General features: G+C 43.3%; 48 protein-coding genes, 3 tRNA genes and 3 pseudogenes (1 of these 54 running past the window's edge). 40 read left to right on the top strand and 14 right to left on the bottom strand.

The genetic code is table 11. The features are described 5' to 3' along the window. Positions 1-445, bottom strand: partial view of a superoxide dismutase gene (locus AC0VYI_RS13385; protein ID WP_475443477.1) — the 5' portion only. Its footprint begins 140 nt before the window's first position; the window shows 445 of its 585 coding nt (coding positions 1-445); its start codon is at positions 443-445; its stop codon lies off the left edge, out of view. A 156-nt stretch (positions 446-601) separates the two neighbouring features. Between AC0VYI_RS13385 and AC0VYI_RS13380 the strand changes: the two genes are divergently transcribed. The 4 genes from AC0VYI_RS13380 to cysN all read left to right on the top strand — a co-directional run bounded on the left by AC0VYI_RS13380 (position 602) and on the right by cysN (position 5,761). After that, positions 602-1,540, top strand: coding sequence for a hypothetical protein (locus AC0VYI_RS13380; RefSeq protein ID WP_475443476.1), 939 nt, complete (start codon positions 602-604; stop codon positions 1,538-1,540). Positions 1,541-1,671: 131 nt separating this feature from the next. Beyond that, complete coding sequence (gene trhP, locus AC0VYI_RS13375; RefSeq protein WP_475443474.1) at positions 1,672-3,036, top strand: prephenate-dependent tRNA uridine(34) hydroxylase TrhP; 1,365 nt, start codon at positions 1,672-1,674, stop codon at positions 3,034-3,036. 184 nt (positions 3,037-3,220) lie between these two features. Then, positions 3,221-4,129, top strand: coding sequence for a sulfate adenylyltransferase subunit CysD (gene cysD, locus AC0VYI_RS13370; RefSeq protein ID WP_475443472.1), 909 nt, complete (start codon positions 3,221-3,223; stop codon positions 4,127-4,129). 18 nt (positions 4,130-4,147) lie between these two features. After that, positions 4,148-5,761, top strand: a complete 1,614-nt coding sequence (gene cysN / locus AC0VYI_RS13365) for a sulfate adenylyltransferase subunit CysN (protein WP_475443470.1) — start codon at positions 4,148-4,150, stop codon at positions 5,759-5,761. A gap of 126 nt (positions 5,762-5,887) precedes the next feature. On the opposite strand, the gene AC0VYI_RS13360 is transcribed toward cysN, so the two are convergent. Both AC0VYI_RS13360 and AC0VYI_RS13355 read right to left on the bottom strand, forming a co-directional pair. Next, entirely contained in the window at positions 5,888-6,628 is a 741-nt protein-coding gene (locus tag AC0VYI_RS13360; protein WP_475443468.1) for a siderophore-interacting protein, read from the bottom strand. A 10-nt stretch (positions 6,629-6,638) separates the two neighbouring features. Continuing rightward, positions 6,639-7,067, bottom strand: coding sequence for a MarR family winged helix-turn-helix transcriptional regulator (locus tag AC0VYI_RS13355; RefSeq protein ID WP_199475792.1), 429 nt, complete (start codon positions 7,065-7,067; stop codon positions 6,639-6,641). A 251-nt stretch (positions 7,068-7,318) separates the two neighbouring features. On the opposite strand from AC0VYI_RS13355, the gene AC0VYI_RS13350 reads away from it, so the two are divergent. The 25 genes and pseudogenes from AC0VYI_RS13350 (at position 7,319) to AC0VYI_RS13230 (ending at position 30,736) form a co-directional block, all read left to right on the top strand. Further along, the gene (locus AC0VYI_RS13350) at positions 7,319-7,810 is read left to right on the top strand and encodes a transcription elongation factor GreAB (protein ID WP_475443466.1); all 492 of its coding nucleotides are present in this window, start codon (positions 7,319-7,321) and stop codon (positions 7,808-7,810) included. A 240-nt stretch (positions 7,811-8,050) separates the two neighbouring features. Continuing rightward, entirely contained in the window at positions 8,051-9,823 is a 1,773-nt protein-coding gene (gene aspS / locus AC0VYI_RS13345; protein WP_199475790.1) for an aspartate--tRNA ligase, read from the top strand. Positions 9,824-10,082: 259 nt separating this feature from the next. Next, complete coding sequence (gene ruvC, locus AC0VYI_RS13340; protein WP_233407663.1) at positions 10,083-10,640, top strand: crossover junction endodeoxyribonuclease RuvC; 558 nt, start codon at positions 10,083-10,085, stop codon at positions 10,638-10,640. Then, complete coding sequence (gene ruvA / locus AC0VYI_RS13335) at positions 10,637-11,236, top strand: Holliday junction branch migration protein RuvA (RefSeq protein WP_199475788.1); 600 nt, start codon at positions 10,637-10,639, stop codon at positions 11,234-11,236. The genes ruvC and ruvA overlap by 4 nt, the downstream gene beginning before the upstream one ends. 5 nt (positions 11,237-11,241) lie before the next feature. After that, positions 11,242-12,255, top strand: coding sequence for a Holliday junction branch migration DNA helicase RuvB (ruvB, locus tag AC0VYI_RS13330; RefSeq protein ID WP_199475787.1), 1,014 nt, complete (start codon positions 11,242-11,244; stop codon positions 12,253-12,255). A gap of 9 nt (positions 12,256-12,264) precedes the next feature. Next, on the top strand, positions 12,265-12,945 hold the full coding sequence (tolQ, locus tag AC0VYI_RS13325) for a protein TolQ (protein ID WP_199475786.1): 681 nt from the start codon (positions 12,265-12,267) through the stop codon (positions 12,943-12,945). Further along, the gene (gene tolR, locus AC0VYI_RS13320; protein ID WP_199475785.1) at positions 12,945-13,376 is read left to right on the top strand and encodes a protein TolR; all 432 of its coding nucleotides are present in this window, start codon (positions 12,945-12,947) and stop codon (positions 13,374-13,376) included. Before tolQ ends, tolR begins: the two co-directional genes overlap by 1 nt. Continuing rightward, positions 13,376-14,329, top strand: coding sequence for a cell envelope integrity TolA family protein (locus AC0VYI_RS13315; RefSeq protein ID WP_199475784.1), 954 nt, complete (start codon positions 13,376-13,378; stop codon positions 14,327-14,329). The genes tolR and AC0VYI_RS13315 overlap by 1 nt, the downstream gene beginning before the upstream one ends. Beyond that, positions 14,329-15,630, top strand: a complete 1,302-nt coding sequence (gene tolB / locus AC0VYI_RS13310; protein WP_475443463.1) for a Tol-Pal system beta propeller repeat protein TolB — start codon at positions 14,329-14,331, stop codon at positions 15,628-15,630. Before AC0VYI_RS13315 ends, tolB begins: the two co-directional genes overlap by 1 nt. A 21-nt stretch (positions 15,631-15,651) precedes the next feature. Beyond that, the gene (gene pal, locus AC0VYI_RS13305; RefSeq protein ID WP_199475782.1) at positions 15,652-16,242 is read left to right on the top strand and encodes a peptidoglycan-associated lipoprotein Pal; all 591 of its coding nucleotides are present in this window, start codon (positions 15,652-15,654) and stop codon (positions 16,240-16,242) included. Further along, positions 16,239-17,099, top strand: a complete 861-nt coding sequence (gene ybgF, locus AC0VYI_RS13300) for a tol-pal system protein YbgF (protein WP_199475781.1) — start codon at positions 16,239-16,241, stop codon at positions 17,097-17,099. The genes pal and ybgF overlap by 4 nt, the downstream gene beginning before the upstream one ends. 46 nt (positions 17,100-17,145) lie before the next feature. Then, positions 17,146-17,221 (top strand) — tRNA-Lys (locus AC0VYI_RS13295). Positions 17,222-17,252: 31 nt separating this feature from the next. Continuing rightward, a tRNA-Lys gene (locus tag AC0VYI_RS13290) sits at positions 17,253-17,328 on the top strand. 40 nt (positions 17,329-17,368) lie between these two features. Continuing rightward, the gene (nadA, locus tag AC0VYI_RS13285; RefSeq protein WP_475443460.1) at positions 17,369-18,415 is read left to right on the top strand and encodes a quinolinate synthase NadA; all 1,047 of its coding nucleotides are present in this window, start codon (positions 17,369-17,371) and stop codon (positions 18,413-18,415) included. Positions 18,416-18,609: 194 nt separating this feature from the next. Beyond that, a complete protein-coding gene (locus AC0VYI_RS13280; RefSeq protein ID WP_475443458.1) occupies positions 18,610-19,176 on the top strand; it encodes a nitroreductase family protein in 567 nt (188 codons plus the stop codon). A 103-nt stretch (positions 19,177-19,279) separates the two neighbouring features. Beyond that, positions 19,280-19,367, top strand: a tRNA-Ser gene (locus AC0VYI_RS13275). A 582-nt stretch (positions 19,368-19,949) separates the two neighbouring features. Further along, a pseudogene (locus AC0VYI_RS13270) lies at positions 19,950-20,042 on the top strand (sigma 54-interacting transcriptional regulator); the annotation flags it as partial. A gap of 75 nt (positions 20,043-20,117) precedes the next feature. Next, positions 20,118-20,417 (top strand): annotated as a pseudogene (locus tag AC0VYI_RS13265) (AAA family ATPase); the annotation flags it as partial. A gap of 49 nt (positions 20,418-20,466) precedes the next feature. Continuing rightward, on the top strand, positions 20,467-23,850 hold the full coding sequence (locus AC0VYI_RS13260; protein WP_475443456.1) for a DEAD/DEAH box helicase family protein: 3,384 nt from the start codon (positions 20,467-20,469) through the stop codon (positions 23,848-23,850). Beyond that, entirely contained in the window at positions 23,834-24,886 is a 1,053-nt protein-coding gene (locus AC0VYI_RS13255) for a PDDEXK nuclease domain-containing protein (protein ID WP_475443454.1), read from the top strand. The genes AC0VYI_RS13260 and AC0VYI_RS13255 overlap by 17 nt, the downstream gene beginning before the upstream one ends. Positions 24,887-24,910: 24 nt before the next feature. After that, a complete protein-coding gene (locus tag AC0VYI_RS13250; protein ID WP_475443452.1) occupies positions 24,911-26,548 on the top strand; it encodes a type I restriction-modification system subunit M in 1,638 nt (545 codons plus the stop codon). Next, entirely contained in the window at positions 26,545-27,708 is a 1,164-nt protein-coding gene (locus tag AC0VYI_RS13245; RefSeq protein ID WP_475443450.1) for a restriction endonuclease subunit S, read from the top strand. Before AC0VYI_RS13250 ends, AC0VYI_RS13245 begins: the two co-directional genes overlap by 4 nt. Positions 27,709-27,762: 54 nt before the next feature. Then, positions 27,763-28,617, top strand: a complete 855-nt coding sequence (locus tag AC0VYI_RS13240; RefSeq protein WP_475443448.1) for a DUF4145 domain-containing protein — start codon at positions 27,763-27,765, stop codon at positions 28,615-28,617. Between the two features lie 11 nt (positions 28,618-28,628). Beyond that, the gene (locus AC0VYI_RS13235; protein WP_475443446.1) at positions 28,629-29,699 is read left to right on the top strand and encodes an endonuclease NucS domain-containing protein; all 1,071 of its coding nucleotides are present in this window, start codon (positions 28,629-28,631) and stop codon (positions 29,697-29,699) included. A gap of 44 nt (positions 29,700-29,743) precedes the next feature. Beyond that, on the top strand, positions 29,744-30,736 hold the full coding sequence (locus tag AC0VYI_RS13230; RefSeq protein WP_475443444.1) for a 5'-nucleotidase: 993 nt from the start codon (positions 29,744-29,746) through the stop codon (positions 30,734-30,736). A 136-nt stretch (positions 30,737-30,872) separates the two neighbouring features. Here AC0VYI_RS13230 and AC0VYI_RS13225 read toward each other — a convergent pair whose 3' ends face one another. Further along, on the bottom strand, positions 30,873-31,241 hold the full coding sequence (locus tag AC0VYI_RS13225) for a methionine-R-sulfoxide reductase (RefSeq protein WP_475443442.1): 369 nt from the start codon (positions 31,239-31,241) through the stop codon (positions 30,873-30,875). Positions 31,242-31,824: 583 nt separating this feature from the next. Between AC0VYI_RS13225 and AC0VYI_RS13220 the strand changes: the two genes are divergently transcribed. The 8 genes and pseudogenes from AC0VYI_RS13220 (at position 31,825) to AC0VYI_RS13185 (ending at position 40,286) form a co-directional block, all read left to right on the top strand. Beyond that, the gene (locus AC0VYI_RS13220; protein WP_475443441.1) at positions 31,825-32,556 is read left to right on the top strand and encodes a glycosyltransferase family 2 protein; all 732 of its coding nucleotides are present in this window, start codon (positions 31,825-31,827) and stop codon (positions 32,554-32,556) included. A gap of 3 nt (positions 32,557-32,559) precedes the next feature. Then, positions 32,560-33,060 carry a DedA family protein gene (locus AC0VYI_RS13215; protein ID WP_475443440.1) on the top strand — a complete coding sequence of 167 codons (501 nt, stop codon included), beginning with the start codon at positions 32,560-32,562 and terminating at the stop codon, positions 33,058-33,060. Positions 33,061-33,213: 153 nt separating this feature from the next. Further along, positions 33,214-33,519, top strand: a pseudogene (locus AC0VYI_RS13210) (CLCA_X family protein); the annotation flags it as partial. A gap of 78 nt (positions 33,520-33,597) precedes the next feature. Next, positions 33,598-35,142, top strand: a complete 1,545-nt coding sequence (locus AC0VYI_RS13205; protein WP_475443438.1) for a hypothetical protein — start codon at positions 33,598-33,600, stop codon at positions 35,140-35,142. Then, positions 35,135-37,153: a hypothetical protein gene (locus AC0VYI_RS13200; protein ID WP_475443437.1), complete on the top strand. Its 2,019-nt coding sequence runs from the start codon at positions 35,135-35,137 to the stop codon at positions 37,151-37,153. Before AC0VYI_RS13205 ends, AC0VYI_RS13200 begins: the two co-directional genes overlap by 8 nt. Continuing rightward, positions 37,150-39,210: a hypothetical protein gene (locus AC0VYI_RS13195; RefSeq protein ID WP_475443436.1), complete on the top strand. Its 2,061-nt coding sequence runs from the start codon at positions 37,150-37,152 to the stop codon at positions 39,208-39,210. The genes AC0VYI_RS13200 and AC0VYI_RS13195 overlap by 4 nt, the downstream gene beginning before the upstream one ends. Continuing rightward, the gene (locus AC0VYI_RS13190) at positions 39,207-39,593 is read left to right on the top strand and encodes a hypothetical protein (protein WP_475443434.1); all 387 of its coding nucleotides are present in this window, start codon (positions 39,207-39,209) and stop codon (positions 39,591-39,593) included. Before AC0VYI_RS13195 ends, AC0VYI_RS13190 begins: the two co-directional genes overlap by 4 nt. A 72-nt stretch (positions 39,594-39,665) precedes the next feature. Then, positions 39,666-40,286, top strand: a complete 621-nt coding sequence (locus tag AC0VYI_RS13185) for a DEAD/DEAH box helicase (protein ID WP_475443433.1) — start codon at positions 39,666-39,668, stop codon at positions 40,284-40,286. 64 nt (positions 40,287-40,350) lie between these two features. Here the strand turns inward: AC0VYI_RS13185 and istB (AC0VYI_RS13180) are convergent, their stop codons facing one another. Further along, on the bottom strand, positions 40,351-41,091 hold the full coding sequence (istB, locus tag AC0VYI_RS13180) for an IS21-like element helper ATPase IstB (RefSeq protein ID WP_475443432.1): 741 nt from the start codon (positions 41,089-41,091) through the stop codon (positions 40,351-40,353). A 9-nt stretch (positions 41,092-41,100) separates the two neighbouring features. Further along, entirely contained in the window at positions 41,101-42,633 is a 1,533-nt protein-coding gene (istA, locus tag AC0VYI_RS13175) for an IS21 family transposase (RefSeq protein ID WP_475443430.1), read from the bottom strand. A gap of 200 nt (positions 42,634-42,833) precedes the next feature. On the opposite strand from istA (AC0VYI_RS13175), the gene AC0VYI_RS13170 reads away from it, so the two are divergent. Beyond that, complete coding sequence (locus tag AC0VYI_RS13170) at positions 42,834-45,335, top strand: helicase-related protein (protein ID WP_475443429.1); 2,502 nt, start codon at positions 42,834-42,836, stop codon at positions 45,333-45,335. 69 nt (positions 45,336-45,404) lie between these two features. Here the strand turns inward: AC0VYI_RS13170 and AC0VYI_RS13165 are convergent, their stop codons facing one another. From AC0VYI_RS13165 to AC0VYI_RS13145, 5 genes are all read right to left on the bottom strand, one after another. Continuing rightward, a complete protein-coding gene (locus tag AC0VYI_RS13165) occupies positions 45,405-46,628 on the bottom strand; it encodes a DEAD/DEAH box helicase (RefSeq protein ID WP_475443427.1) in 1,224 nt (407 codons plus the stop codon). 68 nt (positions 46,629-46,696) lie between these two features. After that, complete coding sequence (gene istB, locus AC0VYI_RS13160) at positions 46,697-47,419, bottom strand: IS21-like element ISVch3 family helper ATPase IstB (RefSeq protein ID WP_475443426.1); 723 nt, start codon at positions 47,417-47,419, stop codon at positions 46,697-46,699. Positions 47,420-47,429: 10 nt separating this feature from the next. Continuing rightward, positions 47,430-48,962, bottom strand: coding sequence for an IS21 family transposase (istA, locus tag AC0VYI_RS13155; RefSeq protein ID WP_475443424.1), 1,533 nt, complete (start codon positions 48,960-48,962; stop codon positions 47,430-47,432). A 129-nt stretch (positions 48,963-49,091) separates the two neighbouring features. Then, the gene (locus AC0VYI_RS13150) at positions 49,092-49,391 is read right to left on the bottom strand and encodes a DEAD/DEAH box helicase family protein (protein ID WP_475449818.1); all 300 of its coding nucleotides are present in this window, start codon (positions 49,389-49,391) and stop codon (positions 49,092-49,094) included. Between the two features lie 5 nt (positions 49,392-49,396). Continuing rightward, complete coding sequence (locus tag AC0VYI_RS13145) at positions 49,397-49,897, bottom strand: hypothetical protein (RefSeq protein WP_475443423.1); 501 nt, start codon at positions 49,895-49,897, stop codon at positions 49,397-49,399. Positions 49,898-49,989: 92 nt separating this feature from the next. On the opposite strand from AC0VYI_RS13145, the gene AC0VYI_RS13140 reads away from it, so the two are divergent. Then, positions 49,990-50,199, top strand: a complete 210-nt coding sequence (locus tag AC0VYI_RS13140; protein WP_265218613.1) for a helix-turn-helix domain-containing protein — start codon at positions 49,990-49,992, stop codon at positions 50,197-50,199. A 428-nt stretch (positions 50,200-50,627) separates the two neighbouring features. On the opposite strand, the gene AC0VYI_RS13135 is transcribed toward AC0VYI_RS13140, so the two are convergent. Next, positions 50,628-50,897 carry a hypothetical protein gene (locus AC0VYI_RS13135; RefSeq protein ID WP_475443421.1) on the bottom strand — a complete coding sequence of 90 codons (270 nt, stop codon included), beginning with the start codon at positions 50,895-50,897 and terminating at the stop codon, positions 50,628-50,630. A 206-nt stretch (positions 50,898-51,103) separates the two neighbouring features. Next, positions 51,104-51,394, bottom strand: coding sequence for a hypothetical protein (locus AC0VYI_RS13130; protein WP_475443419.1), 291 nt, complete (start codon positions 51,392-51,394; stop codon positions 51,104-51,106). 278 nt (positions 51,395-51,672) lie between these two features. Between AC0VYI_RS13130 and AC0VYI_RS13125 the strand changes: the two genes are divergently transcribed. After that, positions 51,673-53,313, top strand: coding sequence for a hypothetical protein (locus AC0VYI_RS13125; RefSeq protein ID WP_475443418.1), 1,641 nt, complete (start codon positions 51,673-51,675; stop codon positions 53,311-53,313). Positions 53,314-53,671: 358 nt separating this feature from the next. Here the strand turns inward: AC0VYI_RS13125 and dsr1 are convergent, their stop codons facing one another. Beyond that, positions 53,672-57,505 carry an anti-phage defense-associated sirtuin Dsr1 gene (dsr1, locus tag AC0VYI_RS13120; RefSeq protein WP_475443417.1) on the bottom strand — a complete coding sequence of 1,278 codons (3,834 nt, stop codon included), beginning with the start codon at positions 57,503-57,505 and terminating at the stop codon, positions 53,672-53,674. Positions 57,506-57,671: the final 166 nt, after the last annotated feature.

The raw sequence follows: 57,671 nt of genomic DNA, 5'->3' as shown, positions 1-57,671 counted from the left end.
CAGTAAGTGGATTGCCAGCATTACTAGTATTAACGATGTCTAGAGAACCGTCAGCGGTTTTAACCAGCCAAGTCCAGCTAGAACCAAAGTTGTTAACCGCTTTGTCGTTGAATGCTTCTTGGAACTTCGCGAAAGAGCCCCATTTTGCATTGATCGCTTCAGCTAGCGCGCCAGTAGGCTCACCACCACCATTAGGGTTTAGGCTGTTCCAGAAGAACGTATGGTTCCAGATTTGCGCCGCGTTGTTAAATACGCCACCCGCTGGAGCAGAAGTGATGATTTCTTCTAGAGATTTATTTTCATATTCTGTGCCAGGAATCAAACCATTTAGCTTCACTACGTATGTGTTGTGGTGCTTGCCGTAGTGGTACTCAAGGGTCTCAACTGACATATGAGGCTCAAGTGCGTCTTTAGCATAAGGAAGAGCGGGTAATTCAAAAGCCATTTCTTTTCTCCTTGCTTTGTATTAACGAAAAATGCTTGTTATCAAGCAGTTAATGGTGCTTATATAGTAGCACCGAACTTTGAAATATAATAATCATTAAGTTTTTGTGGTTATTAGTTTCATAATTTTTGTTAATAGCGAAGATACCATAACGCCATGCCAAGAAAAGATGACATCGAAATACCAAGTTTGACTTTAGACCAGGACGAAGTCAGCGATAGACGCCCACAACAGCGGTCGCAGCAGGATCCTAAGCGCCGCTTAAATCCACCCCCAACAAGACCATCCACAAACCAATCTGTGGTGTACAAAAAGCCAAGTCTTGCTGGTATTTACCTATTACTTTTCCTCATTCTAGCCGCCGCTGCCGGAGCAGGCTACTGGTTATGGCAGCAGAATTTACAATTGCGCAATGAATTGTCTGGTGCGAAAAATAAGATTGAAAACTTGGACAATCAGTTGCTTGCTGCGGATGTGTCAGCCGATAAGAAAGGCCAAAGCTTAGAAGATCGCATTAAGGATAACGAGAGCGAGGTACGTAAACTTTGGGCAGTTGCCTATGACCGCAACCGAAAAAACATTTCAGATAATGGTGATGCGATTGATGCGCTCAATAAAAAACTTGCCTTGTTGAAGGATAATGTCTCAAGCCAAGGGCAGCGTGTTGCTATGCAAGGCAATTCTTTTAACGAGCTGGAAAACAACTACAATAAGGTGGTCAAGTCCGTGGCCGATTTGACGGATAAGGTCAAACCTATCGTATCGGATACAAGTGATCTAAAAAGTAGTTTGACTAAGATTAACGATAAACTGGCGAAGCTTGAACAGAATATTGCTGCCCAAAGTGACAGTAACGATGCGCAAGCATTGAGCATTGATCAAGTGTCTCAGGATTTGTCTACCTTGCAGAAAAAGGTTGCGAAACTTAATGGTGGATCTGATCTTACGGCGATGAAGCAAGAGCTTAGCAAACATCAGGATGCCCTCAATTCAAACGATGCTTTCCGAGCCCAAGTTAATTCTGAGATCTTGCGGATTCGTAAACAGATCAATCAAATCATGTTGCAACAGCAGTTGAGCTCAGGGTCAAATTGAGTATCTTTAACCTCGCTTGATCTACATCATTGAAAGGCCGACTTTGTCGGTCTTTTTTTGTTCTGCAAATAGCCACCGTCCTACAAATGATTAGAATGCGCCCATTCTTATTATTCTGATTTATTGATCCCATGACTGAATTACTTTCTCCCGCCGGTACTCTCAAAAACATGCGTTACGCCTTTGCCTATGGTGCCGATGCGGTCTACGCAGGGCAGCCACGCTATAGCTTGCGTGTGCGTAATAATGACTTCGATATGAAAAACCTTGCAGTGGGGATTGAAGAAGCCCACCAGCAAGGCAAAAAATTGTATGTGGCGAGTAACATTGCTCCTCATAATGCCAAGATCAAAACTTACCTGCGAGACATTGAGCCCGTTATCGATATGCAGCCAGATGCCTTAATTATGTCTGATCCTGGCATGATGATGTTGGTTAAAGAAAAATGGCCAGATATGGACATTCACCTTTCGGTTCAGGCAAATGCGGTGAACTGGGCGACGGTAAAGTTCTGGCATAACTACGGTTTAACCCGTGTCATTTTATCCCGAGAGCTTTCTTTAGAAGAGATCGGTGAGATTCGCACCATGGTGCCAGACATGGAAATTGAAACCTTTGTCCATGGCTCTTTGTGTATTGCTTATTCAGGGCGCTGTTTATTATCTGGCTATTTTAATCGTCGAGATCCAAACCAAGGTACATGTACCAACTCATGCCGTTGGCAATACGATGTGAAAGCGGCGAAAGAAGAGATAACGGGCGATATTGTCCCTGCCGATGGCAGCCATTTAACCTCACCACAGTTGTTTGATCCCAAAGCGCTTGATCCAGAGGAGCAAACCACTTTGGGGATAGGGAAGCCATTTGACGAGGTAGTATTGCTTCGTGAACAAGGTCGAGAAGGGGAGTTCATGCCAGCGTTCGAAGATGAGCATGGGACTTATATTATGAACAGTCGTGATCTAAGAGCCATTCAGCATGTCGAAAAATTGATTGAAATGGGCGTGCACTCATTGAAAATCGAAGGGCGTACTAAATCGCATTTTTATGCGGCTCGTACGGCCCAATTATATCGTCAAGCCATTGATGATGCGACATACGGGCGTGCTTTTGATATGGGCTTAATGAATAAGCTAGACGGCCTTGCCCACCGGGGCTATACCGAAGGCTTTTATCGCCGTCATGTACATGACCAGTATCAGAACTATCAACATGGCAATTCTATCTCTACCCAGCAGCAGTTTGTCGGCGAAATGTTGGATTGGCAAAATGGCTGGTTGACGGTAGAGGTAAAAAATCGTTTTAAAGTAGGCGACACATTAGAATTAATGACGCCCGCTGGTAGCCAGTTCGTTCAATTGCAAGCCATGGAAACCCTCCGTGGAGAGTCAATTGTCGTCGCGCCTGGGTCAGGCCATAAGGTGCGTATTCCTATGGATAGCTGCCCTGAAGGTTTGACGTTCGGTATGATTATGCGCAATCTTCCAAATGCTTAATCTGGTTGAACGTTCTAACGCCTGAGGTTTCTTTAGTCATCTCATCTCTTTCTATAAAGGCTCACCTTATGAGCCTTTTTTAATATCTATATATCATCATGATCTAGTTAACGTGGTTTTTATAACCTCTATGCATGATATAGTGGAAAAAATGCTAGAGTCCTACAATCTGAGATGGGAAATTATGACTGAAGCAAGATTGACACACCTTAAACAGCTCGAAGCTGAGAGTATTCATATTATTCGTGAAGTGGCTGCCGAGTTTGATAATCCGGTAATGCTTTACTCCATTGGTAAGGATTCAGCGGTGATGCTGCATCTTGCAATGAAGGCTTTCTACCCAGGTAAACCACCCTTTCCATTGATGCATGTGGATACTGGGTGGAAGTTTAAAGAAATGATTAAATTTCGTGATGAGCTGGTTGCTAATCTAGGTCTGGAACTGATCGTTCACCAAAACAAAGAAGGTCTTGAGCAAGGGATCAACCCGTTTACTCACGGCAGTGCCAAACATACCGATGTCATGAAAACCCAAGCACTTAAACAGGCGTTAGGCAAGTATGGTTTTGATGCCGCTTTTGGTGGTGCACGCCGCGATGAAGAGAAGTCCCGTGCCAAAGAGCGAGTGTATTCTTTCCGCGATAAGCAGCATCGTTGGGATCCGAAAAACCAACGCCCAGAATTGTGGAATATCTACAATGGTAAAGTGAATAAGGGCGAAAGTATTCGAGTCTTTCCTTTGTCCAACTGGACGGAGTTGGACATCTGGCAATACATCTATTTAGAAAGTATTCCTATTGTTCCTTTGTATTACTCTGCACAACGCCCTGTGGTTGAGCGTGATGGTACTCTGATCATGGTGGACGATGACCGCATGCCACTTAAAGAGGGCGAAGTGCCTGATATGAAATCGGTACGTTTCCGTACTCTTGGCTGTTATCCACTGACTGGCGCGGTGGAGTCTGAAGCGGCGTCCTTGCCTGATATTATTCAGGAAATGCTGTTAACCAAGAGTTCAGAACGACAAGGCCGAGTCATCGACCACGATTCTTCAGGGTCGATGGAAGAGAAGAAGAAACAAGGTTATTTCTAAGTTTGGAGTAAAGAAAGAATGTCTCACCAGTCCGAATTGATCAGCCAAGACATCCTTGGTTATTTGAAACAACACGAAGAAAAAGACCTGCTTCGCCTGCTAACCTGCGGTAACGTAGATGATGGCAAAAGTACCCTGATTGGTCGCTTGCTGCATGATTCTAAATTGATTTATGAAGATCATTTGGATGCTGTTAAACGTGACAGCAAAAAGTCTGGCACCCAGGGCGAAGAAGTGGATTTGGCTTTGCTTGTAGACGGTCTGCAAGCAGAGCGCGAGCAAGGTATTACCATTGATGTGGCTTATCGCTACTTCTCCACAGAGAAGCGTAAGTTCATTATCGCTGATACCCCAGGGCATGAGCAATATACGCGCAACATGGCCACTGGTGCCTCGACCTGCGATTTGGCGATTATTTTGATCGACGCTCGCTATGGTGTGCAGACGCAAACACGCCGCCATACTTATATTGCCGCACTGTTAGGCATTAAACATGTAGTCGTGGCGATTAACAAAATGGATTTGGTCGATTTCTCAGAGGCCAAATACACAGAGATTCAAGCGGCTTACTTGGATTTTACAGAGCAGCTTGGTAATCGTTGCCCAGAAGATATTAAGTTTGTGCCCATCTCCGCTTTGCGTGGCGATAATGTGGTGAATGCCTCCGAGAGTACGCCTTGGTATGCTGGGCAGCCACTGATGGCCATACTGGAAAATGTACAGATTAACCGTGATGTGAAACGTGATGCTTTCCGTTTCCCTGTACAATATGTGAACCGTCCTAACCTAGATTTTCGTGGTTTCTCCGGCACTATCGCGGCGGGTGCAGTGAAGCCTGGCGATGAAGTGGTGGCTTTGCCTTCCGGTAAAAAATCCAAAGTCGCTGAGATTGTGACTTACGACGGTAATTTGGAGGTTGCTAAAGCCGGTCAAGCGGTCACTATTACTTTGGAAGACGAGATTGATATCAGTCGTGGTGATATGTTGTCCCATGTTGGTCAGGAGCCTTTAATTGGTTCGACACTTCGAGCCTCTGTGGTTTGGATGTCAGATCATCCACTGGTTTCAGGCAAATTGTATGACTTCAAATTGGGCACACAAACGGTGCCTGGTAAAGTCCATCATTTTAACCATCGTGTGGATGTTAATACCCTAGAAGAAAGTGATATTGACGTATTGGGTTTGAATGAAATTGGTGATGCGGTGATTCAATTTGATGCGCCAGTTGCTTTTGATCAATACACAGACAGCCGCTTTACTGGGGCTTTGGTGGTGATCGACCGTTTGACTAACGTCACGGTGGGCGCGGGTATGGTGGAAGAGGTGGTTGCTGAATTAGATGAAGAGTCAGAAGTAAGCGCGGAAGACCGTGCCGCTCGTCTTGGTCAAAAGCCTGCCATCATCGCTTTGTCTGCCGAAGTACTAGCTAACAGTGTGTCATTGGAGCGCCAATTATTACGCAAAGGGGTGGTTGCTTTAGTGAAAGCCGATGCCTCTGAACAAGAAGCTCAATTGGTTCGCCAAACGGGTGTGGTTTTCCTTGTTGGTAATGCGGATATTGCAGAATCTGAGATCAAAGAAACCCGTGTTGATGATGTGGTAGACTTGATCATCGAAAGCACTCGTTTGTAAGCGCTTGGTTCTCAATAACTTGAAGCTTAGTTCTTAAGGGTAACAAAAATGCCAGCTTATCAGATTGAGCTGGCATTTTTTTGATTAGATGATTGTCGATGTCTAGGCCATTAAAGAGGGCGCCCTTTATAGCGCTGTTTCAGCATCGTCTCGTTTTGCAATTTTGTGCTGATCTTCATTGCTTCCTAGTTTCCAATAACTTGAAATATAGAGATTTTCTTTGCTAACGGCTTTGTCATTTTTAAAGAAGGCACGCAGCGCTTTCATGCTGCTAAACTCACAAGCCGTCCATACTGAGGGGGTGCCCTCTAACCAAGGTAATGCTTTTACTGAGTCAAGTAGAGTGGTTGAGTGTTGGCCTGGGTGAGGGTTTATGATCCACTTTAACTCAATCCCCGCAGGGTGACTAAGTGCTTGAATGTCTTCTTCACTAACTATTTCGATTACCGCATAGCCCTTTGCGTCATCCGGCAATTTAGCAAGATTGACACTAATGGCAGGCAGGGCGGTCATATCTCCGACCAACAATTGCCAATCGGTTGTATGAGTGATCATCTTTTTAGGGCCAGGGCCGCCGACCATAATGACTTCATTGGTTTGTACGTTTTTCGCCCAAGTCGACGCTGGACCACCATCTTCATGTAGTACAAAGTCGATGTCTATTTCTGTTGGGCGCTGCTGTCGAATCGTATAGGTTCGGACAAGTGGTTTCGTTTCTCCTTGAGGAAATATCAGTTTAACGTGGCTACTTTCTTGGTCTACGGGAATGGTACTAATGTTCTCTCCGCTTAGTGTAATGCGCAACATATTAGGTGTGATCAGTGTTTTTCGGGTCACTCTGAGTTCTCTTGGTTGTGGTCTGCTCATTGCTGACTCCTTAGTCATTGGTTTGTTCGAGATTGTGCCGCATTGTGTCGGCGATCTGGATGAATTGGTCGACTTGTTGATCGGTTAGTCCTATGGCCATTTCTTGTGAAATGGTCTTTTCAAAGGTCTGAATGTCATCCAGTAGTGTTTTTCCTGAATGAGTCAGGATGAGTAGGCTGCTGCGATGATTCGTTGGGTGACGCTCCTTGGTGAGATAGCCGCGCTCAACAAGATCGTTAATTACTCTCGTCACTTGAGATTTATCCAAGCACAATTGAGTCGCAACAGCCTTAGCAATGCATCCTTCTTTTTTTAGGCTTTTGAGTAGGCGGATGTGACCAACTGGCAATTTAATGCCTGATTGAATTGCCGTCTCCCTAAGAGTGCTTTTATAGCTGTGAATTAATTTGTGTAGCGATTCGCCTATGGAATCTTGCATGGTAATCTGTGCTCTTGTCTTTATTTGAGAATGATTATCAAAATACTGCTATGAGTTGATTAAGTCAACTAAGAATCGTTAATAAAATGCGTTTCTCTGAGGACAGGCGTTACTTCCTTATTTTTTGGCTTTTTGGGACTCTGTATCAGGTTTGTTTTTAAAGGGTATAAGTGACGAAGTTTCCATGATGTCTTTTTTTCTAATGATGAATGACTACAATGCCCGCAGGCAATTCGAGGTATATCGATGGTATGAAGAAACAGACAGTATATGAAACGATCACAAGCGCGTTAAGAAAGCGTTTTGATACGGCGCTGTGGGCAGCCAAGCAAGCCCATGATGCCGCGACAAATGAAGAAAGTGTGGCAGAAAATAAATACGATACCTTTGGTCTAGAGGCCTCCTATCTTGCCCATGGGCAATCTCAGCGCGTGATCGACTGTGAGAATGACTGGCGCACTTTTGAGAAGAAGGGGTGTGTGCTGTTTGAAGACAGTAGTACCGTCGCCCTATGGGCGTTAGTCGAACTGAGTGCGCTCGAAAAAAATACGTTCCATACTAAATGGTTTTTTATCTCTCCTTGTGCTGGCGGACTCACTGTAGAGCAAAGTCAACAAAGTGTTTTTTTGGTAACGCCTTCTAGCCCTGTCGGAAAGGTGTTAATAGGAAAAGAAGAGGGTGACGAGGTGTGTTTGCGTCAGAATGGCCTAGAAGTTGTGTATGAAATAACCAGAGTGTGTTGATGACGCTTATCCGGGTACTTTGTCGCTGACAAATTTGGTTCTGGCTCTAGAGAGTCCGGCGCGGTTCGCATATAATGCTTCGCCTTAAAAGATTCTTTTTTTTGTTCGGTAGACGCAAAATGGTAGTCGACGATGACATAAACACTGGTCGTGCCATCGAAATATCACTTACCCGCTAAACAAAAAAGACATTGTAAGAACACATCACTCTCTCACTGAGACAGTAATAGGAAAAAAATTATGCGCAGCCATTATTGCGGCGAGTTAAATGCTTCTAACATTTCACAAGAAATCACTTTATGTGGTTGGGTTCATCGTCGCCGTGACCACGGTGGTGTTATTTTCTTGGACGTGCGAGACCGTGAAGGCATTACGCAAGTTGTTTTTGACCCAGATCGTGCCGACAGCTTTGCCATTGCCGATAGCGTTCGTAACGAATTTGTTGTGAAGCTAAAAGGTTTGGTTCGCGCTCGCCCTGAAGGGACAGTTAACCCGAATATGAATACGGGTGAGATTGAGGTTTTGGGCACAGAGCTTGAAATTCTTAATGCCTCAAAAACGCCACCATTTCAGCTTGATGAACACCAATCTGTTGGTGAAGATGTGCGTTTGAAAAATCGTTTCATCGATTTACGTCGTCCAGAAATTCAGCAAAAAATGCGTTTCCGTTCAAAAGTAACGTCTGTGTTACGTCGTTATTTGGATGACAATGGCTTCTTGGATATCGAAACTCCTATTTTAACGCGCGCCACACCAGAAGGGGCTCGTGATTATTTGGTACCAAGTAGAACACAACAAGGTAGCTTCTTTGCACTTCCTCAGTCTCCACAGCTATTCAAGCAATTGTTGATGGTGTCTGGTTTTGATCGTTACTACCAAATCGCCAAGTGCTTCCGTGACGAAGACCTTCGTGCTGACCGTCAGCCAGAATTCACTCAGGTAGACATCGAAACGTCTTTCATGAGCGAAGAACAAATCATGGCGATGACAGAAGACATGATCGTGAAATTGTTTAAAGAGTTGTTGGATGTGGATTTAGGGACTTTCCCACGCATGCCATACTCTGAAGCGATGGAAACATACGGCAGTGATAAACCTGATCTACGTATTCCGTTAACGATTGTCTCCGTATCGGATTTGATGGCCGATGTGGACTTTAAGGTCTTCTCTGGCCCAGCCAAAGATCCTAAAGGCCGTGTTGCAGCTCTGAAAGTACCTGGTGGTAATGCACTGACCCGTAAGCAAATCGATGACTACACTAAGTTTGTCGGTATTTATGGTGCGAAAGGGTTGGCCTACATTAAGGTAAACGACAAGTCTGACCTAGAAGAAGGTTTACAATCACCGATCGTTAAGTTCCTGCCAACCGAAGTGCGCGCGGCTTTACTTGAGCGTCTTGAAGCACAAGATGGGGACTTGATTTTCTTTGGTGCGGATTCCGAGAACGTCGTGAATGAAGCTTTGGGCGCATTGCGTTGCAAGCTGGGCGATGATATGGATCTTTATACTTGCAAATGGGCGCCTTTGTGGGTTGTAGATTTCCCCATGTTTGAAGAAACGTCTGATGGCGGCATTACAGCCATTCACCATCCATTTACCGCTCCTTCTTGTTCTCCTGAAGAGCTTAAAGCAAGTCCGTTAACAGCGTTGTCGCAAGCGTACGACATGGTCTTGAACGGTACTGAGCTGGGTGGCGGGTCGATTCGTATCCACCAATCTTCTATGCAAGAAACCGTATTTGAATTACTAAAAATCAGCAAAGAAGAGCAAGATGAAAAATTTGGCTTCTTGTTGGATGCATTGAAATTTGGTGCGCCACCACACGGTGGTTTAGCGTTTGGTCTAGACCGTCTGGTAATGTTGATGACTGGCTCCAGCTCTATTCGTGATGTTATTGCGTTCCCGAAAACGCAAAGCGCCACTTGCCTATTAACTCAAGCGCCTGGTGAAGTAAGCGAGAAGCAACTCAAAGAGCTCAATATTCGCGTCAGAAAGCCTGTTGTTGAAGGTTAGTTCTTTTTATTGAGCATAAAAGTTTTAGACTAAATATGTTTGATTTTTATAAAAACCTCTGGTGATCTTGGTTGCCAGAGGTTTTTTTATTCTTGTATGTTTAGATATCAAATATTCGTGTAACCTTGGCTAGTGCTAAGAGATTGAAAAATATCCGTAAAACTAACAGTGTAAAGACGTTTTTTTGAATTTATCGATTGCATACTTTGTAAAGGGCTGTTGGAATATACAGTAATGATAAACTGATATGGGTCTGGTTTTGAAAGACACAAGAATATTAGCGATTGACCCTGGTTCACGTATTACCGGCTTTGGCATCATTGACGTTATCAACGGGAAGTCCATTTACGTGACGAGCGGTTGCATTCGTTTACCAGATAATGAGTTATCCGTTAGATTAAAAAATATCTTCAATAGCGTGTGCTCCTTGCTGGAAGAGTACCAGCCAAAGGAGTTTGCGATTGAAGAAGTGTTCTTGGCAAAAAACGCCAACTCGGCATTAAAGCTAGGACAAGCAAGAGGGGCAGCCATTGTAGCGGCTTCTTTGCAGGAATTATTTGTTCATGAATATGCCGCACGGCGAGTGAAACAGTCGGTGGTGGGAAACGGGAACGCTGAAAAAAGCCAAGTGCAGGCGATGGTACAGTTGCTGTTGTCACTGCCTTCTCCGCCACAAGCCGATGCGGCTGATGCCTTGGCCATTGCTTTGTGTCATGCCAATACTCGTACATCGGGGGGCATAGAGTTCGGCGTAGGTAAGCGCGCTGGGCGCACATCGAAAAGATGGTCTGAATTGGATATAAGGAAATCTGTGTGATCGGACGTATTGTTGGGACATTGGTGGAGAAAACACCACCAGAGCTATTGGTTGATGTGAATGGTGTGGGGTATGAAATAAGTGCCTCCATGACAACTATTTATGACTTGCCTCCGATTGGCGAAAAGGTTGTCTTGTTTACGCATTTTCAAGTAAAAGAAGACTCACAGACCTTGTACGGATTTATTGATAAAGCAGAACGGGCACTGTTTCGTGTATTAATCAAAGTAAATGGCATTGGGCCCAAAATGGCCCTGGCTGTACTCTCTAGCATGTCATCCGAAGAATTGATTGCAAATGTACAAGAATCGGATGTGACAGCGCTGACTCGCATTCCAGGAGTGGGTAAAAAAACGGCTGAGCGTTTGATTATTGAATTAAGAGATAAATTAGGCCAAGCCGCGAAGGCAGACTTGTTTTCAGCGCCTGCTGTCCTTAAACAAGTACAAGCGGATCCAAGACAAGAGGCAGAAGCGGCGTTGATTGCGCTTGGTTATAAACCGCAAGAGGCAGCGAAGGCAATTGCCAACATCCCAGTGGATGGTGCCAGCAGCGAAGACGTTATCAAAGCGGCTCTTAAAGCCATGTTAAGGTAATATAAATGATAGAAACTGATCGTATTATTTCAGCTGAACTGAAAGGCAACGATCGACAGATTGATCGAGCCATTCGCCCGCAATCCTTGTCAGATTACATCGGACAGCCTGTGGTGCGTGAGCAAATGGAGATTTTTATTCAAGCTGCCCGCCAACGCCAAGAGCCCCTTGATCACTCGCTGATTTTTGGGCCGCCAGGTCTTGGCAAAACGACTTTGGCAAATATCATTGCCAATGAAATGGGCGCGGAAATTCGCACTACCTCAGGCCCAGTATTAGAGCGGGCTGGAGATTTAGCTGCGTTACTGACGAATTTGAACGAAGGAGATGTGCTGTTTATTGATGAGATTCATCGACTCAGCCCTGCCATCGAAGAAGTCTTGTATCCAGCGATGGAAGACTACCAGTTAGACATTATGATTGGTGAAGGACCGGCCGCTCGATCAATAAAAATCGAACTTCCGCCGTTTACGCTTGTCGGAGCTACTACACGGGCTGGGTTATTAACATCACCGTTACGAGATCGTTTTGGGATTGTGCAGCGTCTTGAGTTTTATGATGTTGAATCATTGACCACGATCGTAGCCCGCTCTGCCAATAAAATGAACATGAATTTGGATCAGGCGGGAAGCTTCGAGGTGGCGAGACGTTCTCGTGGCACACCGCGTATTGCCAATCGTTTGCTGCGTCGAGTTCGCGATGTGGCACAGGTCAGTGGGGCGAGTGTCGTTACGCAAGAGATAGCTCAGCGGGCGTTGGATATGTTAAGCGTTGATAGTCAGGGCTTTGACCACTTGGATAGACGTATGTTATTGACTATGATAGAAAAGTTTGACGGACGTCCAGTAGGCTTGGACAGTGTGTCAGCTGCGTTAGGTGAGGATAAAGATACAATTGAAGATGTCATTGAACCTTTTTTAATACAACAAGGTTTTGTAATACGAACGCCACGTGGGCGCCAAGTAACGAAGCGCGCTTACGAACATTTTAATTATCAATTACCGTCGGATTTTAAATAGAGGTTAAGAATGTCAATTTTGGGGTTAATCGCCAGTGCCAGTTTAGTCGTGCAAATTGTTATGTTGCTCTTGCTGGTTGCATCTGTCTTATCTTGGGTGGTTATTTTTCAACGCGCCTTTGTACTAAAGCAAGCCAAAAAAGTTCGTAATGCATTTGAAGACCAATTTTGGTCTGGTATTGATTTAAGTAAGCTGTATAAAAAGCTCAATCAAGAGGGCAGACGTGTCGAAGGGGTTGAAAATATCTTTATTGCAGGTATTAAAGAGTTTACTCGGCTGCGTCAAAGTCAACACGTTGACCCCGATGCGGTGATGGAAGGTGTGCAGCGCTCAATGCGTGTGGCATTGTACCGTGAAGAAGAGAAATTGGACAAACACTTAGGGTTTTTGGCAACGGTTGGCTCAACCAGCCCTTATGTTGGTTTGTTTGGTACCGTTTGGGGGATTATGCATTCATTTATCGGACTGGCAGATGTTCAGCAGGCGACCCTTGCTACGGTCGCACCGGGTATTGCTGAAGCATTGATTGCGACGGCGATCGGTCTATTTGCAGCGATTCCAGCGGTCATTGCCTATAACCGCTTTTCAGCTGCTTCTGAGTCTCTAGCCGCAGGGTACGATAATTTTTCTGATGAATTTAGCAGTATCTTGCATCGCAAACTTCATGTCAGAGAGGGAGGCGTAGCATAGTGGCTCGCTCCAATAGAAGACAAAAGCGCCGTCGCCCAATGGCGGAAATAAACGTTGTACCCTATATCGATGTTATGTTGGTGCTGCTGGTCATTTTTATGATTACGGCCCCGATGATTACTCAAGGTGTCGATGTTGAATTGCCCAAAGCAAGTGCCGCAGCCATTCAAGAGGATTCAAAAGATGTTTTAATTGCCTCTGTGGACAGCAAAGGACAGTTCTATTTGGATGTAGGTGGCAAGCAGCAATCTATCACATTGGATGCGCTTAAAGCACGTGTGCGAAAAGTGCTAAGTCAAAATCCAGGTACTCCAGTGATGGTTCGAGGGGATAAAAATGTTTCCTATGGTGCGATTATTGGTTTGATGGTTGCCTTACAGGGAGCAGGTGTGCCGAATGTTGGTCTTGTAACGGATCCGGATAATACTTGATGAGTTTTTTTAAGAAAGACGGGTACGGTGTACCAATCGTATTAGCGGTTGGCTTGCATCTGGCTATTCTTTTAATAGGCGTGCTGACGATTAATTTTAATGATGACTCGTTACCCACGCCAAAGCGTCCGCCGATTGTGCATGCCACTGTGGTTGATATTTCCAAAACCATTATCGGTAAGCGCGAAGCGGAAAAGAAAAAAGAAGCCGAGCAGCAAGCTGAGCTAGCCAAACAGAAAGAGTTGGCCGCTAAGAAAAAAGCCCAAGAGCTGGCTGAGCGTAAAGCCTTTGAAGCCCAGAAAAAACAATTAGCTCAGGCCAAACAAGCACAAGAAATGGCGGTCCGTAAGGCAGAAGCGGCAGCAAAAGCCAAAGAAGAGGCCGCCGCCGCTCAGAAGAAAAAAGAGCAAGAAATTGCCAGGCAGAAACAGTTAGCGGATCAAAGAGCCAAGGAAAAAGCTGCGGAAGAGAAAAAGCGTCTCGAAGAAGCTAAGAAAAAAGCCCAAGCTGAAGAAGAGGCAAAACGGCAGCAAGAGATTGAGCGTCAAAAACAGGAGATTGCTCGAAAAGCAGAGCAAGAGCGTTTAGCTCAAGAGGCAGCAAGACAGGCAGAAGCTAAGGCCGAGGCGGAAAAGAAAGCGGCTCAAGAGGCACAGTTGGTTCAGTCCATTAGTGGCTTAATTAATAATCGTATTGCGCAAGCTTGGATTAGACCGCCCAACGCGCGTAATAATATGAAGACAAAACTTCAAATTTCTTTCTTACCGACGGGTGAGGTGCAAAATGTACAAGTCGTTGAAAGTAGTGGGGATGCCTTGTTTGATCAGCGCGCAGTGAATGCAGCTAGAAACATGGGTGTTATTCGAGAGTTATCGAAAGTGGATCCATATGTTTTTGAGAGAAACTTTCGTAACGTTGTGATCATTTTTAATCCACAGGACTTAAGAAACTAATGATGTTAAGAAAATGGTGTTTAGTATTATTGACGTGCTTGCTCTTTACGAGTGCTGCTAGGGCACAGCTTGTCATTGAAGTGACAAGTGGTGCGGATAAACTCTTACCAATTGCCATTGTCCCGTTTGGTTATAATGGTACGGATCCATTGCCACAAGATGTGGCGCAAATCGTTCAGGATGATTTGGTGAGAAGTGGCTTATTTAAGGCGATTCCTCGCTCCAGTATGTTGAGTCAGCCCAGCAAATTGTCGGATGTTTATTATCGTGATTGGCGTTTACTAAAAGCGGATTATGTATTAATAGGTTCCATTAAAAACATTAGTGGAGATCGTTATCGTGTTGGCTTTCAGTTGCTCAACGTGCTGACTCAAAAGCCTGCGGATGACTACACTACTATTGATGTGACAAAAAATCATCTGCGTGATGCAGCTCACTATATTAGTGATGCGGTCTTTAAAAAGTTAACGGGTATTCGTGGGGATTTTAGTACTCGTATTCTTTATGTGACTGAACAGAATGCGGAAAGCAAACATCCCCTCTATAAATTGCAAGTAGCGGATGCCGACGGATATCGCCCTCAAGTGATTGTTGAGTCCGATGAGCCGATTCTCTCGCCCGCTTGGAGTCGCAATGGACGAGATATTGCTTATGTTATGTTCAAGAACATGCGTCCAAGAATTTTTATTCAAGAGTTAGCGACGGGAAAAAGAAATCAGATAATGAGCTTTAAAGGATTGAATGGCTCTCCTGCTTTTTCTCCCGACGGTAAAAAGCTGGCTTTAGTGCTATCGAAAGACGGTAATGCAGAAATCTATACATTAGATTTAGCGACGCAAAAATTAGAGCGTATGACCCATAATTACGCCATTGATACCGAGCCTGCATGGGGGCCTAAGGGCAATAGCATTTATTTTACGTCGGATCGAGGTGGCAATCCGCAGATTTATCGCCTAGATATTAAAACTAAAAAAGTCGAACGTATTACTTTTGAAGGAGACAGTAATTACCGAGCGCGTTTGACGCCCGATGGTCGTTTCCTCGTCTGTATTGAGAAGGTCGGAGGGGATTTTCATATCGCGGTGCAAGATCTTAAGACGGGACGCGTTAAAATTTTGACACATACTGACTTAGATGAATCGCCAACTATATCACCTAATGGTACTATGGTAATGTATGCAACTACCGAAAATGGTAAGGAAATACTGGCAGTCGTATCTGTTGATGGGCTTGTTAAATATAAATTGCCCTCAACTGATGGTGAAGTGCGTGAACCAGCATGGTCTCCGTACTTCAATTAAAATAACTGGAAGGAGTGAATAATGAGTGTAAACAAACTTGGAAAGTTTGCAGTAGTTGGTTTGTCTGCAGCATGGCTTGCTGGTTGTAGTACGACTGGTGCAAATACAGATGCGTCTACAGCAACCACTGCAACAAACGAAGGTACTGCGACCACTGAACAAGCCGCTCCCGCGGATACTGATAAAAGTGCAACTTACGCTGCAAACCAGGATAATTCAGTAACAAGTGTTGTCGATAATCAACAAGACAAAGCGAAAACTAGTAAATCCATGCTGGATGGTGTGGCAACTGTTTTTTACTTTAGCTTCGACAAATCCATTGTGCGTCCTGATGCGCAAAAAGCACTTCAAATACATGCTAAGTATTTGATTGCTAATCCTGAGGAACATGTCATCTTAGAAGGTAATACCGATGAGCGTGGTACTCGCGAATACAACATGGCGCTAGGTGAGCGTCGTGCTAAAGCAGTAGCTCGTTACTTAGAGATCCAAGGCGTACCTGCTTCTCAAATTGAAACAGTCAGCTTTGGTGAAGAAGTGCCAGTTGCTTTCGGTCATGACGAAAAATCTTGGCAGTTAAACCGTCGAGTTGATCTTCGTTACGAAAAATGATCGTGAATAGTTTAACTTTTCGCTCCTTTGCGGTGGTGCTGCTATTAGCAGCACCACTTGCAATGGCTGATGGGCAGAATCAAACGAATTTGTCTGTAAATGCTGCGACGCAGTTATTAACTCAGCTTGACCAGCTTCAGAGTCAAGTGAGAGATCTGACTGGTCAACTAGAGGATCAACAGCATCAAATTGATCAAATGAAGTCTCAGCAACGTGATCGCTATGTGGATCTTGATCAACGTGTTTCTATGCTTATGGCAAAATTAGCACAGCAACAGACTGTACCAGCCGCTACGGCTGCGACACCAGGTTCTGTGCCGGCAGCGACACCATCTGCTACGCCAGCGGCTGCTCCTAGTAACACGCAATCAGCGTCAGATACCGATAACGAACCGACAAATATCGCCGATATGAGTTCGCAAACTAATGGTGCGTCCGCATCAGATGTGAAGCTTGCTCCGATTGCCCTTAAGCCAGTTACCCCTGAAGCTAAGCAAGCCTATAACAATGCTTATCAGTTGATTAGAGAACGACAGTTTGAAACAGCAGAAGTGTCTTTCACGGAGTTTGTAAAAGACTTTCCTGATAACCAACTGACAGGAAATGGATATTATTGGCTTGGTGAATTAAAACTTGTTTTGGGTAAACCAAAAGAAGCAATTGACCAGTTCAATATCGTCATTAACAAATTCCCTGGTCATAATAAAGTGCCGGATGCTCTCTATAAGTTAGGTATTGTTAATGATCAATTAGGGAATACTGACAAATCAAAATCCTATTTGCAGGAAGTGATTCGACGTTTTCCTGATAGTAAAGCGGCAAAGCTAGCGACAAGCTATCTGACGAAGCTTAACTAAAATAGCTTGCAATCCTCAACGGGCTCTGTATTATACGCAACCCGTTGGGTCGTTAGCTCAGTTGGTAGAGCAGTTGACTTTTAATCAATTGGTCACTGGTTCGAATCCAGTACGACCCACCAACTTTCTTTTTATATACCTCATGTGATTTTTGGGTCGTTAGCTCAGTTGGTAGAGCAGTTGACTTTTAATCAATTGGTCACTGGTTCGAATCCAGTACGACCCACCAGAATCACACGCTCTTACGTACCTACCTGAAGAGGTGTTGTATGACTGAACTTCTTGATAAAGTTGCTTTGCGTGCCACCGTCCAACAGCACCTCTCTGCTGCTGAAAATACGCTTAAAATGTCATCTGTAGACAATGAGCAGATCCGTGCAGAAATTAAATCCCTGTTAAAAGCAAAAAACGCTGTCTTGGTTGCTCACTATTACACAGACGATGCGATACAGGAATTAGCAGAAGAAACCGGTGGTGTCATCGCCGACTCTCTTGAGATGGCGCGCTTTGGAGCAAATCACCCTGCGGATACCTTGGTTGTTGCAGGTGTCAAATTTATGGGCGAAACATCAAAAATTCTCAGCCCAGAAAAAACCGTCTTGATGCCAACATTGGAAGCCACTTGCTCTTTGGATATTGGTTGTCCTATCGAGGAATTTTCCGCTTTTTGTGATCAACACCCGGATCGTACCGTTGTGGTGTATGCCAACACATCAGCGGCGGTCAAAGCGCGTGCGGATTGGGTTGTGACATCAAGTATTGCATTGGACGTCATTGAGCACCTAACAGAGCAGGGCGAAAAAATCATTTGGGCACCAGACCAGCATCTTGGTGGTTACATTCAGCGTGAAACTGGTGCCGACATGATCTTATGGGACGGTGCTTGTATTGTTCATGAAGAATTTAAAGCCAAAGGTATTCTTGACCTTAAGGCGGTTTATCCCGATGCTGCAGTGCTCGTCCACCCAGAATCTCCCGAGTCTGTCGTTGAAATTGCCGATGTGGTTGGCTCAACGTCACAATTACTCAACGCTTCTAAATCCATGAGTAATGACACCTTCATTGTGGCAACGGACCGTGGCATTTTTTATAAAATGAAACAAGCGTCTCCCGAGAAACGTTTTGTTGAAGCGCCTACTGGCGGCTCTGGGGCGACTTGTCGCAGCTGTGCGCATTGCCCTTGGATGGCTCTAAACTCTCTTGAGATGTTGCGAAATGCCCTGAGAGACGGAACCGGGGAGATACATGTGGATGAAGAAACGCGTGTTAAAGCCTTGATTCCGTTGCAAAGAATGCTCGATTTTCAAGTGAAATAGTAGCAACCGTTATTGAATGACTCTACTATCCAGAAAGCCAAGTCTTGTACTTGGCTTTTTCGTTTGTATGGCTTTTCATCGATGGTTTCGTTAAATAGCGCTAGACCTAAAAAGCATTTATATGATATTCATTATCATTAAGATATTTGTGATTAAGAACATTGATTGTATTTTCGGTTGGAATACCACTGCTTATGACTAACAATATTATTACTTTTATGCGAAATCGTGTGTCTCAGCCTAGCTTGGAAGCTCCCGCACCGAGCAAAACCGAGTGGGAGACAATAATAGATGCTGCCTGTCGCGCTCCTGACCACGGCGCAATTAAACCATGGCGCTTTCGTATTTACGAAGGAGCAGGGCTGGACAAACTAGGACAGGTCTACTGGCAACACGCCAAAAGTGAAGTGCATGACTTAACCGAAGACAAAGAAGCGGCTTTTGTGAAAAAGGCCCATCGCGCCCCTGCGATTCTTTTGGTTTATGCTCATATCGAACAACATCCAAAAGTGCCAGCAATAGAGCAGATTATGGCGACATCAGCGGCAGCTCAACAAGCCATACTTGGCCTAAATGCCTTAGGTTATGGCGCTATGTGGCGAAGCGGCCCTGCCTGCTTCACGCAAAAAACCAAAGACCTGCTCAACCTACAAGAGACCGATCAAATTGTGGGCCTAATCTACGTTGGAACACCCAATTCAACACCGAAGATTCCAGAAGAAACAGACTTTGCCTCACGTCTAGAATGGGTGACGGAATAAATTATCCATGCAACGGGACTTTTTATAAAAAAGAGTTGCAATTCAATAACTTCACCATTAAGATACGCGCACAAATTACGCAGAGCGTGATTTGACAAGTTTTGGTGAGCTGTCCGAGTGGCCGAAGGAGCACGCCTGGAAAGCGTGTATGTCGAAAGGCATCAAGAGTTCGAATCTCTTGCTCACCGCCATTATCAAGAAACCCCGATTAGATTAGCGTCTAGTCGGGGTTTTTTATTATCAGCTTGCTGCTTAAAGCCAAAATAAGCAGATTAGTTTTCATCGCCTGCCCCATTTGAAAACATTTGGAGAACCTCCAGCAATAGGACCGCCTACGTGAGGCACAAGGCCTGGCTCGACTTTAGGGCGTACGTGCATGTCCCCTAACCGCGCAGCGGGCTTACCCATAAAACGTTCCTTGTCTACTAATATTAATCGAACGCACTATATACAATGTGTTGTGAATTTATGCATTTATAGACCAGTAATCTAGTGAAAATACACATACTATAAGGCTGTGGTACAAAAACTGTGTACGTTTAGCTCGCTAACTTAGGTGAGAAATGATCGAAAAAGAAGGGCAAAACTGATGTTGCTAGGTCTAAAGGTATGGATTGCCCAAATTAGTTATATCTATTAATGTGCTGTTAGAAAAGTTGTAGTAGTCTTTACAGTCAGTAACCAGTTGTTTTTGTTAGGGATGTATTTGTGGTGGAAAAAGTATTTTTCATGGATTGGCGAAACAGATTTAAGGACTACTGCTTCAACTGTCACAAAAAGGCGCTTTTACGGACGCATCAGCTGGTCGACAAGGGGATTTCCAACAAGCTAATGGCGGAACGCTTTTTTTAGATGAGTTTGGTGAGTAAGATGTCGCCCTAACAAATAAAAAAATTTCTACAAACGCAAAAAATATTATCCTTTTATAACAGTGGCCGGGTAATATTCGAGAATTACGTTCAACTTTATTACGGAATTCTCTATGGAGTAGCGAAGACGCAATATCGGCTGATGACATCAAACAAGCCTTGTTTGATAGACCTCATAATAATACCAGTTTGTTAGATAGGGATGTTTCACAAGGTATTGATATTCAAAATATTATTTCTGATTTGGTAAGGCATTATATTCCGAAAGCATTAGCGCATGCCAATGCTAGCAAATCCAAAGCGGCTGAGTTATTAGGACTTAAAAACTACCAAACACTAACCAACTGGATGGATAAATACGACGTGAAATAGACGTTGGCACAGCTTTCGCTATAACACGAGTATAAAAACGATATTATTCATGAAATCACAAAATTTTGAGTTTCTTCGTCCTGAAAACGAGGCATTAGCAAACCTTGCGGGTTTGGCTGAAGCCGTGTTGTTTATTGATCCGGGCAGCGCACTGACACGTCTTCGCGCTTTTGCGGAGGAGCTGACCAAGGCCATTTATAAAGAAGAGCGCCTGCCTCGTTTACCCGAATCAACCTTGAACACCATGGTACGTGACACTGTGTTCCAAAACTGTGTGACAAAACCTCTTGTTCATCAGTTGAATTATCTACGTACCCAAGGCAATGAAACGGCACATGGTGGGGAAGGGGATTTACGAACCGCTCTAATGGCATTGGGGATAGCCCATCAGCTCGCCTGCTACCTTGCCATCAAATACTACATGAAGAAAAAGGTAACCATCCCAGCGTTTGTTGATATAAAAGACAATCGTGCTGATGCCATTGCCCTGTCTGGATCCATCAATAAATACAAAGAAGAACTGGATAAGCAGAAAAAGCTAAATGACGAGCTGCTTGAACAGATTGAAAAAGAGCGTACAAAAAACCTTAAGTATCTAGATGCGCCTGCTTATCCAGATCAGCTTAAACGCAAGCAAGAAAGCCAAGCCCTTGCGGATAGCTTGCAATGGAACGAAGCGAAAACCCGTGAGCTTTTAATTGATTCCATGCTGGTGCAAGCTGGCTGGAATGTGTCAGATTCAGAACAAGTCGGCATTGAGGTCCAGGTAGTTTTTCCGAACAACCCTTCCGGTAAAGGCTATGTAGATTATGTGTTGTGGGGCAGCGATGGGAAACCTCTCGCTGTCGTCGAAGCGAAACGTTCTAGCAATAGCTCGGATCAAGCAGGGAGAGAACAAGCTCGACTGTATGCTGACTCGCTTGAAAAGCAATTTGGCCAGCGCCCAGTGATGTTCTACACCAATGGTTATGAAACCTTTATTTGGGATGACGCACAATACAATGCTCCGCGCCTAGTTTACGGCTTTTACAGTAAAGACAGTCTGGATTATCTCATTTACCAACGCCAGTACCGTGATAATCAACTTGAACAAAACAACCCAAACTTAAACATTGCCGATCGTCTGTATCAAATCAATGCCATCAAATCGGTTGCCCGTACTTTCCAAGAACAGCGTCGTAAAGCCTTGATTATCCAGGCAACGGGCACAGGCAAAACACGTGTTTCCATTGCGCTTGCAGATCTCATGCTAAACGCTGGTTGGGCAAAGCGCGTGTTGTTTCTTTGCGACCGCAAAGAGCTGCGTACCCAAGCGAGTGAAGCCTTTAAAACCAATTTACCCAGTGAGCCTCGCTGTGAAATTGGTGAAACCAATAAGATTGACGAAAATGCACGTATTTACGTGTCCACTTATCCCGGCATGATGAACCGCTTTGCTCAGCTGGATGTAGGCTTCTTTGATCTGATCATTGCCGATGAAAGTCATCGTAGTATTTATAATCGTTACCGCGATATATTTGATTATTTTGATGCATTACAGGTGGGCTTGACCGCCACTCCAGTCAAATTTATCAGCCGTAATACCTTTGATATGTTTGGCTGTGAAACCACAGACCCGACGTATCAATTTGGCTTAAAAGAAGCCATCGAGCATGAGCCACCTTATTTAGTGGATTTTAAAGTCAAAGACGTCACCACAGAATTCCTCCGTGATGGTATTCATTACAACGACCTAACCGATGATCAAAAACGCCAGTTAGAAGACGATCTTGGCTTTGAAGAAGCGCAAAATGCTAGCTATCAAGGCAAAGACATCGGGCGTAAAATTTTTAGTGAAAAAACCGACCAAGAGATTCTTGAAAACTTGATGAATTATGGCATTAAGGATGAAACCAACTCGCTAGTAGGTAAAACTATTGTCTTTGCGAATAACCAAAAACATGCAGAGCATTTAGAAAAACTCTTCTGCAAGCTCTACCCACAATATGGCAACAAAGTTTGTAAAGTCATTCATAACAAAGTGTCCCATGTGGAGAGCTTGATCAAAGAATTTAAAAAAGGCGATAACGAATTCCGTATCGCGATCTCGGTAGATATGTTGGACACAGGCATTGACGTGCCAGAAGTGGTGAACCTCGTCTTTGCGAAAACCGTTAAATCGTCGGTCAAATTCTGGCAGATGATTGGCCGTGGAACGCGCTTATGCAAAAACCTGTTTGGTAAAGGCAAAGATAAAACAGAGTTTTTGATTTTTGATCACTACGGTAATTTTGAATTCTTCGAACAAGAGTATAAAGAACCTCAAAATGTGGGCGGCAAGCCGTTACTGCAAACCTGCTTCGAGGCTCGTGTAAATCTAGCGATTCAGGCCCTTAAACATAACCACCGAGAAGGCTTTGATACCGCCATTGAGTTAATTAAAGCGGATATTGCTGATTTACCAAGAGACAGTGTGGCCGTTCGTAAAGTGTTGCGACAAGTCGATACACTTCTGCAAACCGATAGCTTACAAACGTTGAATGCAACAACACAGCATTTGTTATCTGAAACGGTGGCGCCACTAATGGCGGTTCGTCCACTGAAAGATAAGCATGCAACACAATTGGATCGTTTAATGGCTGTTGTGGAAACCAGCTTTATTGAACAGTCAGCAAGCTTTGAAGATGGACGAGACACCTTAATCGAGCAAATATCTACCTTAGCGGTTAACATTCAAGCGGTTCGCCAAAAGCAAGCCATCATCGACGAAGTAAACAGTGCTGAGTTCTGGCAAGCCCCTAGTATAACTAAGCTAGAAAACGCTCGAACTCAACTACGCAGTATTATGAAGTTCCGTCAGAGTGATACCAGTGGCGGTTATGATCCACTGAAAACTCGTACTCAAGATGGCAAAGTTGTCACAGAAGTACGTGAGCATAAACTGTATAACAGAGACGAAGTGAGCGTTTATCGCCGACGAGCCAAAGAGCTGCTAGACAACTTAGTTGCGACGAACCCGATACTGCAAAAAATCAAAGCCCATGAGGCGGTCTCGGAAGACGACCTAAAAAATCTAACATCAACCATCTTAACCACGCACCCCACAGTGAGCTTGGATGCCCTGAATGAGTTTTATGGCCGGACTGCCGATCAACTCCATATCACCTTGCAAGAATTGGTGGGGCTAGAGCCAGAGAAAGTCAGTAAGCACTTCACCGACTTTGTGCATCGTCACCCGAATTTGACTTCCCAACAAGTGAGATTCATGGACCTACTCAAAACTTATATCACCAACTATGGTTTTATCGACATTGCCAAACTATATGAAGCGCCTTTTACAAGTGTCAGCCCAAATGGTGTTGATGGTGTATTTAAAGAAGCAGATGTTAAAGACCTAGTTTCTGTACTTAAACCCTTTATCAAACAGGATGTTCAATATGGGGCCAATAACTAACCAAAACGACGCACTGTTTGCGCAAATTAAAAGTGTGCTCGATCAAGTACGCCAGCAGGTTAAAAAAACCATTAACCATCAAATGGTGATGGCGTATTGGGAAATAGGGCGTTTGATCGTCGAGCAAGAGCAACAAGGACAAGTGCGTGCTGAATACGGTAAGCAACAGTTGCAACAGCTTTCCAAACGACTAACGCATGAGTTTGGCAAAGGTTTTGACACGACCAATTTGCGCAATATGCGCCGCATGTATCTTGCCTTTCCAATTCGAGAGACACTGTCTCTCGAATTGAGTTGGTCACATTACAATGTACTGGCACGTGTTGAAAATAGCGCTGCCCGCACATGGTATGCCCAAGAGGCCGCCTCACAAAGTTGGAGTGTTCGAGCACTAGAACGTCAAATTGGTGTGTTATATTACGAGCGCTTGTTAGCGAGTAAAGATAAACAAGTACTCACGCAAGAAGCGGCTAATAAAACAGCGCCGCTAGGAGACTCGCCGCAAGATTATCTGCGTGATCCGTATATTCTCGATTTTTTGAACCTTCAGGACAAAACGTATCAGGAAAGCGACTTAGAAGAGGGCATCATTAACAACTTGCAAAAATTCCTATTGGAGTTAGGCAAAGGCTTTGCGTTTGTCGAGCGTCAGCAGCGCATTCGTACCGAAGATGGTGATTACTACATCGACTTAGTATTTTATAACTTTCATTTAAAATGCTTTCTGTTGATCGACTTAAAAATGAACAAACTGACTCACCAAGACGTGGGGCAAATGGATATGTACGTTCGCATGTACGAAGAGCAAAAGCGTGCCCACGATGATAACCCAACCATTGGTTTGATTTTGTGTAGTGAGCGCAATAACACCGTTGCCAAATATTCTGTACTCAACGAGAGCAAACAACTGTTTGCCTCAAAATACACCACCACTTTACCGACTGAAGAAGAGCTCCAACGAGAGTTAGAGCGCGAGCGCGAACACATACTCCGCATTCAAGAGCAGCGCGCGGCGTATCAATCGACTTCAGTTTAAAGCACGATATACAAGAGAGACCTTATGCTAACCGGACCAATCCGTAACGACATCGACAAACTATGGGAAAAATTCTGGACAGGGGGGATTACTAACCCTTTGACCGTGATTGAACAGATCAGTTACTTGATGTTTGCCCGTATGCTCGACATGCAGGAAGAAGCGGAAGAACGCAAAGCCAACCGCACAGGCAAAGCCTTTGTGCGTCTTTTTCCGGACACCAAGGAAGGTCAATTACTGCGTTGGAAAAACTTCAAAAACTTATCTGGGAAGGATCTGCATAAACACCTGAAAAACGAAGTCTATCCTTACTTTTCCAAACTGGGCCAAGTGGCCGACATAGACCAAGCAGGTGAAGATACGCCAGTCAAAGCCATGGGTCACATTAGTGACTACATGGAAGACGCCGATCTCGAAATTAAAAACGAATCTGTGCTGGTCGCTGCGTTAGAAATGGTGGATTCCTTACCGCTGAACCAAAGCGACGTGAAAGGCGACATCTACGAATACTTACTCAGCAAGCTGACTACCGCCGGCATCAACGGCCAGTTCCGCACACCACGTCATATTATCGACGCCATGATTGAAATTATCGATCCGCAACCATGGGACACCATTTGCGATCCGTCATGTGGTACAGCGGGCTTTTTAGCGCGCACCATGGAATACCTGAATCGTAAACACACCAGTCCAGAAAATATTTGGACAGACGAAGAAGGTAACCAACATTACCCTGGCGACCTACTGGAAAACTACCGCGAACACATCAGTGACGACATGTTCTGGGGCTTCGACTTCGATACTACCATGTTGCGTGTGTCCAGCATGAACATGATGCTACACGGGGTAAACGGCTCTAATGTGCTATACCAAGACACTTTGAACAAATCCATCCGTGAGAACTTCCCGCAGCAGGAAGAAAACTTCTTTGACGTAATCCTAGCGAACCCGCCTTTTAAAGGCAGCTTAGATGAAACCAACACCAACCCAGAACTGCTCAGTATGGTGAAAACCAAAAAGACCGAGCTGTTGTTCGTCGCACACATTTTACGCTCTTTGAAATTGGGTGGACGTGCTGCCGTCATCGTGCCAGATGGCGTGTTATTTGGTTCCTCCAAAGCACACCAACAACTTCGTCAAGAGTTAATTGAGAATAACCAGCTAGAAGGCATTATCAGCCTGCCCAGCGGCGTATTTAAACCCTACGCTGGTGTGAGTACCGCGATTCTACTTTTTACCAAAGGCGGCACCACCGAGCGGGTTTGGTTCTACGATCTACAGGCTGATGGTTACTCATTGGACGACAAGCGTACGCCACTAAAAGGCGAAGGCACTAACGACCTACCTGACGCCATCGCCAAATGGAAAGCCTACCGCCAGCTCGTTGAAAGCAACTTTGATTTTTCGCAGTTTGGTGATGACGCGCAGGGATGCGCTAATCCAGAAAATGCAGGAGCATATTTTCAGGACAAAACGCAGAAAGCCTTTGTGGTCGATGCCGCCGACATCGCCAGCAATAAATACGACCTCTCCATCAACCGCTACAAAGAAGTGGTGTACGAAGAAGAGCAATACGAAGACCCGAAAGTCATCCTCGGCAAACTCATGGCGCTGGAAAACGACATTATGGCAGACCTAAAAGAACTGGAGGGAATGCTATGACATGGCCGATGGTGAAATTGGGGGAAATAGCGCCAGCAAAGCCGTTAAAACTTGTAGGCTTGGATGAGAACGAGCAAGTACTACAAGTTACATTAGATAACATAGAGTCTAACTCAGGAAGGCTTATTAAAAAGAACTATTCGAAGATTTCTGAAGCTGGAAGCTCAACGCATTGGTTTGATAGCAGATACGTTCTTTACTCAAAATTACGACCTTACTTGAACAAAGTTCTATTGCCTGAAGAACAAGGCTTGGGGACTACTGAATTGGTTCCAATGTTACCAGACCCAAATAGGCTTTGTCGTAAGTATTTAGCGCATTATTTGAAATCACAAAAATTTGTTGATTGGGTATCGGTGCAAACTGCTGGTGCGAAAATGCCACGAGTTTCCATGAAGGTGTTTTGGGACCATGAAATCCCACTCCCTCCATTGGAAGAACAAAAGCGTATTGCCGCCATCCTCGACAAAGCCGACGCTATCCGCCGCAAACGCCAACAAGCCATAGAACTCGCCGACGACTTTCTGCGTTCTGTGTTCTTGGATATGTTTGGTGATCCAGTGACCAACCCCAAGGGGTGGGAGGTTAAAACACTTGATGAAGTTTGTTCAAAGATAACCGATGGTGAACATGGCACCGTAAAACGTCTAAAGTCAGGTCGGCAATATTTAATGGCAAGGAATATAGATCGATCTGGAAATTTAGATTTATCAGAGGTTTCTTATATTAGTGAGGAAGACCACCAACGTATATATAAACGTTGTGCTGCTCAAGAAGGTGATGTTTTATTAGTTTGCGTTGGTGCAACTATAGGTAAAGCGCTTATTGTTCCAAAAATGACTGAATTTAGTTTAGCTCGAAGCGTTGCTTTACTTAAGCCAAATGAATTGATTTTTTCAGAATATTTGCTGGCATTGATAAGCACAAATGCGATTCAAAAGCGGTTCGTATCATCAGGGAATTCATCTGCTCAAGCTGGCCTTTATTTAGGGAAAATAAAAGAGATAGTAGTACAAGTCCCGCCCTTGGAAATGCAAATTAAGTTTAAAAGTGTTGTTAAGCAGGTCAGAGAGCACCTGACTTTCAAATATAAAGAAAGTATTTACAACGATCAGCTATTTGAATCACTAAGCCAAAAAGCTTTCTCTGGCGAGCTTTAATGAGATCATTACGTGTTAAACGGATAGACAATACTTAACAGGGAGAAATAGCCAATGTGGCTGGAAATATCAAGAGATTCTTATCGGTTAGTTGAATTTAACCAAGTCTCTATTCGAGGGCTCAATGCACTTGGTAAAAACAGTTTCGTCCTGCACTTACAAGGATTAAGAACCACCGAAAAAGCGCGTGTATTAAATATTCGACTCTCTATCTTCAGTAAAGAGGATCGTAGTGATATTGCCAGTAATCTTTCGTCCAATGAGCAACTCATCGAGCTTAATGGCTATTCTGGTAATCAGTCTTTGTCTTTTAATCTATCGCTTAGTAACGAACAGCTATTAGCTGTTGAGGATTATCGACAGTTTGGGGATTTAGGTTTGCACTTTCGTTTAGAGGCTTTGGTTCTTTGTGACGATGATGACATTAAATCAAGTTACAGTGACTGTGATTATCACATTCCCCAACAGGAATGGGTAATCGCTTTAAATCAATCTGGCTATCACGATACCTATCTTTATGAAATTCCTCTCCCGGTCACACCTCTCGACATAAAAAGTATGTTATCGAAAGCGCAGTCTTGTATCGATATCGGAGACTATCAAAATGCGGTAATGGAATGCCGGAGAATCATCGAACAGGTGGAAGAACTACGTGCAGATCGCGGTCAATCGTTAGCTGCAAGTAATAAGCTTAAGGATAATAGTTTAAGAAAAAGTATGACCGCAAACGAACGTATCTTGGCATTACGGGAAGGAGTAAAAAACATCTGTCAGCTTGGCGCACATGGCAATGAAGACTTCTCTAGAACTCAAGCACGTTTAGTACTTGGAATGACATTGGCGCTCTTGTCAGAACCGACCGTTGGCGGTGTGCCAATTAAAGCTGATGAACCGAATATCATAGAATAAAGGGGATATCGATGGCTGTACAACATGGTATTTGGAAAATAGGTGATCGGCCCGAAGCGATACAATTAGTAAGGCTTGAAACTGAGGTTTTACTGGAAGAACAGATCACTAAAGATATGTCGATATTAAATGCCAACTGGCTGTTAATTGGTCGGCAGGTCTATACTGATTTTGGTAAATACATCGACCTATTAGCAATAGATTCGATGGGTTCTGTCATTATTATTGAATTAAAGAAACATAAAACGCCACGGGATGTGGTGGCACAAGTCATTGATTATGCTTCGTGGATAGAAACATTACCTGTAGAAAAAATTGCTCAAATCTATGGGAAATTTGCAGCAGATAACGTCCTACCTCTATCTACCTTCGATCAAGCTTTTGAAGCTAAATTCGGCATATTGCCCGTAGAAGAAGAGATAAATAGCTCCCACCAAATGGTTATTGTAGCGGGTGAACTGGATGCCAGTACGGAACGCATCATCAACTACCTGAACGACAAAGCGAGTGTCGCCGTTAATGCGGTGTTCTTCTCCGTCTTTCAGGATGGGGTGAATCAATACCTGAGTCGCTCATGGATGATAGATCCCCATGAAACTGAAGATCATGCTGTAAACGCCAATCAAAAAAATGACTGGAATGGCGAGTTTTATGCCAGTTTTGGCGTTTATCCAGATCGTCGTCATTGGGAGGACGCTTATAAATACGGCTTTCTATCGGCTGGGGATGGACGTTGGTATAGTCAAAAATTGTTTCAGCTTGGTTTAGGGGATCGTGTTTGGGTGAATATTCCAGGTATGGGCTATGTTGGCGTGGCTGAAGTGACCGGTAGAGCAACGATAGCTGATGAGTTTATTACTGATGACATGCAATTATCTGGTCATTATCCGTTGGCAGAGCAGGTGGGAGAAGATGATGCAGAATATTTTGTTCCAGTGAAGTGGTTATATAAAGTATCACTGTCTGATGCATTTGGTGAAGTCGGTTTATTTGGGAACCAGAATATAGTTGCTCGACCTAGAACAGCAAAGTGGGAACACACAATAAAACGTTTAAAAGGCGTTTGGGGAATACTCGAATAGAGGTATGTTTTTTCACGTGAATTTATTGGGTTAAGGAGAATCTAGTGGCATTTGATTTAAGCAATACATTGGTTGTGGGAATTTCTGCAACGGCGCTTTTTGATATGAGCGAGTCGGATCGAATTTTTACTGAGGCTCGTAATGCAGATCCCGCTACAGCGGTAGAGGTTTATCAAAAGTACATGTTGGAGCGTGAAGATGAAACTCTAGCTCCGGGTACTGGCTATCACTTAGTAAAAGCATTATTGGCATTAAATGAACATAAGCAAAAAGGAGATACATCGCCTTTAGTTGAAGTGGTTGTTATGTCCCGTAATAGCCCTGATACTGGCTTGCGAGTACTGCAGACTATTAGACATGACAAGTTAAACATTACTCGATCAGCCTTTACTGCTGGAGAATCTGTACCAGATTACTTGGATGCGTTCGACGTAGATTTATTCCTAACCACCAATGTAGAAGATGCCCAAAAAGTTATCGACTCACGCCAATGTGCTGCCGCTATTTTAAGGGAACCACCTATAGACGCGCCAAAAATTCCAGAAGGACAGGTTCGCATTGCCTTTGATGGCGATGCTGTGCTTTTTTCAGACGAAAGTGAATTAGTTTATAAAACCCAAGGGATGGAGGCTTTTCATGCACAGGAAGATGCAAAGCAAGATATTCCAATGGAAGAAGGGCCTTACGCTAGTCTTCTGAAAAAACTATCAAAATTGCAAGACCGTTTACCTATTCGTGTTGAATCTTCTCCCGTTAGAATCGCCATTGTGACAGCTAGAAACAGTCCTTCAGAAATGCGCGTTATTAAAACCCTTCGCGCGTGGGGCGTTTACGTTGATGAGGCATTTTTTCTAGGTGGCGTTGGAAAAGGTAAGGTGTTGAAAGCCTTTAATCCGCATATCTTTTTTGACGATCAAGATATTCATTTGGATGCCGCTTCTCAGTTGGTGCCCTCTGCAAAAGTCCCGTATTTAAGTTCCTCAAAATTGAGTGAAAAGGGCAGTGCAAAGAAGGGGAAGAAAAAGAATAAAGCATAATTGTGCTATGACAAATTGCCTTGTGTCAGGCCTAAAAAAGCTCGATTAGATAGCAGTCTAATCGAGCTTTTTATGTCTAATAATGCCTAGCCGTCGATGGTTTTTTGGTGCTATAAGAATCGCCGTGATTAGCGCACTAATTGTTCGCTTTGAACTTCATGGAAATAGAGTTGACGCAGTGGCGGATGTTTTTTGCGGTGAGTCCTTCCCCTTCAAATACGTGTCCGAGGTGACCTCCACAGTTAGCGCAGACGATTTCGGTGCGGCGTCCGTCTCTATCGGGGATGCGCTCTACAGCACCTTCTATCTCATCATCAAAACTTGGCCAGCCACAGTGGGAAATAAATTTATGCTCTGATGTGTAAAGTGGCGCTTCGCACTGGCGGCAAACGTATAAGCCTGCTGCCATGGTGTCCGTGTATTCGCCAGTAAAAGGGCGTTCTGTGCCTTTATCTAAAATGACGCTGGCTTCTTCTGGCATTAGTTCGTTGTAAGGGTTGCTCATGTAACACTCTCTTCTTGTTTTCGTTTCTTTAACTCTCTAATGACGTAGGGATCGAGTAGATGATTAATAAACGTTGTTGCCAGAATTATGGCACGTCTTCACTCAAAAAATTATGACAATACTATGGACGAATAGTTCCTTTTAAACGTGGTAACGTTCTGTCGGTTCGATGGAGGATCAGCTCGTCATGGTAAGTTGTCTCGTCAGAGCGATTTGTGACGAGGGGGTTGTCATTGGTTTGTTATATAGACATGTTTTACTGATTGCTTTGTTATTCACCGAGCATCGCCTGTTCTTTTGCTGAGTGTTACTGAATAGTCTTATTGCTTCCTAAAAATCACGACTCTCTTTCATCAATAGATGACATCATGTTGATAAAGCGGTTTGTTGATCGGGGCTTGTAAGACCGTTTATGCCTTGGGAATCAAAAGTTATAACTGTTAAGGTTCCTGTAAGCTTTGACCTTTATCATGAAGGGTAAATGTGAACTGGCGTTGTTTAGCGAGCCCTATTTTCGGCCCGAAAAGGAGGGTAAGCCATGGTGAATATGACGCCTATTATAGGCAATGAGAGAGGAAAGCAGATGAACAAATTAAGTGTCATTATCATTACTTACAACGAACAAAAACGAATTGGACGGCTTTTAGAGGATCTGAATAATCAGGTATTCAAAGACGTTGAAGTAATTATTGTCGATTCGAACAGTGAGGATGACACGTTATTGGTCGCTGCCCAGTATGAAACTTGCTTTAATGAATTCAGAGTCCACAAAATGGAGAAAAGAGGGGTAAGCCTTGGCCGTAATGTGGGGGCGAATTTGGCGAAATATGAGCGTATTTTATTTTTAGATGCCGATGTCCGCTTGCATGAGCGTTTTTTATCTAAAGCGGTTAATAAGTTAAATAAATCAAAACTGGAAATTGCAGGGGTATATATGGGGGCAAGCAGATTAGGGCTGCCCACAAAGCTGAGTTATGGCATGTTTAATGTCGGTATTTATCTCACTCAGTTCTTTTTTCCTACCGCCATTGGGGCTTGTATCTTTTCTACGAAACGTCTTCATCGTGAGTTAGGTGGTTTTAATGAGAGAATTCATTTGTGTGAAGACTGTGATTATGTGAACCGAGCCAGTAAGACTTGGCGCTTTCGAATGCTAGCGATGACCTTTCAGTTTGACCCACGCCGCTTAAAGCAAGACGGTACTTTCAAAACGGGGTATTTGTATATTAAGGCGAATGTCAGACGCTTTTTTATTGGCGAAATGTACAATAACGAAATTGAGTACGAGTTTGGTCACTACCATGAGAACAACTAAGTCGTGATTAAGGAGTTAAGTCTCGCACTTGGCACCTTTGCTGATTCGTTTATTGGCATCAATATTTTTGTACCGGGAGAGCCTTTTTACCTTGCGGCTGGTTACCAGCTTTACCATCAGAATGTGTTTGCTGTGTTCATGGCATTACTCGGCGGCTGGCTGGGTGATCAGTTAAGTTATTGGGTTGGCTTTCGATACGGACAAAGAGCACAACGGTTTTTGTGTCGTTTACGGCCTAAACTCAGGCGTAAGGTTGCTTTGTGTCGAGTGGTGATGGATAAAAAGGGGAATTGGGCCATTCTTTTTGCGCGTGTGCTAGGCCCCGTTGCTTGGTTTATGCCTTTTCTAGCGGGAAATATGCGCGTCAGTTGGTGGCGCTTTACTGTGTTGTCTACGACAGGTCTATTGCTTGGAGGAGGGCAGTTTATCATTTTGGGTTATATCCTGTCTGCTCAGCTGATTCATTCTTCTTGGTTTTCTGCCTTGGATGTGTTCCATCATTAAGCAATTTCTTTGCGTCCGTTCCGGTTCTCGGTTGACTGTTTCTGTTTGCGTTTCTTGCGTGCTCATGTCTTAACTTACTGGCTTTATCGGATTATACTGATACTGTGTTTATATACAGTATTGTTGTTTGCTTGTTAAAAAGTGTGGGATGTAATGAATGGTAGTGTGAATTTTGTCGCCATTCGTCGGCAATTCAATTTTCGTGGAATAGAAATGGGGCGTTGGGTCACGCCAGCGGAACGTGATAGAGCGGCAGTGAATTTTTATCAAGCTTTGTGTGATTTGATGTCAGCTTTGCAAGGGCCTGAACCACTTATTTCATTGCGTGGTACCTTGGGTTTGCAATACGGAAAAGGCGGTCGGCCAGGCGTTGCCGCGCATTATGTGCCTACAACAAGGCAGTTGTCTTTGGCGAAAAATGCGGGGGCCGGCAGTTTGGCCCATGAATGGTTTCATGCTACACCAAAGTTGAGTAGTTGACATCTCAATACTGAAGTTGTGATAATGCTGACACACATTTGAATGTAGAGTGTTAGTATGGAAGAGCAGGTGGTTTCAGGTGCAACATTTGAAGTAATTGAAAAGTTTTACCCCGTGACTTTAGAATTCAGTCTATCTGAGATTGAATCAGGAGAACGAAGATGTGAACCTCTTTACGAGTTACAAGAAGGCTTTGATGGTTTCATACCAGATTTCCCCGTTATTCTGCAAGGTGATGGACACCCTTGGGCTTTAGCTAATCAATACCTCATATCAGTAGCGCAAAAGTTAACATCGAAATACAACCCCAAAACAGTGCGGCAGATTGCTATTGGTCTAGTTCAATATAGGCGTTTTCTAGAAAAGAATAATCTCGACCCATTAAACTTCAATGTACCTGAACGCCGTCGCCCTTTAGCTCGCTTTGTTCGACATCTACAGGATATGGTTGATAACGGAAAAATCGCTGGCTCTACAGCGAACAATAGAAAAAGTGCCGTCCAAAATTTTTATAGAGGTATCGTTTCAAATGGTATTTTGGATAAAGCATTAATTGAAAAAGGGATAATTTTAGAAGAACGCGAAAGATATCATTTTACGATTAGCTCTTTGGGAAAAATTAGTCGGTTCAGATTTAATGAAACCAATCATAAGATAAGATATTTCCGTGGAAATACTGATAAGCCCGGTGTAATCATGGGCGGGGGGAAACGTATACCGCTGCTACCGATTCATCAGGTACAACTTTTTGAAGAACTTAAAATTCACAATCATGCTTATTTCCTGATTTTCTTATTCTCTCTATATACCGGTGCTCGTTTACAAACTGTTCTTACGTTACGTATTAAATATTTTAAAAATTACCTCTGTAACAACGATGGCTATGCTTTAATAAATTATGGAAATGGAAGCGAAATCGATGGTAAAAATGATAAACGGGGTACTCTATGGGTTCCTGTTTGGCTAGTTGAAACTTTACTTGTTTATATTAAAAGCCCTGTAGCTAGCTCACTTAGAAAAAAGAGTTATTATGCTGATTGTGATGAAAATTATGTCTTTTTGACAAAATCAGGCGAACCTTATTATACAAGCAAAAAGGAGATGACAGACAGAATAAACCAGGATGTTGACAGTCGTGTCGTTTCCCAAAGAAACAGCACTTCTATTAATAAAGAAGGAGAAGCGATAGGTGTATTTATACGAAACACTTTACGTCCGAAATTAGAAGAAAAATACGGTTATTTTCCTCACTTTTCCTTTCATGATATTCGAGCTACTTTTGGAATTAATTTAATCGAAAAAATTTATACAGCGATAGATAAATCTAACTTAATACGTCGAGAAAAAGGTCAATCATTACTTTTGTATGAAGATGCTCTTAGAGAAGTTATGAAGCGAATGAATCATAATGATGACGAGACAACAAGAAAATATGTTGCGTTCCGAGATCGTGCCGAATGGCGAAAACAAATGATTGATTCATATGAGGAATCTTTACTTGGTGGAATTGAATTGGATAAATCAAAAGATATCGTGCTCAATAATTGTTTAGCCCACATTGTTTATTTGGCAGATAAATCTAGTGGAAGAAATTGTGAATAACTCAAAATCCTATGTTGTGCGTGATGTAGTTTATATTGATTATCGAGATTTAGACACGGATATTTTTCGAGTCGATCAAGTTATTTTTAACGGCAGATACGGAGGAAATTTTGATTTTGGTCGCCTTGCATACCGTGAAAGAATATTTAGTAAAGGAAGGTATAAAAATGGGGTTTTTCCTGTCGTTTTATCATCAAAAGATAGTAACAGGCTAGATTTTCTTGGTCGTGTTTTTGATAAGGGAAGGATGATATCATCTGGCAATCAGAATGTTTATTTTAATAATATTTCTTTATTTTTTTCGTATGTAGATAGAGAAAATATTCCAGTGAACTTCGAGTCTTTTGACTCTGTAGTTGAAGCATACAAAAATTTTGTTGTAATTCTTAAGCACCGGACTCAAATCAATACAAATGTTAAAAATAATAATTTAAAGCCCTTAGTGCCTCGTTATGCCCAAAATGTTAAAAAATTACTTGAGGAAGCTATTGCAGCAGGATTTGATGTCCCCGTTAAAGCAGTTTCTTCTTTGTGTCAGATAACTATCAAAGAAACATCTGCATCAAGGGCTGGAAGACGAAGAGAGCGTGCTATAACAAAAGATAGCTTGAAACGCCATGCAAGGGCATGCGAGAACTTTATAAATATTGTTCATGATTTTCTTTATAAAAAGCTGGAGTTACCGCTAGAGTTTGGTGTATATGGATGTAAATCTTATTTGCATGGAATTGAGAGTAGCCCTTTGTATAGTAGAGATTTCAAGAATTATCTTGTTACACAGAACCATATTTTGGAAAAATCAGATATTGATACGTATGGAAATATTTTTGTTTCAAGTAGCTCTAAAACTTCACCATTACCAGAGCGTGCGTACAAACAGTATCTTCATGACGTTAATAAGTCGATAAATAATGATACCTTCAAAATATTATTAGCTAATCAAGTTATGGCTATTGCGGCACATTTATTTGGTATCTTAACAAGAACTAATCAGTCGGTTGTTTTGGATTGTAAGATACATACTTTGAGATTTGATTCAACTACTAAGGGTTATAGAACTAGTGGCCTTAAATCACGAGCTGGAAATAGACCTGTTTTCCCTGAGTTTGGTGCACGCTTTGTTCCTACAATGAAAAAAATTTTAAATATTCGAGAATGGATATTAGATGGAGCTGAATCTGAATGGATGTGGTGTATCCGCCCTACTAAAATAAATCAAAAGACTCCTTTTATTGTTAAAAGATCCATATATTTAAAGAAGCTTCAAAAAAACAAAAAATCAATTTTAGACGATCCTAAATACCATAATGAAAATGGAGTTAGGGGACAAATTGCTCATCTATATCCAGATATTAAATGGGTAAACAGCAGAAATGCTCGAAATACCTCATCAGTAATTATAAACGATCTAGCTAATGGGGACACAGAAAAAAGTTCGACCATGATGAGCAATTCTGAGGCCGTTTACATCAAGCATTATAATGATAAGGCATTGGATGATGTTGCTACTGAAATAGGAGGGTTTCTCACTAATCTACATAATGCTGCAGTAATGAGAACACGAGATAAAGACTCAATTTCAGTTTCTATTGTTGGGGAAGGAGAAGGGGAAGCAATTCCATCTGGCTCTTGTGTAGAGCTATTAAAGCCTGAGCGTATTGATGATTTCACAGTTGAAGCTCCTGAACCTGACTGTCAAAAATTTGAAAACTGCCTCTTCTGTAAACATTTTGCGATACATACTGATGAAACCGATATTCGAAAATTACTTAGCCTTCAATATTTAATAAAATCTATTCGCGGTGTTGGAGCTGACATTCAAGGCTATAGTGATCGTTGGGGCATAATTATTCACCGTATTGACGAAATCCTAAATATCATCTGCGATAGAAGTGAATTATTAAATAGGTTAGTTTGTAAGATTCGAATTGAAGTCAATGAAGAAGAATTACTCGATGATTTTTGGTCGGTGCATCTCAACACGTTAGTTGATGTAGGAGTGGTTTTATGAGTATTTATTCTATTGCAGTTGATACTATGGGCGTTAAAAGTGATGCATTACCAGATTTACACAATAAAAACTCAGATGTTCCTCTAGATGATTTTGTTATATCTCGTAATCCTTCAGGTGAAATAAGGTCGAAATTTTCATCAGATAACTGGGACCTAAGAAGTTACTCGACAAGTAAAAGAAATGCTAATTGGCATTTCCTCTCATGGGCTAAGCCGACTCTAAATCCAGCTCTCTTTGAGAAAATTACCTATGAAATCAAAATTGTTCAATATTGCCGTGGTTGGGTTTTCCCAGTAGTCAGACAGCCTAGCTCTTTAACTCTGACAGTAGTCAATAAGCTAGCTCTAGCAGCATATAATCATGGTATTTCATTATTCGATTATATATGTGGCATACAATATAAAAAAGAGCATATAGAACGCTATAAGTCTATTAACCACAATCAACAAATGACTTATAGCAGTATATTGACTGAACTGGCTTCGTTATATGATCAATATCCATTAACTACTTATGACTTAAATTGTACCTACCTATATCAACTCAACGCTGAAATTATTATCCACTTTAGTTACAGAGGTAGTAATCGTGGTCTAGAAAAAAGACGACGACAACATTTGCCCATCCCTACTCGTATTTATTCAGGATTGATCAGTTATCTTGAAAATGATATAGAGGAGGTTTTTGAATTATCTGACGCATTTGTAGATATATTTAGAGAACGAAACAGTATTGGAGGTTGGAAAAAAGATTACTTCGGCGCAACAAAAGGAAAAATGAGTTCAGGTATCAAGTCGGTAGTCTTATGGGCGCCATTAATGGATCGTTATGGATTATTAGGTTTTATTGAAAAATATAATATTCATGGATGGCAACAACTTAAAAACCATTTATGCGAAGTGGCTCGACGAATTAGAATTTGGCTTATGACTTTTTCAGGAATGCGAATTGGTGAGGTGATAAAGCTTCCTTCTAATTCTTATCAACAAATAAACGTAGAAGGAGGTCAAGCTACAATTCTTAGAGGATATACCCATAAAACAATCGGTGGTGGATCAATCGTAGCAACTAATTGGGTTACAACTAGCATAGTGGAAAAAGCCTTTTCTGTTGCTCAACGGCTTTCAAGAATACCTTGTATTGAGCTTGGGTTTGATGAGTCATTAGTTGGTACAGACTACTTCCCATTATTTCCTATGTGGAATACTCCTACTGCTAGGACGGATGCAAGTGTTGGAACTTATCCGTCAGCACCGCTACTTTCTAAGAAAGATGATCAATACATTTTTCTCAGAGAAATGTCTTTTTCAATAGTACAGCAATCAGATATTGATGAACTTTTGGCAATTAACCATGATGTTGATCTTGAGCATCATGGTGTTGAACTTGGTAAGCCATGGCCGTTTAAAAATCATCAACTACGTAGAAGTTTAGCATTGTATTCTGCTCGAAGCGGTATGGTTTCACTTGGAAGTTTAAAGTATCAATTCCAACACCTTACAAAAGAAATGACACTTTACTATCAGTATGGTTCTCTTTTTGCGAAAGATATATTGGGTGGTAGTGAGGACTCATCTAGCATACTTAGTTTGATAAAAGATTTAGATGAAGAAAGACGTTTTGCCCAGTACCTATTATGGGAAGATCGGGTTATGGACTCAAATGACATGCTTTGGGGAGGTGAAGGGAGCAGGATTCAGGTTGCTAAAGATAAAGGCGCTCCTTTAATTATCACCACAGACAGAGATGTTACTTTAAAGAAATTTCAAAAAGGACAAATTGTAGCCAAAGAAGGTCCAATCGGTATCTGTACTAACCCAGATCCTTGCGGAAACATGGGCTTATCAATTGTGGGAGCATGCCCAACTTGTACATTTTCAGTCAATGATTCACATAGCCTTCAGAAATTAACTACTATGGTAAACCGCTTTGCAAGAGCTAAAAACGTTTATCCAGAGGGATCTCTAACCTATAAACAAATGGAACTTGAAGAGCAACAGCTTTTAAAAGTGATTGAAAAGCATCAAAAGCCAGTACAGGAGCCAATTTCATGATCACTAATGCTGAACAACAATATTTCGAAGCGTTGAACAGACTTAAGAAAAAAGGCGCAAGAATCTCTTTAGATGCAGTTGCAAAAGAAGCTGGAAATAAACCTTCTGCAATCCGAAAGGATCGAATGCCATCCCTCGTAAATGCCATTAACAAGGTTTTGGAAGAGCAGAGTGGTGCCACTTCAAAAAGTGCTTTAAGCCAAGAAAAGCAGCGTAAAGAAGGCTATAGAGAAAAATACAATCATTATAAATCTGAATATCATAAAACATTGGTTAAAGTTGTATCACTTGAATCCCAAGTTTGGGAATTGAAGTTGGAATTAGCGAAAGCTAGAGGTAGTAAAGTATTGGATATTGGTCAATTTCAGGAGTTGATGGATTAATTACCAGTTATCATATTTTTACGTTAATCTAAGATTAAATTCGCTTTTTTATTTCTAAGCAAGGATAGCGTTATGAATGTTAGTGGTTTTAGTGTAAATGATATCTTGTGGGATAGTCTAAGGGATTGTCAGAAAATAAGTATCCAAAAGGCATTGAGATATGTGAGAACGCCACTTGCCGAAGAGCGGAAATCTTGTTTGATTAGTTTACCAACGGGGGCAGGAAAGTCTGGTGTTATTAGTGTTGTTAGTCATAAGGCCAGACAAAATAAAATATTGGTTCTTTGTCATCGAAGGGCTGTTTGTGACCAGCTTTATACTGAAATTAATGGTAAGTTTTTTCGAGAGCGTGCTGTAGGAGAAAATGTTCATTTAAAAGCAGTATTTAATAATATAGATGATATTACAATTAATGGTATTTATGTTTCAACATTTCAGAAATTACAAAGTCTTTTACCTGAAAAGTTAGAAGAGTTGAAGCAGAGTATTGATCTAATCATGATTGATGAAGGTCATGCAGAGCCGTCACCAGTATGGAGCTCATTAGTTAGAGGTCTTGATGCCCACAAAATAGTTATTACTGCAACGCCTTATCGTAATGACCTTTTTCAGTTTGATATTACAGCTGATGCTAGTTACATATATACTTTTGAAAAAGCCCTCGAAGACGGAGTTCTATGCATATTCCGCTGATTCCGGACACCGGTACCGTTTTAATCCGGACACCTTTTTCTCTTCATTTTCTCAGTCTCTAGTTTTACTCCATGTGTCCGGATTGCGCCAGTTTTCTCATCGATTCTCCTCCTAGTTCTATGCGGTGACTGTTGTGGATTAAACGGTCCAGTAAAGCGTCCGCAACCGTGGCATTGCCTATCATGTTGTACCACTCTTTCACTGGCAGTTGACTGATCATGATCGTGCTGCTGGTTTGGTAACGATCTTCTAAAAGCTCTAATAAATGGCCTGCATGATCGGCACTGAGTTTTTCCATCCCCCAGTCATCGAGTATCAGCAGCTGCTTTTTGGCGAGGGCGGCAAGTTGTTTTTGATAGGTGCCGTCTAAGCGGCCAAGGCTGAGGTCATCCAGCAGTCGACTCAGGCGCAGATAGCGAACGCTATAAAGTTGCTCGCACGCCTGTGAGGCAAGGGCGCAGGCAACATAGGTTTTGCCCGCGCCCGTTGGGCCTGTGATGAGGATATTTTGATGCTTTTGCAGGTAACCTCCTGTCAACAGTTCTCCTAGTTGGATGCGCTTTAGTCCACGCCCTTCTTTGTAGAGTAGTTGGCTGGCGCTGGCTTCTACGCGCAGTTTTGCTTGTCGTTTGAGCCGTTCGATTTTGCCATGATTTCTGCCTAGCAGCTCACTGTCAAGGAGCAGTGTGAGACGTTGCTCGAAGTCCAGTTCTCCATAGGTGGTTAACTGTTCTCGTTGTTGTTCTAACGCGGTAACGGCATGACTCAGTCGCAGCATTTTGAGTTGTTCAGTCAGGTGATTCATGTTGTTCTCCTAGTGGTAGCAGTGTGGCCCGCGAACATTGCTGTGCGGGGTGTCGGGTGTCGAGTCAGAAGGAAGAGACAGTGTGCCTTCCCGATGATGATCGAGCAGATTTCGGATAAAGCGCAGAGAAGGTTTGTTGACCAGTAAGGCATCCTGACAGGCTTGCTCTAGGCGGACATCCCCATGTTTGCGCGCGAGACTCAGTATGCCAAGACAGCGACGAGTGGCTTGGGCTGGATGGGCTTTGGACAGGATCTGTTGTTTGATGACGTTTTCGGTGGCGACACCAATCTGCTTGCTCCATCCGATTAAGCGTTCTGGTGACCATTTTTGATGTTGATGATGGCTCGGCATATGTTCCATGTGGGTGCTCAGACCATAGTCTTTTCGGCTGATTGGGTGAGACGAGACGGGCTGACCTTGATGGAAGATTTGTATGATCTGCGACGTCGCTTCCAGCGTCACATATTGACCCACAAGCTGATGCGGTACCGAGTAATAATGCTTTGCGTACTCAATGTGGTAATCCGGTCCCACTTTGGCGCGTTTATGTTCTGTGTAGACATACTTCTGCATCGGTAACGGTTTCAACGCGGGTTTATCGAGGGTGTCAAAAAGGGCTTGGCGACTCACGCCAATCTTTTGCATCGGCCGTTGGTTCAGAGCGTTCATCAGCTCTCGAACCGCATTATTCAGCTCTCTTAGGGTATGGAAGGTGCGATGACGAAGGCGCATCATGATCCAGCGTTCGACAATCAGAACCGCATTTTCGGCCTTGGCTTTGTCTTTGGGTTTATAGGGACGAGCCGGCATAATGGCGGTTTGATAGTGATGCGCTAACTGACGATAACTGTCGTTGAGTTTCGGCTCATAACGATCTGTTTTTGTCACGGCAGCTTTTAAGTTGTCTGGCACCAATAAAGCGGGAACGCCACCGAAGTGTTCAAACGCATTGGCGTGACACTGTAGCCAATGCTCCAGCTTTTGACTTTCGCTGGCTTCAACGTAGGTGTAGTTAGACGCTCCCAGTGTGGCGACAAACACTTGTGAGTGGCGAACGTCGCCCGTTTCCGGATTGACGATCGGGATAGTCGGTCCGCAATAATCAATGAATAACTTGTCACCTGCGGTATGGAGTTGACGCATACTGCGTTTTTGTGTGGCGAGCCAACGACGGAAGTACTCGCAGAACTGGCTGTAGCCATAAGTGCGCTCTTGGTGCTCGGCAACATATTCTTCCCACAACAATTGCTTCGTCGCCCCTTTGCGCTTGAGTTCGATAAAAAAGTACGCAAAGTCCGGCATCACTTTCAGGCGATTAGCCGGTTTTTCTTGATACAGCGCTTTAGACAGATCGGTATCGGAAACGTCACTGGCAAGGGGCCAATAATAGTCACTTTGTTTGAAACGAGTCAGGACATCGGACACGGTAGAGCGGCCGACATTCAAACAAGAAGCAATCTGCCGCGTGGATAAATGGCACTCATGTTTGAGACGCAAAATCTCTTTAATATTGGTCATTGAGGTTCTCTTTCTGGTCATGATCACTTCCTGGCAACGTATTAGGTGTAACCAAGTGTAGTGAGCGATTGATTTAAAAGAGAAAACGAAGGGATTCCGGTGAATCCGGACAGGGTTTACGCTAATCCGGACAGGGATTCCGGGGAAAGCCAAAAAGTGTCCGGTTTAGAGCGTAATAGGTGTCCGGATAAAAACGGAATGGGTGTCCGAGTTATATCGGAATGGGTGTCCGGATTGCTCCGGTATATGCAGTTCTAAAAGAGCCTGAATTTATATCGATTAGAGTTCAACAATTAAACTCATATATTCGTAGGTTTTTAAGTGAACATCCTGAAACGAAATGCATTGTGAAGTGTAATAGATTTAATGATGTAGAATTGTATTATGAAAAATTGAATAATGATTTCAATTTAATTGCTATTCATGAACAGTATACAAATGACCAACGACAGAATGTTAAATCCAGTGTTCCTGCAGATCTAAAAAATTCTAATTATGAAGTAATTATTCATCAGCGTAAGCTTGATGAAGGTGTTGATATTCCTCAAGCTAAACTGTTGATTCTGACTTATTCGGTTAATAGCGGTAGAGAGTTAGTGCAAACCGTTGGTCGTATTGTACGTATTTTTGAAGATGTTGAGCCAAAAATAGTAGAAATAGAGCAGAATTCAAATGAAAATATGTGGCAGAATTATAGACGTTTTGACTCTTCACTAAATAGTGATTCAGCAGTTCAAAAATTTTTATTTTCATTAGACTCAAATAAGTTAATTGAAAAATATTTAGAAGCATTTCCAGACTCTAGTTATTATGGAAATAGATTTTTAAGTAAATTCGATCTCAATGCATTTAATCCAGAGAGCTCATTAAATATCCCAACGGCATCAATTTGTTTTTTTAAATCCATGGATGATTTCAGTATAGAACTAATGTCAGATGTGATCTACTGGCGAAGCAGTAACAGTGGCGAGCTGGCTAAACTGTTTGATACTCCATTCGGTATACGTATTATTCTATCTATTGCATTCAATCGTTCTAGGTTTTTGAAAGACCAGTTCTTCTTTGAGCCTTCATTGGAAATTACCCTTATAAAAGAGTTATCAAATGGTATTGTTGCCGTTTACGACAGCCGTGGAAGGTCTTTTAGGAAAGACAAAGCCTTAAAGCTTGGTTCTGCTATTCCTCAGGATAAGCTGTTTCAGGTTATGTCTCTTGGTGTGTCAGCGATAACTAAAGAGGCTAGCAGTAAGTCTGTTAGCACTGCGAGAAAACGACCCGAGAGTATAGCTATTAAAGGGCCGAACTTGGATCAATTAGCTGATCAACAAGCCAATTTATCGTACAGACTTGCAACGGCTAGACTGGATACGTTCGACAATTTAAATGATGTGTCTGGCAGCTATTATGTGGGTGTAGATTCTGGACGGATTTCAGACCAGAAAGAGCATTCATTCAGTCTGGCTGAGATGAATGATTGGTTGGAAATGATTGATAAGGCGTTATCTGGTGATACAAGAACCTATAAATCCCTTATTGATACTTTTGCGAAACCCATTGAAGTTGATACATCGCTAAATATCGAATGTATTATTTTTGATTTTAGTAATTTTCCATATTTAATTCCTATGTCTATAAATGGGGTTTTGTATCAACTCGATAATGATTTTATCTATAAGAATTATAATGATGGATTTTTACTCGTAGAAGATGTTGAAGAAAGTAGAATTCGAATAGAACTTAGTATTAACGAACCTTACTTAAGCTTTATCGTTAACGAACCTATTTTTTATTCTTCAGAGGCTGGTTCAGAGCCAAGCGAGCATATAAAAGATCTATTAACTGACTATTTACATAAGGTGCTATTGGAAAAAGGAGTAGGGTATGCTGAGGAAAAGTTTTACCAAATGAAATTACCTGTTGAAACTGCTTTTGACTTCGTGAATTCAAATTTGGCGAATGTGGTAATTGGTTTGCCAGAACTACTAGAAGCTAACTTAGATGAAAAAGGGATATTGGATGGGGTATACCAAGTTCCAAACCAAGAGTTTAGTCCTAATTCAGTTTTTTTTCTATTAGATAAACTTAAAGCAAACGGATTGAATAACCCAACACGCGAAGATCTAGGGGTGTTTAATCCTTATATACCTAATGCCGATATTGTCCTTAATACCGATATGGGAACTGAACCTGCTGACTTTATTCTTTCTTCAATAAACAAGCTTGTATATGTTCATATCAAGTGTGGTGGCACGATGGCACCACAATCATCGGCTGGAGCTCTTGCTCAAGTTGGCTCACAAGCAATTAAAAACATCGAAATGCTAATTAGTGGTAATGAGGCTTTGACACCTGGTAATTTAGGTTGGTTAAGTAACCCATGGCCAAAAATTGGCTCAGATCAACTTATGAATGAAAGAATCAGATTGTTTAATAGGCAGCGGTTTGAGGCGGAAAATCAACAAGATAGAGTGGATAAATTAAAAGACGTTTGGCGAGTGATAGCTCAAAGGAGGCAATCTAGTTCTGTTAGAAAAGAAATTTGGATTGTTGCTGCTAACAGTTTCTCGGTTGATCATTTTGCTCGTAATTTAGCGTTAGGTTCAAACGCTAATAGTGAAACGCTTCAGGCATTTCAGTTGATCACTAGCTGGGTGTCCACTGCCCATTCAAATGATGTCGATTTGAAAATATTTGTCTCAAAGACTGAAGGGAGTACAAATTAATCATCTCACCCAAAGCCTTCATTATCTACAATAATGGGAATTGCTAACTTGATTTGACAGTTTCATTTTTTACAGCGATAAAATAGTTGTTCTATATGAGTCTTTGCAAAAAGCCATTGTAACTGAATATGATGCTTCTGATGCTATTTCATGAAGTCTATCAAATGTATGTGTATGGCTTGATGACGTTGTTTTCATAGAAATAAAGTCGTTTTTTTCTGGTTTTTGAGTGGATTTGATGGAGTCAGCCGTTTTTATTATAGTCTGCTCTTCGAGGACTTTTATTCTCATCGAACCTTCTGGTAGGTCATGGTTAATTCGTTCTGAATATTCAATTAGCTTTGGTTCTGCAAACGCTATCATGGAACAGGGCTCTTCTGTCTTTTGGTTTATTCGTAGAATCCGTCCAAGTACTTGGCGAAAGTATAGTTCTGTTCTAACATTACTAAGATAAGCACAGACCTGTAAACGTGGGATATCCGTACCTTCACTTACCATACCGATAGATACAATCCAGTCAACTTCTGAACCTTGAAAGTCTCTGATGTTATCGTGAGCATCAATTTGATCATAACTAACTACGATAGAGCTCTCATTAAAATTAGTGATAATGAGCTGAGATATCCGCCGTGCTTGTTCAATTGATGATGCAACAACTAATCCAGCGGCACGAGGGTGTTTTTCTCTAATTCTAATCAGTTCCTCATGGGCATAAGTCATGAGCTGACTTAGTGAGTCTTGATAAGTGAGTAGCTCGCTATATTTAAGCTTTTCAGCCTCAATTGCCTGGCGAATACTGCTAAATTTATGACTTTGAGAATTCTCCTGAACATCAATCGCGCTATTATCGAGCAATATTATACTAGGTCTCCTACAAACCTTATCCCGAACTGCATCGCCTAACCCATACACAAAGTCTGTATCAAGCTCTTGGGGCTCTCCAGAATAGCTCTGAAGCGCTATTTTTGTACTGTCTGATCGCCAAGGGGTACCGCTCAAAGTTAGTGTTAATGGACTGCCTTCTGATATTAAAGAAACTAATTGCTGCCCCCATTGATTAGACGTGCTACTTACCCCAGAAGCACAGTGATGAATTTCATCAGAGATTATTAGAACACGATAGTTCTTAATGACATGTGCAAGTTCTTGGTAGGTGTATTGGATTCCTTGATAGGTAATAACCAAGCCTTTTGCGCCTATTCGGCCATCAAAGCGATCATTTAATATATATCTGAACGTTTCTTGAATGCTGTTCTGTACACTTTGCGTATTTCGGTGATTGCGAACGCTCATTTCGGTTTATTCCGAACACCTGAACCTACTTTTTTTCTCTTTCCTTATTTTTACTCTAACTGTTCGGATTACGCCAGTTTTCTCATTGACTCACCTCCTAATTCTATTCGATGACTATTGTGTACCAATCGATCCATTAGGGCGTCTGCTACAGTGGCGTTGTCGATCATGCTGTACCACTCTTTTACAGGAAGTTGACTGATGACGATGGTGCTGCTGTTTTGGTAACGATCCTCAAGCACTTCCAGCAGATGACCTGAGTGCTCTTGAGTCAGTTTTTCCATCCCCCAGTCGTCGAGGATCAGTAAGGTTTTTTTAGCCAGAGACTGAAGCTGTTTTTGATAGCTGCCATCGAGACGACCTGCACTTAGGTCATCAAGCAAGCGAGTTAATCGATAGTACCTAACGGTGTGTTGTTGATCGCAGGCACTGGTTGCCAGTGCACAGCCTAGATAGGTTTTGCCTGCGCCCGTTGGGCCTGTTATCAAGATGTTCTGATGTTTGTGTAGGTAGCTGCCAGTGAGTAATTCGCTCATTTGTTTTCGGTTAAGGTTTCGCCTTTCTTTATAGATAAGTTGACTCGGTTGTGCGTCCATTCTTAGCTTGGCTTGTCGTTTTAAGCGTTGGATTTTGGTCTGGTTACGATTCAATATCTCACTTTCTAGAAGCAGACTTAACCGTTCCTCGAAGTTCAGTTCTGCGTAGGTGGTCAGTTGCTCTTGTTGCTGCTCTAGTGCTTTCGCTGCATGGCTCAAGCGGAGGGTTTTTAGTTTCTCGTCGAGTGCGTTCATTTATCTTCTCCTAGTGATAACAGTTCGGGCCACGGACATTGCTATGAACAAGGTTAGGTGTGCTCGTTTTGCCTTTATCCAGTTGTCCTTCGCGGTTGTTTTTAAGCAAGTTACTGATGAAGGTGTAGTTAGGTTTTGTTAGCATCAAGGCATCGTTACAGGCTTGCTCTAAACGCGACTCTCCATGCACTTTACTCAGATTGAGCAACCCCAGACTGGAACGATAGGATTGCTCTGGATGAGGCTTGGAGTGGAGCATTTTGTTAATGACTTCTCGGGTCGCTGGTCCTATGTTCGCTCCCCAGTTGAGCAAGCGCCCAGGTGACCACTTTTGATATTGATGATGACTTGGCATGTGCTCGGGTTGTGTGCTGTTTCCGCGCTCCCTTTGACTGCGTGGGTGCTGAGCCACCAAGTTACCTTGGTGGTAGATCTGCACTAGACGATTAGAGGCTTCCAGTTCAACATGATGGCCGACCAGTTGATGGGGAACGGAGTAATAATGGCGGCGATATTCGATGTGATAGTCCGGCCCAACTTTGGCGCGTTTGGTTTCGGTATACAGATAACGCTGTTTGGGCAATGGTTTTAACGCTGGCTTATCGAGTTTGTTGAACAATGCTTGGCGACTCGCACCGTACTGTTTCATCTCTCGCTGATTTAGCTCATTCATAAGTTCGCGGATGGCTAGGTTCAGTTCTTTGAAGGTATGGAAGGTTTGGTGACGCAATCGCATCATGATCCAACGTTCCACTAGGAGCACGGCATTTTCAGCCTTGGCTTTGTCTTTTGGTTTGTAAGGGCGAGCTGGCATCACCGCGGTTTGATAATGATTCGCCAGTTTTTGATAGCTGTCATTAAGCCTTGGCTCATAGCGGTTCGCTTTGGTGACCGCGCTGCGCAGATTATCGGGGACTAAAAGTTGGGGAACACCGCCGAAGTGTTCGAACGCATTGGCATGGGCTTCTAGCCAATAGGATTTACCTTGGCTTGGGAAGGCTTCAACATAAGTGTAATTGGACGCACCTAAGGTCGCCACGAACACTTCCGCTTCTCGCACTTCGCCTGTGTCAGGGTTGACCACCTGAAGCCTAGGTCCACAATAGTCAATAAACAGCTTATCCCCCGCCACATGAAGCTGACGCATGCTGCGCTTTTGGGTTTTGAACCAGCGAATGAAGTACTCGCAGAACTGAGTGTAAGCGTAAGCTTGCTCTTGATATTGTTCATGATATTCCTGCCAGAGCAGCATCTTCGTCATGCCTTTACGCCTGAGTTCGACAGCGTACTGAACGAAGTCCGGCATGACTTTATGACGACTGGCTTTCTTTGAGTGATAAAGCGCTTGATTGAGATCGGTATCGCTACAGTCTTCTGGGAGGGGCCAACCTATCTGACTTTGCTTAAAGCGCGCGATAAGTTCTGAGACAGTTGCAAGGCTGACATTGAGGCAACTAGCGATATGACGATAGGACAGACCGCAGTCGTATTTGAGTCGTAATATCTCTTTGATTTTTTTCATTGGAGTTCTCTTTTTAGCCATGGTCGCTTCCTTACCTTCTGATTTGAGAGATAAAGAATAGCGAGTGATTGATTTAAAAGAGAAAAAATTAGGATTTCGGACATTCCGAACGGGCTTTTCGCTATTCCGAACGCTGATTTCGGAGTTCGCCTAAAAGTGTTCGGATAATCGCGGAATGTGCGTTCGGATTAAACCGAAATAGGTGTTCGGTTCATTCCGAAATGGCTGTTCGGAATGCTCCGAAATATGCACACTTACAGAGGGGGCAAAGCAAAGAACGAAATCAATGTGGTCAGTATCTAATAAGCTTTTTGCCAACGATGCAGAAAATCTTGTTTTACCGGCTCCTGGTGCAGCAACACACATGAAGTTTTGTTGGCCGTTTTGATAGACTTCTAACGCTTTGGATAAACAGTTCTTTTGCCAAGTTCTTAGAGAGAGATTTTGCATTTTCTTCATGAGAGTGCATGTAATATGGTTTGAGTGCTGGTTAGTAAGCCATTTAGTGTTATCGCTCGCTTTTTTGCTTCACTTTTCTTAGATGTCAACAAATCAAGTTGAGTGGGCAATATAGACTTCATCTCTTCATAGCCTTGGGCTTCTGCAATGCATAATTCAAGTTCATACTCAAGTTCAGCTTTACGTTTATAGAGTAAATCTTTCTCGCTCTTAACAACGGCAATTGGTATGTTTTTATGCTTATCGGCTTCCTCTTTGTTTTTCGCACGGGCGTAATAAGTGCTCTTACCACTCTTTGAAGCAACGACTAATACACCTGATTTAACTAAACGATGAATTTTAAGATAAATAGCATGTCGTGCTTTTTTCATTTCAATAGGGTTGTTTTCGCCGTATTTTTCAACATAGTGTTTGAGTACGTCATTTATAGTGGCTTTTTTTTGTACAGTTGCTTGGAAGAACTCCTCGACAACGTGAGCTATGGGCTTAGATCTCAAAATAAGTATCTCGATTTGTTAAAAATACGGATTATAGTCCGTGGAGATATAGTCCGCAATTAGCGATTGTATTTCATTTTTGAGATATAAAAATGAGAAACATAGCAAAAGAGGTTGGAGAGCTGATTCGGAGTCAGCGCAAAGCGCGAGGTATCTCTCAAGAAGCTTTAGCGGCAAAATCTAAGATAGACCGCAGTTATATGGGACGAATAGAGCGAGGTGAAGTGAACGTTACATTAAAAGCTCTGTGGGATATCGCTGCGTCGATGGATATCTCGACGAAACTACTGATCCCCGATTGAGAATTCAGCTGCTGCCTATGATGTTCTGTATTAGTCTAGACTTAATCTGATCTTTTAGTTTCGATGAATAGGTTTGGACTTCATCGGACAGACAACTATGAGCGAAGAACTAACGGTTGGAAAAACTCGTTTTTGGACATAAACGTTTTAGAAATGGCAGCTTACCGATGTGAACGCTGCCATTTTAGTATGAGTCTTTATTACTGAGTATGAGATTTCATTGCTCTCCCATATATGGGGCAGTTTAGATATCGAAAATTGTTGTACGCTAAGGTTGTTTTTTTTGTGCAAAACAAGCGCTATTTGAGCGGACTCAATTAAGGTTGAATATGGGAAGGGGATGATTAGATAAATGGTTGAAAATTTGTGTTCAGAATTAAGACAGTAGGTAAACATTAACTGTTGCCTACCGTCTCATTAGATTATGCTCAAAAGGACTTTCTCGCTTGCATCTGGGAAATAAATAATGCCATTTTTAGATTGGTTTCCTGCGAATCCTGGAGCTGCGCTTGATAATTGTTAATAATCGGTTGCAGAGTATTAAACGCTGCTAGATAACCCATGTTAAATACACCACAATTTCCTCCTGCCATCCAGCTTCTTACATTACGTGCGGCACCGCCGTAACACATATTCCCGGTAATCGGGTGTTGGATCGGAGTCGTCCAACCTGCTTGGTAATCCTGTTCATGCAACATATTTATCTCCTATCTAAAAATAGTTTATTTTTCATAGCTTTCACGAAGCGTTTCCAGCTTCGTATTGGTGTTTCTATGGCTGTAATACGCCAAACATATCCAAAGTTGGTATAGCTAAGGTGGGTTAACATACCAACGTAGAGTTTGTCTCGAGGGATATGTTGACCAACATTATGACGTTGAGAATAAAACTTGATCCTCATGCATTACTCCTTAGCCTCTAACCGTTGAACTTCGCTTCGAGTTAAAGCTGTTAAGCTACCGTTTACACCAAGCACTTTCAGCATCACATACCCAGCTCCCATTTTTTGAGCATCTTCATTAGAAAGATCTGGTATGTTTTCTTGTAGGTCTAGTGCTCTCATTGTTGCAAGTCGTTGCATACCCATGGGCCCGCTAGCTAAAATTTTCATTTCGGCATCATGTAGTTTCAGCGCTTCTCCTGTGGCAGTTTTGCTTGCAGAACAAAGGGAAGGGAAATGTAGGTCATTATTCATGTTAGTTGCTCCTGAATGATTGTTTTGATTATGTCAGGGCCAGATTACAACCACTTTACTGTAAATTCAACGTTACTTAATTTAACATTAAAATGAATTCAAATTAGTCATTTAATGATTTTTTGAATTCTACCACTGATATTTTTGAGTTTAATTTGTTTTTTATTTTATATTTAAAAGTTAAATTTAACTTTGGTGATTGTTTTTTTATTTGTAATTGTCACAATGAATGCAATTTAACTTAAAGGCGGCCGCTATTATGGTTGCGGATGGAAAAGATGAATTTTGAGAAAAGTGGAATTATTTTTGAAAACCCTTATCAAGATGCAAGTAACAACGTGTGTCTTGAACTTCTTCAATTACTGCTTGTTGTCGAAAAAATTAAGGCATCAAAAGTAGGAATGAATGCGTTAGAGAGCCTTGTGAGTTTGCATGGCTTTCTTAGAGACCAAGAAAGCATTCAAGGGTATTTCTCTCGGAATGAGTACTATTCGAATGAGCAAATGTCGAGAACGCAAGAGGCTGACGCAATTTTCTCGACGGTTTGTCGGGTTTTAGATACAAAGCAGCAGCCTAGCTTCAAAGACTTTTCTATAGCAGCTAATTCGTATTTAAAGCAATTTAGCGGCATGTCAAACCACTTTCAAGATGAGCAAACTAGAGAACGTCAAGAGGAATTTTGGTTAACCATCGCGCCAGAATTGATTAACGAACATGGTTATGACTTTAGAAGCCTACAAAATGATGCTCTGGGTTATTCTCATTTGAGTATTGTCTACGCTTACAAAGAGGCTGCACAGATTTTGAATGTGATTGAGCAGCTTCAAAATATCGATGATAGCAAGATTGTAGAAAAAGTGATTAAAAAATATGAAAATGAGAATCAACTCGATCGCTCAGGTGTTTTTAAAAAATCAGAAAGTTCTCTTCATTTTAAGCACCAGATAAACCAAAAAATTTGCCTCGCTTTTGGCAAGCATTTTTTTCAGTTGATAAAGTTCGTCAAGAGACTTTTTGCCATCGATAGCACCCCGTACGAAAGCTATGCCCCTAAAGTAACAATAGAAAAAGAAGAATATAAGCACACTTTTTATAAACCTGAGGTTTGTGATGTGGTGACCATAAAACTACCCCGAGAGGCTTTTAATCACGCTAAAGACTCAGGAACTGCCATGTTACTTAACAGAGTCATTTTGACGCGTATTTGGGATACCGTGGATGAGCAATCTAGTTTTCAGAGTCATGTCGATGAAACATATCATCTTGAAAATTTGTCTGAATACTCTTATTGGGCTAGTAACCAAAATGCAACGCTATTAAACATCGAGTTGAGCAAAGGGAGAAAGCTATCAATTTCGGCGATGATGCGAGGATTGAAATTCTCTTATTGGTTTTATTCAGAAAAAGCAAAACAGCAAAAAAGATTGAATATAGGCGAAGCGGTTAAGTTATACGTCATTGAAGAAAACGCTAAACGCAATAAAGAAGAGGCTAAACTCAATGCAACAACAGTAAAGTTTTCATTTGAAGCTATCAAGCGAGTTGCCAAAACAGAGCTCGCCCCCTTGATTTGTAAACAGTTGTTCTGGCGTCTTAACAATGATCTCCCGAGTGTTAGGTATAGTTTTTGTCCTTTAAACGATTCTTTTTATGAAAAAGTTAAGCACACGGTATCCGAAATAAAAAAAGTCTTAGATCTCCCTGTAGATATAGAAAATTACAGCTCTCTTCTTGAGAAGATCGATAAGATAGAGGCATCTTTAAGGAATATTAATGGTTCAGACTATAGAGACTCTGAACCGGAGTTTTCGTTGCAACCGAAATATCGTCAAGACGATAAGATACCTAGACGTCGCTTAAAAGAGTCGATCGAACATAGAGACGTGCTCTTTATCTTAAAACCAATTGTAACGGTATAGTATGAAAGGCAATATGAAATCAAGTTAAAGAGCCTGTCTACTTATTTGGTGGCTATTCAGATATCCCCCAGAAGTTCATTACTTTTTGTATGTCAAAGTTACATAAACATCTTTGTTCGAATTTCGAGGTATAACTCATTTTGGAGCAGAAATGCTTCAGCCCGAACAGGCTGAAATGAAGATGGACATTTTCGAGTTGAAGCCATAATTCTAACTCGTCTGTTTCGGATAAAAATATCTATGGGTTAATCCCGCAAATCACCGGCGAAAAAAGCAGAGCGAAGCGGCTCTTTTTTTCCATCCGAGTGCATTTGCCTTGTTAGACCCTACCATTCACGTGGCGCCACTCCAGCCACTTTCACACGCCGCGCCTTCGAAAGTATTCACTTAGTCGCTGGTATCGAGCATCTTGCCCAAGCTGTGGATCAGTCTGCACGATGTCGTCCAAGCATTGCCTAAACTCCCGGGGCACCCACTGTTGGTCGCCAATCACTGAATTCAACAGCAACAGTGCCTCCGTTGGGAATCTTTTACACAGGCCAGATTCGGCAAGTAGATGAACGGCGTAGTGAGGGTGCTCAATGGGTTGCAGCCAGTCCTGCACCGCAGCCAAGGCCGCCGGAAACTCGCCTCGGGCAGCAATGACCAACCGAGTCAAGGACTCGGCGATTCGCGGGGTGGCCAAGTCGCGGGACTTTGGCCAGACTTGTTGCCAGAACGGCTGGACACGGTTTTTCCAGTAGTCCTCACGCTGATCCGCTGCACCTTCAAGCGCCTGTGAGAGCGCCTGTGCGGATTTCTCCAGGCCTTCTTGTGGAAGCTCACCAATCGCGGACCGGAACTCATCTGCGGCGTATTCTTCGGTCGGGCCTAATGCTGCAAAGGTCAGGAACGCCGAGAATTGCTGCCGATGCTCGCCAAGAGCGGCGTAGCGGTTTGCTGTCTCCAGGAACTCTGGCTTGAAAGCAATCAGCAAGGGCTGATACAAACGAGGAGACCATAGGAAACCTTCCCACACTGCTTTTGCTTCGGCCGGATTACTCCAACTGAAAAGCGGCAACAAGTATTGCTCGGTCCACGGACGGTCTACGCGGAAAAATGCAATTAGCCGCGAACCCAGCAGTACCCTGCCGTGGCGGAATCGGTCCTCTTGCACGTCGCACAGTGTGGTGAAAATGGGCTTGAGGTCGGCTGGAATCAGATCGTTGTCATTCGGGTTCTTCTTGAACCAAAGATTGATCAGGGCTTGAGTGACATGCCCAATGGGGTGGTTGATTGCAGAACCAACGTGGTCGTAGGTTTTGATACTATTACGGATGATGCGGGAACCTGAGTCAGCTTCCAACGGCAGCGAAAGCACGCGACGGCACAACTCCAGCAGAATGTCCTCGTGGCGGTTGATCGATTTGGATGCAGCTTCCATCCACCGTGTTTCAACGTGAGCAATCTCCTGAAGTACGGCATCGGGCATGGTCTGAACCAGCGGTGCTGCATATCGCCAGGAGCGCAACACGATTCCTTCTTCGGCCCATGCCTGCAGAGCCTCGCGCCATCGGCCAGCGGGCCATACGCCATCCTGTGCCAAATCATATAATGCGGTCAGACTATGAAAGAAACGCGTGCGGCAAACGTCACGCCACGTATCTTCGTAGAAAGGTCGCGCTCCCGGCGGCGGCTTTGTGAGCCATTTCACCAGCTCCTGACGCTTGCGGGGAGCAATGTCGACGTTTCGACTGTCCTCGTAATCCGGATCGCCAGTGCCACTCATCCAGTGCGAGAACTCGTCACGCTCGTTGGTCGCCAGCTGCCATTGCGGATAGGCATTGGAAATTTCCGCCAAGCGTACCGCTGCATCTGCTCCCAGAGCGAGGCCCGATGTGTTCAGTTTGGCCAGATGCAGCCAGACAGAGCGAGCCACCAAGTCTTGCCATTGATCTGGCTCCAGATCATCCCGATACATATCGCGTGGTGGACCCGTCAAGATGGCTGCCTCCAAACGCTCTTGAGCGTCCTCTTCCAACTGCCGCGCCTGTAGAATGAACAGTCTGAACACCTCCCGCCCCGTATCTGTGGACCACAGCCACCACGCCCCATCGGTCAGCAGCCAATCCACCCATTGCTCGGACGGGATGCAACCATCCTGACTGGCGGTAAACAGGGCAAGGCGTTTGAAGGTGGGGTATGGCAATTCAAACCAGCTCTGTGCGATTCGTGTCGCGCGCATGCTGTCGTTCGCGCGAACCGCTAACCATGCATCGCGCAGCAATTCAATCAGGCTCGCCCAGTCTCGGAAGCCCCGGTTCTGCCAATGTGGCGTAATGGACGGGAGATCCCAATGCGACCGGTCGCTGTGGTCGTCGGCCTCACCCAACTCGTGTAACAGATCCAGTGCATCACGCAATAGCTGCTGAAAATCCTCCAGCAGGAGCGGCAGGGCCGATGTCCAGTTCTCGTCGGCTAAGTCGTGCAAAGTAGATTGCACGTGATCAGCGGCCAGCACGAGTTCCCAATCCACCAATTGGTTGATCCGCGCAGGCTCGTCGGTGCTGCTTGAGTCGTCGTCACCCAAGCGAAACGGCTTCTTCAAGACGACCTTGGGTGCAAGCAACTCCCGCAACTCCAGACGCAGTGTGGTGGTCAGCCCATCTCGCTTCAGTCTACCATTCCAGCGATACAGATCGGTGTCGTACCATGGGGATTTCACTCGGCCGCTAAGCAATAGCCGCCATAAGGTGCGCATAAGGGGGCCAGGAATGGCTTTGGGTGAGTGAAAACGGATTTCAGCCAGCTCAGAGGTCTTGCCATCACGCTCCAATGAAGCAAAACGGTCCAACTCATTTTCGATAAGCCATTGCCAACGGTCATGCAGCTTCCCACCATTTTGCGCAATCCAGATTACCAGTCTCGGGTCATCTAGGTGGCGTACAAACAATCGTGCCAATTGAAACATTACGTTATCCAATTTGCTTTCGTTCAGGCTACCGGAGACAAGCTGCATAGGTTGTGTATGGTCATATGGAGCAGGCCTACGAATCAGACTGAAGCGCAGTTTTATGTCCACTTCGTCTCGCGGCTGAACGCCAAAGCGGGTTAGGTCGCTGTGGTCGTAACGATTGTCAGCAAAAGGTTCCAGCAACCAATCCAGTGAGGGGACGGGATTGAAGTCTGCGAAGCGTTTTGCTGGCAAGCCCGATTTATCTGATAAGGCCCACAGCAACCGTCCGACAAAATCGTCCTGCCTTGTGCTGTCCTGTGGCCGGGCAAGAGCGTGTTTGACAACAATGGCCTCTTTGCCCTGTATACCATCACGGTATGTATCTGCCCATGCGAATAATGTCTGGTGTAGCGCTGAGTGGTCATGGCTATTAGCAGGAACGTTGTAGAGGATAGGTGTGACTCCTTTAGCTTCCCACTCTATGGTCTTGCGGTGCTCTTGCCCATGCTCGCAATCACCCAGTGCCCATGCCTGCGGCGTGACTTCGCCAAGCATGCGGTCTGCTGCCAACGCATCCATCATGTAACGGAGCACTGGATCGTTGATGCTGTAGCCTACGAAACAGACCACGTAATTGCGGAACAACTCGCTCACAAAGCGTGCAGCCCAGCGCTCTACGAGGTAGGCCAAGCCGAAATCACCGCTGGTGACAACCAGACGGTTCAGGGTCGTGTCGTCCACCTTTTCGGGTAACAGGCCGTGCAGATAAACCAGCCCGTCCCAACGGCTGTTTTTGGGGATGGGCAGCATCGGGGCGGCGTACTCTTGGAACGCTTGACCCGTGCGTTTGGCCGCCACATGAAAGATGCGATCGAAGTTGGTGGTGACCAGCCGCAGCGCGCCCTCGCGGCTACGCGCCAGATGCAACAGCGCCGCTTGTGTATCGGTAGCACCCTTACGGCGGAGTTTCGGCTTCAAGGCATTTGCCAGAGCGCGACGTACAGCCAGACGCTGGCCCGGCAGGCGCCGTTCGAGCAGATCAAGTGTGGCATCGAACTGCCCAAGCTCGAAGGCCTCTCGTTCAATGTCCGAAAGTGCCGTCCCGCTCAGCCGGTAGATTTGGTCTACAAGTCCCTTGAAACCCGGTAAGCCTGCAGGGTAGGAAATTCCTGCACCACAGAAGAACACCACGCGGCCTTCCTCGTGGGCCTGCAAAAGCGCATCCGGAATGTCAGGGCCGTTCGTGATGAATTGCATTCCTATATTTCCTATCCAATACGTATGTTTATTCGAGAAAATGAGGGCTCAATGGGGCTCACATTTTATTAGTGCGCATGCGTGTTTACCTTATTAGACCCATGAAAACACACACAGTTAATTTTCTGTATTCAAAGAATTTATCAGCTTTCTATCAAATACACTA

The organism is Marinomonas sp. 63XJN7_9_ISO-PGPR-S23-217 (assembly GCF_056173515.1).
This window is presented reverse-complemented; position numbering and strand designations above follow the sequence as displayed.

What these genes read in the sequence shown, in the direction of transcription:
- AC0VYI_RS13380 (WP_475443476.1), top strand. Translation starts at nt 602, where the DNA reads ATGCCAAGAAAAGATGACATCGAAATACCAAGTTTGACTTTAGACCAG.
- trhP (WP_475443474.1), top strand. Translation starts at nt 1,672, where the DNA reads ATGACTGAATTACTTTCTCCCGCCGGTACTCTCAAAAACATGCGTTAC.
- cysD (WP_475443472.1), top strand. Translation starts at nt 3,221, where the DNA reads ATGACTGAAGCAAGATTGACACACCTTAAACAGCTCGAAGCTGAGAGT.
- cysN (WP_475443470.1), top strand. Translation starts at nt 4,148, where the DNA reads ATGTCTCACCAGTCCGAATTGATCAGCCAAGACATCCTTGGTTATTTG.
- AC0VYI_RS13360 (WP_475443468.1), bottom strand. Translation starts at nt 6,628, where the DNA reads ATGAGCAGACCACAACCAAGAGAACTCAGAGTGACCCGAAAAACACTG.
- AC0VYI_RS13355 (WP_199475792.1), bottom strand. Translation starts at nt 7,067, where the DNA reads ATGCAAGATTCCATAGGCGAATCGCTACACAAATTAATTCACAGCTAT.
- AC0VYI_RS13350 (WP_475443466.1), top strand. Translation starts at nt 7,319, where the DNA reads ATGAAGAAACAGACAGTATATGAAACGATCACAAGCGCGTTAAGAAAG.
- aspS (WP_199475790.1), top strand. Translation starts at nt 8,051, where the DNA reads ATGCGCAGCCATTATTGCGGCGAGTTAAATGCTTCTAACATTTCACAA.
- ruvB (WP_199475787.1), top strand. Translation starts at nt 11,242, where the DNA reads ATGATAGAAACTGATCGTATTATTTCAGCTGAACTGAAAGGCAACGAT.
- tolQ (WP_199475786.1), top strand. Translation starts at nt 12,265, where the DNA reads ATGTCAATTTTGGGGTTAATCGCCAGTGCCAGTTTAGTCGTGCAAATT.
- AC0VYI_RS13315 (WP_199475784.1), top strand. Translation starts at nt 13,376, where the DNA reads ATGAGTTTTTTTAAGAAAGACGGGTACGGTGTACCAATCGTATTAGCG.
- tolB (WP_475443463.1), top strand. Translation starts at nt 14,329, where the DNA reads ATGATGTTAAGAAAATGGTGTTTAGTATTATTGACGTGCTTGCTCTTT.
- pal (WP_199475782.1), top strand. Translation starts at nt 15,652, where the DNA reads ATGAGTGTAAACAAACTTGGAAAGTTTGCAGTAGTTGGTTTGTCTGCA.
- ybgF (WP_199475781.1), top strand. Translation starts at nt 16,239, where the DNA reads ATGATCGTGAATAGTTTAACTTTTCGCTCCTTTGCGGTGGTGCTGCTA.
- nadA (WP_475443460.1), top strand. Translation starts at nt 17,369, where the DNA reads ATGACTGAACTTCTTGATAAAGTTGCTTTGCGTGCCACCGTCCAACAG.
- AC0VYI_RS13280 (WP_475443458.1), top strand. Translation starts at nt 18,610, where the DNA reads ATGACTAACAATATTATTACTTTTATGCGAAATCGTGTGTCTCAGCCT.
- AC0VYI_RS13260 (WP_475443456.1), top strand. Translation starts at nt 20,467, where the DNA reads ATGAAATCACAAAATTTTGAGTTTCTTCGTCCTGAAAACGAGGCATTA.
- AC0VYI_RS13255 (WP_475443454.1), top strand. Translation starts at nt 23,834, where the DNA reads ATGGGGCCAATAACTAACCAAAACGACGCACTGTTTGCGCAAATTAAA.
- AC0VYI_RS13250 (WP_475443452.1), top strand. Translation starts at nt 24,911, where the DNA reads ATGCTAACCGGACCAATCCGTAACGACATCGACAAACTATGGGAAAAA.
- AC0VYI_RS13245 (WP_475443450.1), top strand. Translation starts at nt 26,545, where the DNA reads ATGACATGGCCGATGGTGAAATTGGGGGAAATAGCGCCAGCAAAGCCG.
- AC0VYI_RS13240 (WP_475443448.1), top strand. Translation starts at nt 27,763, where the DNA reads ATGTGGCTGGAAATATCAAGAGATTCTTATCGGTTAGTTGAATTTAAC.
- AC0VYI_RS13235 (WP_475443446.1), top strand. Translation starts at nt 28,629, where the DNA reads ATGGCTGTACAACATGGTATTTGGAAAATAGGTGATCGGCCCGAAGCG.
- AC0VYI_RS13225 (WP_475443442.1), bottom strand. Translation starts at nt 31,241, where the DNA reads ATGAGCAACCCTTACAACGAACTAATGCCAGAAGAAGCCAGCGTCATT.
- AC0VYI_RS13220 (WP_475443441.1), top strand. Translation starts at nt 31,825, where the DNA reads ATGAACAAATTAAGTGTCATTATCATTACTTACAACGAACAAAAACGA.
- AC0VYI_RS13205 (WP_475443438.1), top strand. Translation starts at nt 33,598, where the DNA reads ATGGAAGAGCAGGTGGTTTCAGGTGCAACATTTGAAGTAATTGAAAAG.
- AC0VYI_RS13195 (WP_475443436.1), top strand. Translation starts at nt 37,150, where the DNA reads ATGAGTATTTATTCTATTGCAGTTGATACTATGGGCGTTAAAAGTGAT.
- AC0VYI_RS13190 (WP_475443434.1), top strand. Translation starts at nt 39,207, where the DNA reads ATGATCACTAATGCTGAACAACAATATTTCGAAGCGTTGAACAGACTT.
- AC0VYI_RS13185 (WP_475443433.1), top strand. Translation starts at nt 39,666, where the DNA reads ATGAATGTTAGTGGTTTTAGTGTAAATGATATCTTGTGGGATAGTCTA.
- istB (WP_475443432.1), bottom strand. Translation starts at nt 41,091, where the DNA reads ATGAATCACCTGACTGAACAACTCAAAATGCTGCGACTGAGTCATGCC.
- istA (WP_475443430.1), bottom strand. Translation starts at nt 42,633, where the DNA reads ATGACCAGAAAGAGAACCTCAATGACCAATATTAAAGAGATTTTGCGT.
- AC0VYI_RS13170 (WP_475443429.1), top strand. Translation starts at nt 42,834, where the DNA reads ATGGGTGTCCGGATTGCTCCGGTATATGCAGTTCTAAAAGAGCCTGAA.
- AC0VYI_RS13165 (WP_475443427.1), bottom strand. Translation starts at nt 46,628, where the DNA reads ATGAGCGTTCGCAATCACCGAAATACGCAAAGTGTACAGAACAGCATT.
- istB (WP_475443426.1), bottom strand. Translation starts at nt 47,419, where the DNA reads ATGAACGCACTCGACGAGAAACTAAAAACCCTCCGCTTGAGCCATGCA.
- istA (WP_475443424.1), bottom strand. Translation starts at nt 48,962, where the DNA reads ATGGCTAAAAAGAGAACTCCAATGAAAAAAATCAAAGAGATATTACGA.
- AC0VYI_RS13150 (WP_475449818.1), bottom strand. Translation starts at nt 49,391, where the DNA reads ATGCAAAATCTCTCTCTAAGAACTTGGCAAAAGAACTGTTTATCCAAA.
- AC0VYI_RS13140 (WP_265218613.1), top strand. Translation starts at nt 49,990, where the DNA reads ATGAGAAACATAGCAAAAGAGGTTGGAGAGCTGATTCGGAGTCAGCGC.
- AC0VYI_RS13135 (WP_475443421.1), bottom strand. Translation starts at nt 50,897, where the DNA reads ATGTTGCATGAACAGGATTACCAAGCAGGTTGGACGACTCCGATCCAA.
- AC0VYI_RS13130 (WP_475443419.1), bottom strand. Translation starts at nt 51,394, where the DNA reads ATGAATAATGACCTACATTTCCCTTCCCTTTGTTCTGCAAGCAAAACT.
- AC0VYI_RS13125 (WP_475443418.1), top strand. Translation starts at nt 51,673, where the DNA reads ATGAATTTTGAGAAAAGTGGAATTATTTTTGAAAACCCTTATCAAGAT.
- dsr1 (WP_475443417.1), bottom strand. Translation starts at nt 57,505, where the DNA reads ATGCAATTCATCACGAACGGCCCTGACATTCCGGATGCGCTTTTGCAG.